Source organism: Mycobacterium toneyamaense (genome assembly GCF_055384815.1).
The window spans coordinates 5,145,135-5,201,802 of sequence record NZ_AP040333.1; the positions used below are offsets into that span (position 1 = coordinate 5,145,135).

The following is a 56,668-nucleotide window of genomic DNA, read 5'->3' on the forward strand; positions in this document are numbered from 1 at the left end:
GCCGACACCATCATGGATCTGTCCACCGGCAAGGACATCCACCAGACCCGCGAGTGGATCCTGCGCAACTCCCCCGTGCCGGTCGGCACCGTGCCGATCTATCAAGCGCTGGAGAAGGTCAACGGCGATCCCACCAAGCTGACGTGGGAGCTCTACCGCGACACCGTCATCGAGCAGTGCGAGCAGGGCGTCGACTACATGACGGTGCACGCCGGCGTGCTGCTGCGCTACATCCCGCTGACGGTCAAGCGCGTCACCGGCATCGTGTCGCGCGGCGGCTCGATCATGGCGGCCTGGTGCCTGGCGCACCACCAGGAGTCGTTCCTGTACACGCACTTCGAAGAGCTCTGCGAAATCCTGCAGCGCTACGACGTCACCTTCTCCCTCGGTGACGGCCTGCGTCCCGGCTCGATCGCCGACGCCAACGACGAAGCCCAGTTCGCCGAGCTGCGCACCTTGGGCGAGCTCACCAAGATCGCCAAATCCCATGGCGTGCAGGTGATGATCGAGGGTCCGGGCCACGTCCCGATGCACAAGATCGTCGAGAACGTCCGCCTGGAGGAAGAACTCTGCGAGGAGGCGCCGTTCTACACCCTCGGCCCGCTCGCGACGGACATCGCGCCGGCTTACGACCACATCACCTCGGCCATCGGCGCGGCGATCATCGCGCAGGCCGGTACCGCGATGCTCTGCTACGTCACGCCCAAGGAACACCTGGGTCTGCCCAACCGCAAGGACGTCAAGGACGGCGTGATCGCCTACAAGATCGCCGCGCACGCCGCCGACCTGGCCAAGGGCCACCCCGGTGCGCAGGACCGTGACAACGCCCTGTCGCAGGCCCGCTTCGAGTTCCGCTGGCACGACCAGTTCGCGCTGTCGCTCGACCCGGACACCGCCCGCGAGTACCACGACGAGACGCTGCCCGCCGAGCCGGCCAAGACGGCGCACTTCTGCTCGATGTGCGGCCCGAAGTTCTGCTCGATGCGCATCACGCAGGACATCCGCGACGCCTACCCGGACGGGGTCGCTCCCGATTACGCGGACGAGATCGCCCAGGGCATGGCGGAGAAATCCCAGGAGTTCGCCGACCACGGCAACCGGGTGTATCTACCCATGCTGGAATGATGCGTCCGTGACCTTTTTACCTCTGACCCCGCCGGGCGAAACGCCGCTGCGGGTGATGACCATCGCCGGCTCGGATTCCGGCGGTGGCGCCGGCATCCAGGCCGACCTGCGCACCTTCGCGATGCTCGGCGTGCACGGATGCGTCGCCGTCGCGGCGGTGACGGTGCAGAACTCGGTGGGGGTCAAGGGTTTTCACGAGCTGCCGCTGGACATCATCAGCGGGCAGATCACCGCGGTGGCCGACGACATCGGCATCCAGGCGGCCAAGACCGGCATGCTGGCCTCGGCCGAGATCATCGGCGCGGTCGCGGAGACGTGGCAGAGTCTCGACGGTGACATCCCGCTCGTCGTCGACCCGGTGTGCGCGTCGATGCACGGCGACCCACTGCTGCACCCGAGCGCGCTGAATTCGGTTCGCACGCAGCTGTTCCCGATTGCCACGCTGGTCACCCCGAACCTCGACGAGGTCCGGCTGATCACCGGCATCGACGTGGTGGATGCGGCGACCCAGCGTGATGCCGCCAAGGCCCTGCACGATCTGGGCCCGAAGTGGGCGCTGGTCAAGGGCGGCCATCTGCGGTCCAGCGATCACAGCCCGGACCTGCTGTACGACGGCAACGAGTTCTACGAATTCACCACCGAGCGCATCGACACCGGCCATGACCACGGCGCCGGCGACACCCTCGCCGCGTCCACGGCCTGCGCACTGGCGCACGGCTTTTCGGTGCCCGACGCGGTCGCGTTCGGCAAGAGCTGGGTCACCGAGTGCCTGCGGGCGGCCTACCCGCTGGGCCACGGCCACGGTCCGGTCAACGCACTCTTCCGGTTGGCGGATGAGCGCTCGCGCGAAGACGATCGGGCCTGAGCGTGAGCCTCGAGGACATCGCGGGCATCGCGCACGAACCCGACGGCACTCCGACGGGCGTCGTGCTGCTGACGCACGGCGCGGGCAGCAACCGCGACGCCCCGCTCATCATCCGGATCTGCGACGAATGGGCCCGCCACGGCTGGCTCGCCATCCGCTACAACCTGCCCTACCGGCGCCGCCGCCCGAAGGGCCCGCCGTCCAACTCGGCGGCATCGGACCAGCAGGGCATCGTCGAGGCCATCGAATTCGCCCACACACTGACCGATGGACCGGTGGTCGCCGGCGGCCACTCCTACGGTGGCCGGATGACGTCGATGGTGGCGGCTCAGGGCGCCGACCTGGCGGCACTGACGCTGTTCTCCTATCCCCTGCACCCACCGGGCAAGCCCGAGCGGGCACGCACCGAGCACCTGGGCCAGATCAAGGTCCCGACGGTCTTCACGCACGGCACGGCCGACCCGTTCGGCAGCATCGACGAGCTCACCGCCGCGGCCCAGCTGATCCCGGCGCCCACCGAGCTCATCGAGATCACCGGGGCCCGCCACGACCTGGGCTCCAAGACCCTGGACGTCCCCGCGCTGGCGGTCGCCGCGGCTCTTGTGTTCGTGGCGCGAAGCGGTACCTGAGGTACCGTCTGAATATGACGACGCAGCAGTTCGACGCGGTCATCGTCGGCGCAGGATTCGCCGGTATCGGTGCGGCCATCCAGCTCAAACGCCTCGGGATCGAAAACTTCACGATCCTGGAGCGCGAGGACGACCTCGGCGGCACCTGGTACGTCAACCACTATCCGGGGCTCGCGGTCGACGTGCCCACCACCACGTACTCGTACTTCTTCGAGCCCAACCCGAACTGGTCGCGGCTGTTCACGCCGGGCCCGGAGATCAAGCGCTACGCCGACGACGTCGCCGCCAAGTACGACGTGCGGCGGCACATCCGGTTCAACGTCGTCGTCAACGGCGCCCGCTGGGATGAGGAGGCGTCGCTGTGGCGCATCAACATCGCCGACGGTGAGACCCTCAGCGCCCGCTACCTGATCACCGCCACCGGCTTCCTGTCGCAGCCGAACATCCCGGCGATTCCCGGCATCGAGAGTTTCGAAGGTCGCGTCATCCACACCACCGACTGGGATGACGACTACGACCCGGCGGGCAAGCGCGTTGCCGTCATCGGCACCGGCGCCACCGCGGTGCAGCTCATCCCCGAGTTGGCCAAGACCGCCGCCGACCTGACGGTGTTCCAGCGCACGCCGATCTGGGTGGTGCCCAAGATCGACCCGCGCTTCGGCGCCCGCGCCAAGAAGATGTTCGCCCGGTTCCCGTTGACGCAGCGCGTGCTGCGCTGGCTCACCGACTCGATCTACGAGGTCATGGTGTCGGTCGGGGTCCGCCATTACGGCATGTTCCGCGGCCGCTTCAACATCTCCGCGTCCGACCTGTCGAAGATGCACCGCTTCTTCGTCATCCGCGACAAGGACCTGCGGCGCCGGCTGACCCCGGACTACGACTTCGGTTGCAAGCGGCCGACTTTCAGCAACGGCTACTACCAGGCCTTCAACCGGCCCAACGTGCACCTGCAGGACGCCGGCATCGACCACATCGTCGCCGACGGCATCATCGGCAACGACGGGGTCAAGGTCGAGATCGACACCCTGGTCCTCGCCACCGGTTTCGACCTGTGGGAGGCCAACTTCCCGGCCATCGAGGTGATCGGCCGCGAGGGCCGCGATCTCGGAAAGTGGTGGCGCGAAACGCGTTTCCAGGCCTACCAGGGCGTCTCGATGCCGTACTTCCCGAACTACCTGAGCCTGGCCAGTCCCTACGCGTTCCTGGGGTTGAACTTCTTCAACACCATGGAGTACCAGATGCGGTTGATGGACCGGCTTTTCACCGAGGTGAAGAAACGCGGAGCGACGACGTTCGAGGTCACCGAGGAAGCCAACACCGCGTTCCTCGACCGCATGACCGAACTGCTCGGCGACTCGCTGTTCACCCTCGGCAACTGCGCCAGCGCGCACTCGTACTATTTCAATCCCGCGGGCGAGCCCACTCTGCTGCGCCCGTCGTCGACCGAGACGGCGATTCGGGAAGCTTCCGAATTTCCGTTGAGCGACTACAAGATTTCGTGATCAGAGAGGACCACAGGTGACCGACGCCGCTGAGAACACCGCTGGAAAGAAGGGCCTGCTGGCCGGGATCGGCCTCGCGCTGGCCGGGCTGGCACACTTCGCCAAGCCCGACCTGTTCAAGGGCATCACCGCGACGGCGTTCCCGGACGACATCGACAAGCACCTCAAGGTCAACGGATCGATCGAGACGGCGCTCGGCGTCGGCCTGATCGTGCCGCAGACCCGCAAGCTCGCGACCGTCGGCGTGATCGGCTACGTCCTGTACCTGGCCGCCAACGTCGCCCGCAACCGTTAGCCGGGGATTTGTGGCTCTACTGACATATCCGTGGGTGTTTGGGGCGGCCGGGTAGGGCGGGGCGGTGACCTCCGAGGGCGAGCATGGCTAGCGCGATGAGCGCTTCGGGGGATCGGAATCCGAACGCGATTCGGGTTAGGACACGGATTTTGGTGTTGGTGGATTCGATCAGTCCCTGAGACAGTCTGTGGTCCAGGGAGGCGTCGATCGCGACTCGGTGTTTTTTGATCCGGGCCGCCAACTCCACGAAGACCGGGATCCGGCATCGCCGCGCCCAGGACAGCCATGCGTCCAGGGCCTGCTTGCCTTCGTCGCCTTTGACCGAAAACACGTGCCGCAAGCCCTCTTTGAGTAGATATGCCCGGTAGAGCCGCTTATCGGTCTTCGCGATCCAGGACAGCTTCGCGTTCTGCCGTTCGGTGAGATCCTCGGGGTTCTTCCACAGCGCGTAGCGCGCCCCTTTGAGTCGCCGGGCCCTTTCACGCCCCGGCCGTGGCGGGGCATCCTTGGCCGGGCGGCCGCGGCCCCATGTGGGCTCGGTGCGGGCCAGGGCGCGGGCATCGTTCCAGGCGCGGCGCCGCTCGACATCCAAAGCCTCAGTGGCCCAGGCCACCACATGAAACGGATCAGCACAGCGGATCGCGGTCGGGCAGCGCTCGGCGACCACCTCGGCGATCCATTCCGCAGCATCGGCGGAGACATGGGTGATCAGTGCGGACCGCTGCGGCCCCAGGGCGTCGAAGAACTGCCTCAAGGTGGCACCGTCACGACCCGCAGCAGCCCACACCAGCCGGCCGCTGTCGTGATCAACCACCACAGTCAGGTACTTGTGGTGGCGCTTGTAGGAGATCTCATCAATCCCGATCCGGCGCAGCCCCGCGAACAGATCGACCCGCTTTTCGGTATCGGCCCACACCCGGGACACGATCGACCCGACCGTACGCCACGCGACCCGCATCAGTTCGCGCACAGCGGTTTTCGAGCAGGCCACCGCCAACCAGGCCACCGTGTCATCGAATGCGTAGGTATGCCCGGCGCCATGGCGCGCCCACGGCACCGCGACCACCGTCGGCCCGTGCACACGGCAATTCACCCGCGGCGCGGCCGCTTCGACGAACACCGGGATCGTGCCGCAATCCAGGCTGCGCCACCGCCGCACCCCCTCACCCCGGTCAAACCGAGGCGACCGCGAACTGCACCGGCCACACCGACGCTGACCGCCACTGCGCGGACGCGCCCGCACCACAACGGCCGTGATCTCGCCGCCGTCGTCGGATTCTTCGAACTCGATGTCCTCAATCACGGTGCGCTGGTCGACACCCAGCAGCGCACGCCCTACCCTCGTCTTGCGCACGTCGTTGTTGGCTCTCTGTGGTTACTGACCCTAGACAAGCCAGAAACCCTATGCCACAACGACGTGCGCCTCTTCGGAACCTAAAACCCACCCACGGATATGTCAGAAGAGCCGGATTTGTGCACGATTTTCCGCGGTGACCGCGGAAAATCGTGCACAAATCCCGATCTACGCGCGGGCCGGCAGGTGCTTGGACCAGCCGGCCGCACAGATCACCGTGCACACCGCCGCCAGTAGGCCGACCACGGTGAGCATCGCCGGGTAGCTGACGTAGTGGGCCAGCGCGGCGAGCAACGCCGGCAGCAGGAAGCCGACGTACGCCAGCGAGTAGTACACGCCGGACACCCCGGCCAGCTCGTGCGGTTTGGCGATGCGCTGAATCTCCAGCAGCCCGGACACGATGGCGATGCCGTACGCGCTGCCCAGCAGCATGGCCACCAGCACCGCGACGACCGGTGAGCGGGTGACGGCGGTGGCGACCGCGGCGAACACGCCCGCCGACATCAGCACCATCGACACCACCACCGCGCGGGCGCTGGAATGGTCGTCCAGCCGCCTCGCGATCGGCTGCACCAGCACGCCACAGGCCAGCGTCAGCACCGTCAGGCCGGCGGTGTACAGCAGCGCCCAGGAGCCGAGCCGATCAGCGACGAGCGCCGGCACGATGGCGTACGCGATGGCCGCCGAGCCGAACACCCAGGGCGCCATCGGGGCCACCACTCGGACGAAGCGGCGGTGCGTCGCGGCGGGAACCCGCAACTGCGACAACAGGTCTCCACTGACGCGAGCGCTCCGGGTCTCCACCGTCCGGTACCGCACCAGCCACAGTGCGGGCGCGCACAGCGCCGCCTGCACCAGGTACGTCAGCGTCAACGGCAGCGGCGCGAACTGCGCCAGCAGGCCCGAGCACAAGGGGCCGATCGCCAGCCCCAGCGACAGCCAGATCGAGGCCCGCCGGGCGCCGGCCCCCGTCGCTGCGGTGTCATACGGCGGTGCGGACAGCTCCGCGATCCAGGTCGAACCGACGGCCATCGCGACACCCACGCTCAGCCCACACAGCAGCCGGCCGACGAAAAGTGCTGGGAATCCGCCCAATTCACCGGTCGCGAGAATCAGGCTGCCCAGCGCCGAGCTGATCAAGCCCGCGACCATCAATGGGCGCCGGCCGTACCGGTTCGACATGGCCGCCGCGACCAGCAGGCCGGGGATCAGGCCCAGCACGTAGGCGCCCAGCAGGACGTCGACGTCCACGCGCGAGTATCCGGCGCGGTGCACGTATTCGATCAGCATCGGGGTGAATTGGTTTCCGCCCCAACCGATGCAGAAGACACCGGCGGCGACGGCGAGCCATGGCTTCACACGGGCGCGACTCATCGCAGCACCACCTCGTACGTCGACTCGAGGTGCGCCAGCAGGCGGGCGTCGAACGCCGTCGCGTCGCGGACGTCGATGGCCTGGGCCAGCTCGGCGTGTTCGGCGATGAGCCGTTCGACGAGCGTCTGGTCGGCCTGCACGGCGTCGGCCATCATGCGGCGTTGCCGGTCGCCCAACGAGCCGTAGAACCGCTGCGCGACGCAGTTGCCGGCGGAGTCCACGATGTGCCGGTGGAAGGCGTCGTCGAGCTCGGCGAAGCGCGCCAGATCGGTGGCCGCGCCACGCTGCTGGTCGATCAGCCGGGCGAGTTCGGCAGCCACTGCCTGCGCGGTGGCCTCAGAACGGCAGAGGCGGCGCACAGCACTGCCCTCCAGCGCCAGGCGCATCTCGAGCAGGTCGGTGGCCTCACGCGGTGGGATCGGTACGACGACCGCGCCCCGCCGGGGCAGCAGGTCGAGCAGGTCCTCGGCCGCCAGACGCAGGAAGGCCTCGTGCACCGGTGTCCGGCTCACGCCGAGCTCCGCCGCGACTTCCACCTCGCTCAGCAGCTGCCCGCCCTTGACCGCGCCGACCAGGATCTTGCTCTTGGTGTCACGGTAGGCGCGCTCGCTGGCGGGAGTCTGATCAATGGCCACGGGACGACAGTAGCAACTTGCATGCAAGCTTGCATACAAGCAGTGACGGACCTAACTCAGGGCCTGATCAGTGCTGCTGCGGCCCGAAGTTGTTGAAGCCGCCGCGCTCGCGCGGCTGCGGCTGGTAGACCGTCGAGGTCTGCACCGACGTCGAGGTCTCGGTCTGCGTCTGGGTCTCGGTCTGGGTGGCCGTCTCGGTGTTGGTCACCGTCTCCGGAGCGGGCGCCGGCGCCTGCTGCTGACCGCCGCCCGCGCTACCGCCGCCACCACCGCCGTGGTGCTGCTTGGCCGTCGTCGTGGTGCTCGACGGGGTGACCGTCACGGTGGCCGGCGCGTTGTTGCCCTGCGAACCACAGGCGACGGTCAGCCCGCCCATGGCCACGACGATCACGGTGCCGGCGACGGCCGACCAACGGCGATAGGTGCTTTTCATGGGCACCATTACTAACCCGGCAACCTGGCAACCGGACTCACAGGAACGGCGATTCCAGTTATGCAGTAGCTGTGAAACCTGGCTACTTGCCTGCTTGCCGGTGTCGTTCGTCGTGCAACGGCACGCCATTGGGGCCCGTCAGCGACTGCGCGTATGTGCCGACCGCAAACGCGACAGTGGGTCCGGTCACGGCCAGCGCGGCGCGGTTCAGCTGCTCGACGGTATCGCCCTTCGGCCCATACCCGGGATCGAAGGCGGCGCCCGCCTGTCCACCCCACAAGCGCGCCTGGATCGGCGACTTGCGCTGCGACGTTCCCGTCGAGATGCCGCCGACCGGAATCCCGGCGGTGAGGAACGGGCCGTAGCCACTGCCCAGATCCATCGTCATGTCGGCGGGCCGCTTGCCGGCGAGGTACAGATATCCGGCCAGCGTGCGCTCGAGCCCGGCCGACCCGGCGGGCACCGCGTCGAGGGGAATCTCGGGGTTCGCCTGACCGGACTGGTCGCCGTCGAACGTGAAGAACCCGGCGTTGGGCGAACCGAGGATGTCGAAATCCAGATACAGCGCAATGTCATTCAGCGGTTCGGCGGCCAACCCGCGCACGTACTTGGTGGCGCCTTCCTGACCCACGGCGCCCGAACCCCAGAACGTGAACCGCACCGCGTTCTCGATCTTCGGCGAGCCGCCCAGCGCTGCGGCCGTCTCCAGCAGTGCCGACACCCCGGTTGCCGCGTCATTGATGCCCGCGCTCGTCGGCGCGCTGTCGAGGTGCGCGCCCGCCAGCACTACGCTGTGCGGATCACCGGTCTTGGTCTGAGCCAAGACGTTTCGCGATTTCACACCGGTGTTCTTGGCGTCGAGGGTGAGCTTCACCGGGCTGTTGGTTTTCAGCAGTACGGCATCGGCGTCCTTGCCGATGATGCCCACCGGCGTGTTGAGGTGTTCGTAGTAGCCGGGGCTGAACAGCCCGCGCGGGGCGCCGTTCGCGCTGGGCGGGCTGACCACCAGCACCGCGACCGCGCCGCGGGCCACCGCCGCATTCTGCTTGTCGACCACCGAGCACACCGCGTCGTCGACCACCGCGATGGCTCCCCGCAGGTTGAGGGTGCCGTAATCGTCCGGAGCGCAACCGGCCGGCTTGACAGGGTGCAACGTCGGCGCGGTCAGGCCGCCGGGCGCCGTGGACGTCAACAGCGAGGCCTGCACGACCCCCCACCGACGGCCACCGACGTCGAGCACCGGATTGCCGGGGGCACCGCGTTCCACGCGCACATACTCGGGGGTCTGCACGTCGAACCCTTTGTCCCGCAGCAGGTTCGCGACGTAGTCGACGCTGGCCTGGTAGCCGGGGGTGCCGTCGGCGCGGGTGCCCTTGTTCTCCGCCGCGATGGCGGCGAACTTCCTCAGATGCGTGTAGATGCCGTCGGTGCCCACCCTGCCGGCCAGATCGCGCGCGAGATCAGGCGCGGGCGGCGGCGGTGGGGCCGGTGGCTGCGGCGGTGGTGCACACGACGCCAGAACAGCGGTCAGCAGCCCGGCGGCCAGTGCCCGCCTCATGATGCCGAGACCACGTGCCGGGTCCGGTCATCGCGGACCGGAACGCCGTTGCGGCCACTCAAATCCTGGGCGTACCGCCCCACCCCGAAAGCCACTCCACGACCCATGATGTCCATTGCCGTGCGGTTGATGTGCGCCAAGTCGTCCGTCTTCTTGTGGTAGTTGGAGTCGAAAGGTTTTCCGGCGGTGCCGCCCCACAGCCGGGCCTGCTCGTCGTTCATGTTTTCCTCGTCGCCGGTGCCCAACCCACCCGCCGGGATACCGGCCTTGGTGAAGGCGTCGTAGTCCGACCGTCCGTTGAACGGGTAGTCCTGAGGCGGCTTACCGGCATCGGACAGATACGCCGTGAAGGTGCGATCGATTCCCGCCGAGCCCTCCGGGATACGCGGCACCAGGTCGTCGGCCAGCGGCGGGCCGGACAGGTTGCCGTCGTAACTGAAATAGCCGGCGTTCTCCGAGGCCAGCATGTCGAAATTCAGATACAGCGCAATGTCTTTGAGCGCCTCGACGTCGAGGGATTCGATGTATCGGTCAGAGCCGATCGTGCCCTCCTCCTCGGCGCCCCAGAACGCGAACCGCACCGCGTTCGCGATTTTCGGGGCGCTGCCCAACTGCAAAGCCGTCTCCAGGACCGCGGCCACGCCGGAGCCGTTGTCGTTGATCCCGGGCCCTTCCTTGACGCTGTCCAGATGTGCACCGACCATCACGACGTCATGCTCGGATCCCGTCTTGGTCTGGGCTATCACGTTGCGGGTGTGCTCAACCCGCACACCGGCGTCCAGCTTGAGGGACACCGGCCCCGGGGCGGCCCGAAGCCGAGCCCCGGCCGCCTTCGAGATCAGTACCGCGGGAATCTTCACCGTCGCCTTGGCGCCAAGGGTGCCGCCGCGCCCGGGGATGCCCGCGTCGTCGACATCGTCCTTGTTGTCGGCCACCACCAGCGCGACCGCGCCGTGGACTGCCGCGGTCGCTTCCTTCACCGCGAAGGGGCACGTGCCGCGGTCCACCAGCGCGACCGCGCCCTTGATCGGCAGGCCGTCGTAATCGGCACTGTTGCAGCCTGATCCGGGGCCGCCCTTGACCGGCACCAGCGGCGCCGTGAGCCCCGGCGTGCCGACCGAGTACTCGAGCGCCCGCGTCGGTATCCGCGTGCCGGCCACGGTCAGTTCAGGCGTGTTGTTGTACGCCACCTTGACTTCCATATCCGGAGTGACGACGTCGAAACCCTTGGCGCGCAGCGCATTCGCGACGTAGTCCACGCTCGCGTCGTAACCAGGTGTGCCGAACGCCCGGTTCCCACCGTGAGCGTCGGCGATGGCCTGCAGCTTGGCCAGGTGACCGGTCGTCGCCTCGACCGTCACGCTCTTGGACAGGTCCCCGGCGAAGTCACCAGCCGCGGGCTCTGATCTTCCGCACCCCGAGATCCCGGCCGCCAGCACGAGTGCGAACGCGACAGAGGTGCGGACCATGGGCACCACCGTAGCGTGAAGATGCGCTGATGCGGATGCGCCCGGCCAGACGGCGAACGCGGAGTCCGAGGCCAGACCGCGCAACGACCGCGCCGAAGCGTTTCTGTCGAAGCGCAGCAAACACCAGGCCGAATCGGGTATACGGATTCAGTGGAGAATCCACGCGAGCCGACGATCTGTCTCAACATGATCGTGCGCAACGAAGCACACATCGTCACCGAGGTGCTTGATGCGGTCGCGCCCTTCATCAACTTCTGGGTGATCGTGGACACCGGTTCGGACGATGGGACCCAGAGCAAGATCCGAAATCACATGGCACGGCTGGGCGTCCCGGGCGAGGTACATGAGCGAAGCTGGCGCAATTTCGGCGAGAACCGTTCCGAGGCGCTGCAGCTCGCGCAAGGCCACAGTGACTACATCTGGGTCATGGACGCCGACGACACCGTGCGGGGGCGACCCGACTTCACCCGACTGTCCGCCGATGTCTACAGCATGCGAATCAGCGACGGTCTGCTCTACTGGCGGCGACAGCTATTTCGCGACGGCATGCCGTGGCGATACGTCGGCGTGGTCCACGAATACGCCGACTGCACTGAGCCGTTCCGCGAGGAACGCCTCGAAGGCGACTACTTCATCGAGTCCCGTCGACTCGGCGCCCGCAACAAGGATCCCAAAAAGTACGAACGGGACCGAGACCTGTTGTTGGCAGAGGTGGAGCGCGATCCGACCAACGAACGCTCAGCGTTCTACCTCGCCGAAAGCTATTTCAATCTCGGTGATTTCACCAACGCCCGCATCTGGTCGGAACGCCGCGCCCAGATGGGCGGCTGGGAGGAAGAGAAGTTCTACGCGCTATGCCAGGTGGCCAGATCCATGTTCAGCCTCGGCGAACCATGGCCGGAAGTGTTGGACGCCTACTTGCGGGCATGGGAGTTCCGGCCGACCCGCGCCGAACCCCTCCATGCCGTCGCCGCCGAGTACCGTGCCAGAGGTGCGTACCAGCTTGGTCACCTGTTTGCGCAACGCGCAGCGGCAATACCTCTTCCAGAGGATGACATTCTGTTCGTCGACGCGTCCGTCTATCGTTGGCGCGCCCTTGACGAGCAGTCGGTCTGCGCATCATGGACCGGCCGGCATGAAGAATCGTTCACGTTGTGCCGCGAGCTGCTGAACCGCTCCGATATCCCCGACGACGACCGTCGCAGAATCGCAATCAACCGCGACCAATCAGTTCCAGTCCTGCTGGAGAATGCAATGTCTTATCCAGAATCATTGGTGCGCAAGATAGTTGGCTATGACCCGAAGGCCGAGGTCAGCGTCAGCCTGGTTACCGGGGCGCGCCGCAGCGTCGTAGAAGCGGCAGTGGATTCATTCTTGAACTGCTGCCTCGACGTTGCGAGCGTCGGCCGGTTCGTGGCGCTCGACACCGGACTGCCGGTGGAGGATCGGCGGGCTTTGCAGCGCAGGTATCCATTCCTGGAATTCATCACCGGGCCTCGCGCCGAAGGCGTCGCCCAACTGCAGTACATCCAGGACAGACTGCACGGCCGATACTGGCTGCACCTCGGTGAGGGGTGGCGGTTCTTCTCGCCGGAGGCCCTCATCGGCCGTCTGCAGGCGGTACTGGCCGCGGAGCCGCATGTCGTCCAAGTCGGGGTCAATGTCAATGATGCCGCCTCGCCGGCGGGTGCATGTGCGGTCGCCAGCACCGTCCTCAGCGCGGGCGATGGCACTCGATACGTACTCGTCGGCGCAGCCGTCACCGGACCCGCGATGTTCGACGTCGAGCGACTCAATCAGGCCCTGGACTCCGGACCCATCACCGCTCAACTCGACGGAGTTAGCAGCATTCAGCAGCTGTAGGACATCGGTCCAGAATCCACGAAAGACCACCCCTGACAATGTATTTCATCGTCAGGGGTGGTCGACCGTCGTGTCCTGTCGGCAGCTAGGCGCCGCCGCCGGCACCACCTGCGCCACCGGCACCGCCACCGCCACCGGCACCGCCTGCGCCACCCGCACCGCCACCGGTCACGGCACCGAACGGACCTGCAATACCGATGGAGCCGTTAGTCCCCTTGCTGCCGGTACTGCCCTTGCTGCCGGTACTGCCGGTGTGTCCTGCGCTGCCCGGGGTCCCGCTGGTTCCGGTAGCTCCAGTACTGCCCGACGCACCGGTGCTTCCTGTCTTTCCACTGGCACCTGTCGACCCGGTCGCACCAGTCGCACCAGTCGAGCCCTTTGCGCCTGTCGCACCAGCACTACCGGCCGTTCCACCCGAACCGAGACCCAGGCCGCCCAGCAATCCGCCACCGCCACCAGCACCGGCCGCACCGCCGGTACCTCCCGTGCCGCCGATTCCACCCGAGCCGCCCTGGCCGCCGCCGCCACCAGCACCGGCGTTTCCGGGGTTGCCGCCGGTACCGCCAGCGCCACCTGTGCCTCCGACGCCTGCGGCGCCACCAGTGCCACCTGTGCCACCGGTGCCACCAGTGCCACCCGTACCACCCGTGCCGCCGTCTCCGCCCTTGTAGGGAGTGAAGGGAGTCACGATCGCGTCGCCACCAGCACCGCCGGTGCCACCCGTGCCGCCAGTGCCACCTGTGCCACCCGTGCCGCCAGTGCCGCCCGTGCCACCGGCTCCACCGGTACCGCCATTGCCACCTTTACCGCCGTCGCCGGCATTGCCGCCGGTGCCTCCCGTGCCACCGGATCCGCCGGTACCACCTGTACCACCGGTACCGCCAATACCGCCGTCGCCGCCCTGGCCACCGCCGCCGAACAGCGTGAGCAGCCCGGCGCTGCCGCCCGCACCACCTGCGCCTGCAGCTGTGCCTTGCAAGCCGGTTCCGCCCGCGCCACCGCCGCCGCCAGAACCACCCGGGGTGCCCGATCCGCCGACGCCGCCGGTGCCACCGGTACCGCCCGTACCACCGGTGCCGCCCGTACCGCCGGTACCACCCACGCCGCCTGCGTTACCCGCGCCGCCCGTGCCGCCCGTGCCGCCGTTGAAACCGAGCAGGAAGCCGTTGCTGCCTTTGGAACCGACACTGCCTGCCGTACCTGCCGTACCCGCCGTACCTGCCGTACCCGCCGTACCCGCGGTGCCCGCCTGCCCGGTCGAGCCCGTACTACCCGCGCCGCCGGTCGCGCCATCAGTACCCGCAACGCCGTCGCCACCCGCGCCACCGGTGACACCAGTGGCGCCGAAGCCACCTGCGCCACCATTACCGCCCTTGCCGCCGGTCCCGAACAGCCCGAGCAGACCCATGTTTCCGCCCTTGCCGCCGTTACTGCCGGCTAGGACATCGGTACCGTCAGCACCGTTGCCACCTCGGCCACCACTGCCGAACAGCAGGCCCGCGCCGCCGCCGTCACCGCCGTTGACTCCGGCATCGGTGCTGTCCCAGCCTTGGCCGCCGTCGCCGAACAGAATGCCGCCGGCCTGCCCGTTCGGGTGTGCCGCCGTGCCTGCGGCGCCATTGCAGACCAGGCCACATGGGCTGTCCAGGGGATCCGGTGTCGTCGGCGCGAACGGCGTAATCAGCGCCTTCGGCCCGGGCGGTGAAGCGTTCGCGCCGAACAGCCCCGTCAACCACCAAAGCGGATTGTTCGGGTCCTGCGCAGGAGCCAGCGGGAAGCTGAAGTCCGTCAATTCGACGCCGCGCACCGGTGGCGGCGACGCCGTTATCGCGTCCAGCGCGCCCGGCGGAACAGCCATCGCGATGCTGGCGCTCGCGGCCGCGACGCCCAGGGCACCGGTCGCAAGATAATTGACGGACCTTAAGGTCCTACCGGACTTTTGCTTGCGATGCTTGGACACGATCGAATCCTCCTTTGGATTCAAAGTGTTTTGTCGGCCCCGCGCGCGGCTTATTGGAAATTACCACGTTTGCCCGAATGCCAATAGATTCAGCAAAAAATTTCTACAACTGCATGTTGATTGCCGACATTCTTCCACCACCGTCAATTAATTCAGTTTGCAGTGATTGCGATATTAACTATCAAGAAATAATATTTTGGCGCCGACATTTGCCACTTTTAGTACCTCAATATCCCGGCCTAGGCATATTCTTCGGCGCTTGATAAACCCGCCTACACGGCACAATTAGACTCTGCCAATAGCGACAATCTTGCGGCGCCATCTGAATCGGGCCTCCTCACCTCTGTCGTTCTCAGCGTGCGTTCAGGTCGCGGTCCATACCGTGTGGCGGTGTGACTGGCGGTGCCGGAGAGATGGTCTTCCTCGATGATGTGTTGGTCCAGCATGCTGGTTGGCTGGAGCGAAACAGTGCGTTGTCGATCCGCACCGACCTGCGGCCGACCTACGTGGTGGGTGACGCTGCGATGTTGAAACGCGCGGTCGCCGCACTGGTTGATCACGCTCGGTGTAATGCCGCCTCTGCGATCGAGCTGGTGGTGTATCGCCGCGATGCCCAGGCAGTCATCATTGTCCGCGACGACGGCCCGTATTCCCCGGTCGCCCACGCCGGCCGGACGTCGTCAGAGCGCCACTCCGGTCTGGAGTTGGCTGCTCGGATCATCGCCACCCACGGCGGGACACTGGCTGTGGGTGAACGCGGCGCGTGTGCCAATGCAGTGAGCGTGCAGTTGCCATCCACTCGGCAAGCCTTGCGCAATTCCGCGGCACCGAGCGGGATTTCGAGTGGCGTTTGATATTTGCCTCGACAGTGGATGATGGGGCGATGTGGGTTGGTCGTGGGTCGGTCCCGCTGATGGACATACAAGGCCAAGGTGCCCGGTGAACCGGCGCACGGCGCTGGTGGGGCGGTGGCGTGGCTGGTTCGCGGGGATCGCAGTCCGCTCAGCGCTGGTGGCCGGTGCTGTCGTGCGGATGGGCCAATAGGTCCTCGAGGCAGCTGACCTTGCGCAGCTCGGCAACTTGTCTCGCCTCGAATGAGGCAAGCATGATCGTCGGAAGTACGAGCCATGACAACGCGCGGCCCGACACAGTCTGAGGTCCTGACGTGGCGGCGCAACACCACGCGATGCAAGATCAAAGATGTTGCAGCACAGGTCTCCACGAGCTGCTCCGTTAGGGCCTGCCGCCGACAGCATCAGCACGATCGATCATCTTCTCTCGCCTGTTGATCTCGCCGAGGACTGGGGGATCGATAGCATGGCTCTTCGGCCGCTTGTCAGCTCAATACCATTGTTCGCCTGACAGCCCAGGCTCGGAGCCGACCAGTCACCGACAATATCTGACTATTTCTTCGGCGCGGTTCGGGCACATGCGACGAGAGACCTAGCATCTAGCGCCGGACAAATTTCCTTGTGCGCACGGTTGATTCGGCTCGCCGACTGAGGCGTGGCCGCTATCCCGGCAGCTGCGTGCGGTACCGGGCATTTGTGGATGTTAGGTCGTGGTGCCGGCAGTGCCGCAGGTGCATTCCGGACCGCATTGACAGTTTTCACACGTGCAGTTTGGGTTCCCGCATCCGGTGGATTGCTCGGTCTCATTGCTGGTCATGCATAGATGCTAGGAGGCCCGCGCAGACGTGTCAGGAAGGCCCGACGGGCACGCCTGCCCAGCGTTGTTCGACGCCGCTGAGGCGCCAGTACACGACCGCAACCAGCCAGGTGATCGCGAACAGACCGACGATGATGAAGCCGACGTTATTCAGGTCCAAGGCACTGATCCAATCGCTGACCGGATTCACCCAAACGCCGTTGTTGTGCAGCACCCCAACAAGTTCGATGGTGCCGATCAGCAGCGCCACCGCGATCGACAGACCAGTGATCGTGAGGTTGTAGAAGATCTTGCGGACTGGTTTGGCGAACGCCCAGTCGTAGGCCACGGTCATGAACAGACCGTCGGCGGTATCCATCAGGCTCATCCCGGCGGCGAACAGCACCGGGAGCGTCAACACCGCGTACCACGGCAGACCGGCGGCAGCCCCGGTCCCGGCCAGCGCCAACAACGTGACTTCAGTGGCGGTGTCGAAGCCCAGACCGAACAGCACACCGACGGGGAACATCTGGATCGGATGCGTGATTCGCCGCATGATCGGGCGCAGGATACGGGCCAGGAAGCCGCGGCTGTCGAGCTGCTGTTCGAGCTCGTCTTCGTTGAATTCGCCGCGACGCAACGCGGTGAACACCCGCCAAATCCCGGCCAAGGCAACGATATTGACGATGCCGATCAGCCACAGGAACAGACCTGAGGCAAGGGTTCCGGCGATGCCCAGGTTGTGCCGGGCCGCCGAATCGTCATTTTCGAGCACCCCGGCCACGGTGGTGGCCGCGATGACCAACACTGCCATGACCAACACCATCGTGGAGTGGCCCATGGCGAACCAGAAGCCGACCGATTTGGGTCTGGTCCCGTCAGCGGTCAGCTTGCGGGTGGTGTTGTCGATCGCCGCAATGTGGTCGGCGTCGAAGGCATGTCGCAGGCCGAACATGTACGCGGTCACGCCCAGGCCGACGCCGAACACCTGCGTGCCGACCTGGTAGTGGTGCGGGGCCACCAGCAGCACCAGCGAGCCGAACCCGACGACGTGCAGCGCGACGATCGCGGCGGCCAGGGCACCGAATTCCCGCCAGTCGCGGCGATCCCATGCCTGGGCGACACGGCCAAACCCCTTGGGGGACAACTGGACTGATTCAGACACCGGTTACCTCCGTGGGGATCACGCGTCCCTGTCGTGGGTGATGCAGGCGGGCGGGTCTGACTCCCACCGTCCTCGCGCAGCCGCAATGCCGGTGGTCACAGTGGCGCGACCGCACCGGATTTGCACCGGATTTCCGCGCCGCCTACGACTTTCCGATGCGCAACGTATCACCGCGAACCGATGGTGGCCAACGGCCCGCGACCACCTGAAATCGCCGCGCTCGGGCAGGCGGGTAAGCATCGGGGTGCGATCACGTGGTGCGGGAACCAGACCGGGAGCGCACACGACTAATACAGGCCATGCGCTGCATCAGTGCAGCCACGAACAGGCGATAGGAGCCATCCATGGGAGCACGTCAACGGCGTGTGGCCGCCGCCGCGGTGGCGGTGACCGCAGCGATGCTGGCGCCGGCAGCCACAGCCGCGGCGCACGTGAAAGTGTCCGGCACCGACACCACGCCTGGCGGTTTCGGCGTGCTGACGTTCCGGGTGCCCACCGAATCCGCTACCGCCTCCACCACCGGCATGGTGGTGACACTGCCCGCCGATCACCCGATCATTTCCGTCACCGCCCAGGACAAGCCGGGCTGGATCGTGACAGTGACCCACAAAACGCTGACCACCCCGCAAAAAGACGACGACGGCAACGAAGTGACCGACTACATCGCCACCGTGGAATGGAAAGTCGCACCGGGCAACCATGGCATTGCGCCGAACCTGTTCGACACCTTCAGCATCGCGGCAGGTCCACTACCCAAAGCACCGTCGATCGCCCTTCCCACGGCCCAGACCTACAGCGACGGCACGGTGGTGAACTGGAACGAAACGACGACTGCAGGCGGCCCTGCGCCCGAGCATCCCGTACCGGTGCTGACACTGACCGCCACCGGTAGCGATGCCTCGCACCCGGCGGCCACGGCTCCACCCGCTGGCAGCGCAACGCCGTCCTGGTTGCCGATCACCGCCCTGGTTGCGGCACTGGTGGCCGTCCTGCTGGGCGTGGCCAACCTGGCCGTCGCACGGCGCAAAAACTGACCGCGGTGCGGCGCATCGGGCAGCTGGTCGCGGAGAGATCCACCGACTCCCAGCACACTGGCAGCTTGGGCGCGGAACTAACCACGCAACCACGCCGACTACCGGACGTGGCGAACTGTGGAATGTCCCTGTTTACCGCTGTTGGAACCGCCGCCGGACCTGATGGACATGCCCACAACGAAAGTGATGCAACATGAAACCCCTGCGCTGGATGACCGTCGCGACGGTCATGACCGCAACCGCCGCGTTGACCCCGGCAATCGCGTCCGCGCATGACTGGGTGGTGGCCACCACCCCGGCGGAAAGCTCCACCGGACCGTCCCCGACCCAGGTGTCGATCACTTACAACGAGGCCGTGAAAAACCCGCAAATCTGGGTGACCGGTCCCGACCACGCGGAATGGACGACCGGCCCACTCAAAGGCTCCGGAGCGTCCTACAGCGTGGCGCTGCGGCCCTCGCCGATCCCGGGCGAGTACATCGTCCACTGGCACAACACCTCCGCCGACGGCGACGAGGTCCACAGTCAGTGGTCCTTCACCGTCGGCTGACCTACCCGATCGACATCCGTGAGGCCCGCGGCGCATTCGTGCACCCGGGCCTTGTTCCGCGAGAAAGGACGATGGCCCGTGGCATTGCCTGCGCAGCTGCCCGGTCAAAACACCGACGTGTGGGACTGGCAACTACAGGCCTCCTGCCGCGGCTCCGACTGGCGCACATTCTTCTCACCCGACGGTGAACGGGGACGGGCACGTTCGGCCCGCGAGACCCGCGCGAAACAGATGTGCCACCAATGCCCGGTCATCGCCGAATGCCGCGCCCACGCGCTCCAGGTGCAAGAACCCTACGGCACCTGGGGCGGACTCACCGAGGTTGAACGGGCCTGGATCACCGGTGGTACCGGCAATCGCCGCACCTACCGCCGTCCCACCGCATCCGGTATGGATACATCGCGAATGCCCACTGATGACACGGACGCTGGCAACGGTCCATGCACCGATATCGCATAACACGTGATATCACTCTCAAAACCGTTGCGAGAAAACGCTATTCGATCGCGCCGGAACACGCCGACTCGCCGAATCAACATCACCAAATAACTGAGATCGCGACGCGGACCTGCTCGGCGAATTCCCCGTTCGATGGGCCCACTCCCAGAATTCGCAGAATCCGGGCCTCGCACACCGTGAGGACTTGTTCGTTGTACAAGGGCTGCCGTTGCGTCGCCGGACTGGGTAACCGGCGCATCAAGATCGCGGACACTCGTGGCGAACAGGACGTCTCACGGTCGGAGACCCGGCCGACCAGGCGAAACGCCCGCCACGGTGCCCACGCGACTCACTTGCAGAGGCCGGCGATCTTCATGCTGGCGGCTTCGCCAGCCTTGAGCCGAGCCGCCTGCGCCGGGTCGGCGCCTCCGACCCCGGCCTGCCCGTACATCGAAATATCCTGCAGATCAACAGAAAATTCGCGAATCGCAGCCGCGAGGTCGGCCGGCGTGGCCGAGTCCAGATGCGCCTGCAAGTACTGTGCACCACTGCTCATGGCCAGACGGGAGACGGCCGTGACCGCCTGCACAGCAACCGGCTCAGGACCGAGTTCTGTGTGCGTCTGCAGGGCCACCGCCGTGCGCACGGTCGTGAAAGCAGTGCAGGCGCGAGCCTTCGCCTCAGCAACCTGTTGTTCGGTCGGCGCAGGCGCCGACGGAGCTACCTGGTGCGGCGGCTGCGATACGAGCGCCCAGACTGCGATGCCGAGCGCGGCTATCGCAACTGCCAGCGACGCCGGAGCCATCCACCTCGGCTGGACATCGACCGCGACAGAACGGCGCGAGACGGGCGATGCTTCCGATTCTGCCTCCGACATGATCGCGATCGTAGAGCAGCAAACCCGTCAACATCGGCTGTTGGACGAATACCCCGCAGCAACGGGGTTAGTCGAACCAGCCAGGGAGCGGCTATTGCGGCGGAACAGAAGCGGTGTCGCTGCCGTCCGCCTCACCAGCGGGTGCGGCACAGACCCGTCGTGCCGACGCACCGAGCCATCCGCGAACGTCCTCCGCGACCGCCTTGCACCGTTCCCACGGCACGAACGACAGGTACAGCACGAAGATGGCCAGCGAGAAGAACCCGACGACCATCGTCACCATGATGGTGAGGTGCAGGAACACGCCGGCAAGCAATATCTTTGTGCGCCAACGTTTGTTCCACACAAACACCCCGACGCTGAATTCGATCAGCAGGGTGCCCCACGTCACGGCATTACAGATGAGCGGACTGGTGGTTATCCAGCCAGGGGCCCGCAGTATCAGCATGTCGTCGAGTCGCAAGATGAACGAGACCGCACTACCGTGCTGCCACGTATCGCCACGCAGCTTCGCGATTACCGTGGTGAGGTAGATGATCGATACCTGGACCTGCATCAGACGCAGCGGCCATACCTTGATGTCCTGCGCGGACCAGAGGGATCCGAGGCGACGACGCTGGTCCAACGACAGCGCCGCGCCACATGGCGACAGCGCCAAATACAGTGACAGGATTCGGATCAAGCCGTCGCCCGAGTTGAAAATCCAGGGATTGCGGCGTTCGAAAGACATGATCATCACGAACACCAGGACGGTCGCCACCTTGGTGTGCCAGCCGACGATCATGACCAGCGAGGCCACCATCAGCACGATCCAGCCGACCAGCAAGGCCGTATCACCCGGCCAGCGGTAGAACACGCCCCATAAGAACTCGTACGTCGGCGGCTGAGGCACAATGCCATTGACGCTGAACTTGTCGTAGAGGTCCATCCCGATCTCGAGCGACCACAGGAAAGCCAAGACACCGAACGCAATCCGGATCATCCCCAGTGTGTAGGCCGGCTCTGTAGTGAACCAGAAGGTTCGCCAGCCCTGCACTGCACGGCGGCCCGAGTCGCGCAACGTTGCCACCGGAGCGATCATGACGCAGGCCCAAACTTCCAGTCGTACAGGATCTTTTGCTCGTGCGCCTCCGGAGCATTGGATCCGGGAGGCCGCAGCTTGCGGGTGTCAGAGAAGATCGTCACACCGACGGGGTGCTCACCCGGCCGCATCATTTTCCGCGCGACCCACAACGCATACGCTGGTCGGGTCACCGGCTCATTGATCAACTGTTCCTTGAACTTTCGCCACCGATCCCAGTGGAACTGGCCCGCCAGAGACCGGTCACCCTCGAGCTTCCAGACCCGCCGGGCGCCACTGTCATAGAGCACGGCAGTTTCCACTTCCGGCACCGCCAGCGGCGGATTCGGCGAGAACATGCCCCAAGTCTGGTCCAAGCCCGTGAACCGCGCTATCGGCTGCAATGGCGGAGCCATGGCGTCCTTGATCGGCGCGCCCGGAATACTCCAGATCACCGCGACGGTCAGGACGATGATGATGCCGAAGCTGGCGAATGCCTCTCGCAGTTCAGACCCGCGAAACGTAGGCCGTCCGAGCGATCTCGGCAACAGTCGTCGCAAACCAGACATTCCCAGCATCGTAGAACTGAATGTCCCGGATTCCGCCGGTTACGGATCGCGCCGGGTGACCACCACGAGCGCCAGCAGGAAAACCACCGCCGCGACCGCGGCGAAGTAGCAGGCCGCACCAACCGGTCCCCACCACAACGAGAACGTCTGGAACCAGGGCGTCTTGGTGAAGGTGTAGGCATTCCCGAAGGGCAGCCACGGTCCCACCCGTGCGCCGACCTGAGGCAGCGCGCCGAGCACCGGTTCCACGACGAACGGCATCAACAACACCACCGCGACGACTGCCGCGGCGTGCCGCAACAACCCGCCCAGACCGACCGCCAACACCGCTCCCAGCACGGCATACAGCGACATCGCGCCGATCGCACGCCAGACCTCCGCGTTCGAGAAGGACAATTCCTCGGCCTGCTCTGCCGTCACCAACGACGCCGCGAACGCGATCGAGCCCGCCACCATGACCGCGGTGACGACGGCGGAAAGCGCCGCCATCACGAGCGCTTTCGCTGCCAGTGCCCACGCTCGGTTGGGGGTGGCCAGGAACGTCGTGCGGATCATGCCGGAGCGGTACTCCCCGGTGATCGACATCGCGGACAGGATCATCAGCACCGGCACACCGAAGACGCTGACGCCGATGGCCGCCCGCTCGGGCTTGAGCACCCCGTGCGGCCCCAGTGCCGCCGCCTGTATCGCGGCGAACCCCAGACCCACCACCGCAACTGTCAGGATGAGCCAGATCGGCGACCGCGTGGTCTGCAACTTGATCCGCTCGGCGTTGATCGTCATGACGCACCCACCGCCCGGTAGTCGACGGCGTCATCGGTCAGTCGCATGTACGCCTCCTCCAACGAGGCCTGTTGAGCAGCCAGTTCATGCAGCACGATCCCGTGGCCGGCAGCCAACTCCCCCACCTGCTCCGTCGAAACTCCGCGCACCAGAAGCACGCCACCGGAAAGTTGAGCGGACGCGTCCTGCGCCGTCAGCAGTTCCTGGAGCCGCTCCACCTGCGGGCTGCGCACGCGGATGGTGTCGCTCCCGGAGCTGGTCAGGAACTCCGCCATGGTGCTCGAGCTGATCAACCGGCCCTGCCCGATCACCAGCAGCCGGTCCGCGGTGTTCGCCATCTCTGCCAGGAGATGACTGGATACCAGCACCGTCCGGCCCTCGGATGCCAAGTCCCGCATGAGCGTCCGGATCCACCTGATGCCCTCGGGGTCCAGACCGTTCACCGGTTCGTCGAACAGCAGAACCTCCGGATCGCCCAACAGCGCCACGGCGATACCCAACCGCTGCGACATGCCGAGCGAGAAGGTGCCGGCCGGTTTCCCCGCGACGTCGGTCAAACCGACGATGTTCAGCACGTCGTCGACGCGGGCCTTCGGCAGCTTGTTGCTGGCAGCCAGCCACCTCAGGTGGGCTCGAGCCGTGCGGTTGGGATGCACCTGACGCGCATCGAGCAGGGCACCGACGCTGGGCAGCGGATGCTTGAGGTCGTGATAAGTCTTGCCGAGCACCGTCGCGGTGCCGGAGCTCGGTCGGTCCAGCCCGACGATCATGCGCATCGTGGTGGATTTACCGGCGCCGTTCGGCCCGAGGAAACCGGTGACGAAACCGGGCTCGACGGAACAGGTCAGATCATCGACGGCGCGTTTGCGACCGAAAACCTTTGTCAATCCCGTCAGCTGGATCATCGCCGGACAACCCCCTTGCCTGATGGCAGCGCCATCAGGCGCACGATACGCGTTCGATCACCATCTGCGCGACGGCGCGCATACCCGCGGCGTTCGGGTGCAGCGGTGCCACCCGGCCCGGCAGCGGCAGGTGGAACGCCGTGGTCCAGGGATCGGCCGACCACGCATGGTGCGCACGGCTGACGTCCGCGACCGGCACCAGGTCACATCCCGTGTCGGCAGCGGCGGCGGCCGTCAGCTCGGCCAGCCGCGCAGCGACATGCCGGCCCAGCTCGGCATCGGCCGCACCGATCGGCGGCGCGGGCACTCCCGCCGGCGGCAGGAGCGTCAGGTAGTCGACGAACAGCACCCGAGCCTGCGGGGCACGTCGGCGTACTTCTCGCCCAACGGTTTTCAACGACTCGCCCACGACCTCGAGGGCCTCGTCCCGTTCCGCCGCGTCGAGCAGTCCGCGTAGCCGCCCGCCGACGACGGGCACCGACCGCAGGAACCGGGGCAGGCAGGCCGCCCCGAGCATCGGCACGTAGCCGGCGTCGTTGCCGCCGATGGTGATGGTGACCAACGACTCCGATCCGTCGAGCGCGTCCACCTGCGGCGGCTCGCCGAACTGCCGATCGGTGAGCACGTGGGCGGTGGTGGCACTTGAAAACGTCACGTCGACAAGGTCGTAACCGAGCTGCTCGGCGACGAGATGCGGGTAGTTGACCGCCGACCGGCCGGATCGCTTCGGTGCGCCGGGCGCGCCCGGCGCGATGCCGGGCCCGGCGGCCATCGAACTACCGAGGGCGACATACCGCGTCGTCATAGCGCGGGGCTGGATGCCTGCGCCCAGAACCGCTTGGGCACGCGACCGGCCCGCGACGCCAGCCGGCCCGCGGTGACCGCGGCGGCCATGGCGGCGGCCATCATCGGCGGATCCGCGGCCCGGGTCACCGCCGTCGCGAGAAGCACTGCGTCACAACCGAGTTCCATGGCCAATGCGGCATCGCTGGCCGTGCCGATGCCGGCGTCGAGCACCACCGGCACCCCGGCGGCTGCGACGATCATCTCGATGTTGTGCGGGTTGGAGATGCCCAGCCCCGTGCCGATCGGTGCGCCCAACGGCATCACCGCGGCGCAGCCGGTGTCCTCCAGCCGGCGCGCCAATACCGGGTCGTCGTTGGTGTAGGGCAGGACGACGAAGCCGTCGTCCACCAATTGCTCTGCGGCGCGGACCAACTCGATGGCGTCCGGCAGCAGGGTGCGCTCGTCGGCGATCACCTCGAGTTTCACCCAGTTGGTCTGCAGCGCCTCGCGCGCCAGTTGCGCCGTCAGCACCGCTTCGGCCGCGCCGCGACAGCCGGCGGTGTTGGGCAGCGCGGCGATGCCGAGCTTGTTCAGCAGATCGAGCACGCCGGTACCGGTTTCGGCGTCGATGCGCCGCATCGCGACAGTGGTCAGCTCGGTACCCGAGGCGACGAGTGCCTCCTCCAGGATCGACAGATTCGCCGCACCGCCGGTGCCCATGATGAGCCGCGAACCGAACTCCCGGTCGGCGATGCGCAGGACGTCGGCCGACGTACAGACCTCAGCCACCTTGCACCGCCGTCACGACCTCGATCTTGGCGCCCTCGGCCACGACGTCGTCCCATTCCGACCGGGGCAGCACCGTCCAGTCGACCGCGACGGCGATGCCCTTGTCCGGAAAGCCCAGGGTGCCAATCAATTCGGCCACCGTGGTGCCTTCGCGAATCTCCACGCTCTCATCGTTGACTGTGATCAGCACAGTGCCACCTCCTCTTTCGCATCGCCCTTCAACAGGTCCGAAATCCGTTGTGCGGTCCAGGCGGCCAGCAGAAAGCCGTTCCTCCCGTGACCGGTGGCCGCCAGGGTGCGGTCATCGAGCCAGCCCACGATCGGCAGGCCGTCCGGGGTCATCGGCCGCAGTCCCGCAGCGCATTCGGCAAGTTCGTATTCGCCGAGGGCGGGTATCACCGCACAGGCGTCATCGAGAAGGTCGCGCACTCCGGATACCGCCGGCGCGGTGTCCCGGCCGTGCTCGTACTGGGTGGCGCCGACCACCACACCGTCGGCACGCGGCACCAGATACACCTGCCGACCGTGCACCCGAGCGCGAATCACCCGCTGCGGCACCGGCATACAGCCCTTGCGCCACCGTAGCCGCAGAATCTCGCCCTTCACCGGACGCACGGGCAGCCCGGGCCACAGTGCCGGCGCGTCGATCCCGTTGGCCAGCACGGTGACATCGGCGTCACGCGTCTCGTCGAGGGAATCGACCGGTCCGGCCCATTGCACACCCAGGCGGTCGCAGTGCGCGATCAGCCCCTCGACGACGACGCGATTGTCGACGGCCAGTTCGGTCTCCGCCCGGAAGCCGTGCCGAATCCCCTGCGCCAGCAACGGTTCGATGTCACGGGCCGCGGTGGTGACCGTGACGGGATGCCCCTGCGCCGCCAGCCACTCGGCGACCGTACGGACGTCGGCCGCGTCTGCCCGGTCGACCGCCACCACGAGCGAGTCGCGGGCCGTCACCACGTCGTCGGGCAGGCCGTCGAGGAAGCCGTCATGCCACAACGCCAGGGAGTCCAGCCCCACCTGCAACTGGTCCTGCTCACCCGGCCAGCCCTCGGAGTGCGGCGCGAGCATGCCGCCGGCGACCCACGAGGCGCCGCGCGCCTCGGTCCGGTGCACGCGCACCGACCACCCGTCGAGCGCCGCGCGTCGGGCCACGGCCAGACCGATGACGCCGCCGCCGATTACCGCCATGCCAGCCGGCACGATGATTCCTCTCCCTTCGCCGGCATGATCCGGATCAGGTGTGACGGTAAGGGTAGGACGACCCCACTCTCAGCCCCCGGTCCCGGGACTCCCGTGTGTGCGGCGTCCACGGTAGTCGCTACCGTCGCGCTGTGTCTAAAGCCTTCGAGCGTCTGCAGTCCGCGTCCCTGTACCTGTGCACCGACGCCCGCCGGGAGCGCGGTGACCTGGCCGAGTTCGCCGACGCGGCACTCTCCGGTGGCGTGGACATCATCCAGTTGCGGGACAAGGGCTCGGCTGGTGAAGCACAGTTCGGTCCGCTCGAGGCCAAGCAGGAGCTCGAAGCGCTGGAGGTGCTGGCCGACGCGGCGAGACGGCACGGCGCGCTGTTTGCGGTGAACGACCGGGCCGACATCGCCCGCGGCGCCCACGCCGACGTGCTGCACCTGGGCCAGGACGATCTGCCGCTGGCCCTCGCCCGCGACATCGTCGGGCCGGATCCGCTGTTCGGCCGCTCGACGCATGACGAGCAGCAGCTGGCCGTCTCGGTGACCGAGGACGTCGACTACTTCTGCGTCGGCCCGTGTTGGCCCACGCCGACCAAGCCGGGCCGCACCGCGCCGGGCTTGGATCTGGTCCGCGCGGCGGCCGCGACGGGTACCGACAAACCCTGGTTCGCCATCGGCGGCATCGACCTGGCACGCGTTCCCGAGGTGGTGGCCGCCGGTGCGCGGCGCATCGTCGTGGTTCGGGCGATCACCGCGGCCGAGGACCCCGCCGCGGCTGCTCGGGCGCTCAAGCAGGCGCTGCCTACGAGTTGAGAGGGATACTCGCCGTCACGCTGCGCAGCTGTTCCCAGCTGGCGGCGAATCCTGGATGCAATGGCAGCGACGTGACGTCGTCCTCGGAGACCCACCGCAGCTCGACGCTCTCGCGGTTGGGCACCGTCTCGAGTTGTTCGGGCGCGTCGGCGATCACCGTGGTGTACGTCCACACCTCACCCATCGCGATCGCGGTGACCACCGTGGTCCGGACCGTCAATTGATGCGCCTCCAACCCTGCTTCTTCATAGGCCTCGCGGACCGCGGCCTCCTCGACGGTCTCGTGGCTGTCGCGCGCCCCACCGGGCAGTGCCCAGGTGCCGCCTTGATGGCTCCATGGCGCGCGGTACTGCAGCAGCACCGCCGCTCCGCCGCCCGGCTGCGGCGCCCGCAGCAGAAGTCCGGCCGCACCATGGCGACCCCAGAAGTGGGAGCCGTCAGCCGCGAGCACCCATCCGTCACCGTCGCCCTGCACGAAACCCACAATAGGGAACGTCGCGAAAGATTTGGGGGACCGGGCCGACCGGTAGTCCACCCCCTACGCGCCGCAAGCTCTTAGACTTCTATTAAACGAGTTCGGCAGGGCCAACGGGTCAGGAAAGTTGAGGTCGGCGCACACGTGACGGTGGAGTTGGCGCACCCTTCGACCGAGCCGGTGGTATCTCGGTCCCCCGGGACTCCCGCGCACACTCGATGGTGGTTCATGTGGACCACCCCCGGCCGCATCCTCCTGATCGGGTTGATGCTCGCCAGCCTGGTCCTCGCGTGTGCCTTCGCCACCTCGACCACGATCCACGCCCGCCAGCAGGCCCTGACCACCGTGCTCGACCACACCGAGCCGCTGGCGTTCGCGGCCGGCCAGCTCTACACCACGCTGTCGGTCGCCGATGCCGCCGCCGCGACCGCCTTCATCGCCGGCTCGGAGCCGGTGGATCTGCGGCAGCGCTACGAGCAGGCCATCACGGACGCCGCCGTCGCCGTCACGGCCGCGTCCAGTGGCATCACCGACGAGCCCATGGTCAAGGTGCTCGGGCACATCAATGCCGAGCTGGCGGTCTACACCGGCCTGGTGGAGACCGCGCGGACCAACAACCGCGCCGGCAACCCGGTGGGTTCGTCGTACCTGTCCGAGGCGTCATGGCTCATGCAGACCCAGATCCTGCCGGACGCCCAGCGGCTCTACGAGAACACCTCGGCGCGGGTGAACTCGGAGACCAGCGGCTCGTCGCAGGTGCCCGCACCCGTGATCCTGGTGGTCGCGGCGACGCTGATGTTCGGCTTCTTCTCGAACCGCTGGCTGGCCCAGCACACCCGCCGGCGCGTCAACATCGGTTTCGTCGCCGGCGGCATGGCGGTACTGATCATGATCATCTGGATCGGCGCGACGCTCATCATCTCGACCACCGACACCCGGCATGCCCGCAACGCCGCCGCGTCGCTGCAAACTGTGACGAGCATGGCCATCACCGCACAGCAGGCGCGGGCGGACGAGACGCTGTCGCTGATCCGGCGGGGCGACGAGAGCGTCCGCAAGCAGTCGTACTACCACCGCATCGACGCCCTCCAGCAGCAGCTCGGGGATTACATGCGTCGCCCCGATGCGATCGGCAAGAAGGACCTGGACGGCGCCGATCAGTTGATCCGCCGGTGGCGTGCCGCCGACGACCGGATCAACGCCTACATCTCGACCGGCAACTACCAGTCCGCCACCCAGGTGGCGCTGGGTACCAGCGAAGACGATTCGACGCCGGCGTTCGACAAGCTCGACGAAGCGCTCTCCAAGGCCATCGACGAAAGCCGCAAGCAGCTGCGCAGCGACATCCTGAACGGACGCCAGGCGCTGTCCGGGGCGACGGTCGGTGCGGCCGCGTTGAGCTTCGCCGCGGCACTCGCGGTGGCGCTCGGGCTGTGGCCGAGGTTGAGTGAATACCGATGAGTTTCACGATGCGTTCTCGGTTGGTCCCGGCGATGGTCGCGGTGTTGGTGGCCGCCGGCTGCGGCGAGGCCCCGCCGCCCGTCGCGCCGCAGAGCATCACCATCGCGCCGCCGACACCCGCGGGCATGGAGGTGCAGTCCGCCGTGCCGGAGCTCGGCCCGGAGGACAAGTCCGACTGCACCGCAAGCCTGCGGCCGTTCCCGACGCCCGAGGCCGCCGCGGCGGCCGTCACCAACATCAAGGACCGCGGCCGGCTGATCGTCGGGCTCGACATCGGCAGCAACCTGTTCGCGTTCCGCGACCCCATCACGGGGCAGATCACCGGATTCGACGTCGACATCGCCGGGGAGGTGGCCCGCGACATCTTCGGCACCCCGTCACAGGTCGAGTACCGCATCCTGTCCGACAACGACCGGATCTCGGCGCTGCAGCACAATCTCGTCGACATCGTGGTGAAGACCATGAGCATCACGTGCGACCGGCGCAAGCTCGTCAACTTCTCAGCCGAGTACTTCTCCGCCAAGCAACGGATCCTCGCCACCCGCGACTCCGACGTCCGCAGGCCCGCGGACCTGTCGGGCAAGCGGGTCTGCGTCGTGAAGGCCACCACCTCGAAGGCACGCCTGCAGCGCATCACCCCGCCGCCGGTCCTCGTGGAAGCGGTCACCTGGGCGGACTGCCTGGTGGCGTTGCAGCAGCGGCAGGCCGACGCGGTGTCGACCGATGACGCGATCCTGGCCGGTCTGGTGGCGCAGGACCCGTACCTGCACATCGTCGGCCCCAACATGGCCGAGGAGCCGTACGGCATCGGAATCAACCTCAACAACACCGGTCTCGTGCGGTTCGTCAACGGGACGTTGGAGCGGATTCGCCGCGACGGCACGTGGAACACGTTGTACCGCAAGTGGTTGACCGTGCTCGGCTCGACGCCGAACCCACCCGTACCGAGGTACAGCGACTGATGCCCGACAGCGAAGCGACGACAGGCCCCGTTGAGGCGGGCCCGGTGGATGCGGGTCCGGTGGACGCGGGTCCCGACACCGACCCCGGCACCCAGGCCGTCGAGGTGACGTGGGATTCGCTGGCCACGATGCGGCCGATGGGCACGCAAGCCGTGTTCCGGCCACTGTTCGACGACTCGATGAGCATCCCGGTGCCGGTTCCGCCCGAACGGGATTCCGCGCCGACCGGCCTCGTCACCGCGACCACCCGGGTCTCGCCCATCCGGCGCCTGGGCGGCGGCCTGGTCGAGGTGCCGCGGGTGGTGGACCAGGATCCGCTCGCCGCGTTGATGACCGATCCCGTGGTGGCCGAGGCCAAACGGTTCTGCTGGTCCTGCGGCAAGCCCGTCGGCCGCTCCGAGAACGGCGAACCCGGCCGGTCCGAAGGCTCCTGCCCACACTGCGGCGCCGCGTATTCGTTTCTGCCACAACTGAGTCCGGGCACCATGGTGGCCGACCAGTACGAGGTCAAAGGCTGCATCGCACACGGCGGGCTGGGCTGGATTTACCTTGCCCTGGACACCAACGTCAACAACCGCCCGGTGGTGCTCAAAGGCCTGGTGCACTCGGGCGACGCCGAGGCGCAGGCCATCGCGATGGCCGAGCGACAGTTCCTCGCGGAGGTCACCCACCCGGCGATCGTGAAGATCTTCAACTTCGTCGAGCACGCCGACAAGCACGGTGACCCGGTGGGCTACATCGTGATGGAGTACGTCGGCGGCACGTCGCTGAAACAGGCCAAAGGCGCCAAACTGCCGGTGGCCCAGGCCATCGCGTACATGCTGGAGATCCTGCCCGCACTGGGCTACCTGCATTCGATCGGACTGGTCTACAACGACCTCAAGCCCGAGAACATCATGCTCACCGAGGAGCAGCTCAAACTCATCGACCTGGGCGCGGTATCGCGCATCAACTCGTTCGGGTTCCTTTACGGCACACCGGGTTACCAGGCGCCGGAGATCGTCCGGACCGGACCGACGATCGTCACCGACATCTACACCGTCGGCCGCACCCTCGCGGCCCTGACGCTGAACCTCAAGACCGACAAGGGCCGCTACGTCGACGGGCTCCCCGAGGACGATCCGATTCTGCTGCAATACGATTCGTTCGCCCGGTTGCTGCGCCGCACGATCGACCCCGACCCACGCCGGCGGTTCGGCAGCGCCGAGGAGATGTCCGGGCAGCTGCTCGGCGTGCTGCGCGAGGTCGTCGCCCAGGACACCGGGACGCCGCGGCCGGGTCTGTCGTCGGTGTTCAGCCCGTCGCGGTCGACGTTCGGCGTCAACATGCTGGTGGCCCACACCGACGTGTACATCGACGGACAGCAGCACACCGAAAAGATCACGGCCCCAGAGATTGTCCGGGCGCTGCAGGTGCCGCTGGTCGACCCGGCCGACGTCGGTGCGGCCGTGCTGTCGGCCAGCCTGCTGAGCCAGCCGGTGCAGACCCTGGATTCGCTGCGCGCTGCCCGCGAGGGCTCCCTCGACTCGGAAGGGGTGGACCTGTCCACCTCGGTCGAGCTGCCCCTGATGGAGGTGCGTGCCCTGCTCGACCTCGGCGACGTGGCGAAAGCCAACCGGAAGCTGGAGAACCTGGCCGACCGGATCGGCTGGCACTGGCGGCTGGTGTGGTTCCGCGCCGTGGGCGAACTGTTGTCCGGCAACTACGAGTCCGCGACGAAGGATTTCACCGAGGTGCTCAACACGTTGCCGGGTGAACTCGCTCCGAAGGTGGCGTTGGCGGCCACCGCCGAACTGTCCGGATCGGAAGCCGAACGGGCGTTCTATCAGACGGTGTGGAACACCGACAACGGCATCATCTCAGCCGGTTTCGGCCAGGCCCGGGTGCAGGCGCTGGCCGGCGACCGCGAGGCCGCGGTGCACACCCTGGACGAAGTTCCGGCCACCTCAAGGCATTTCACCACCGCACGGCTGACCAGCGCCGTCACGCTGCTGTCGGCGCCGACCACCGCAGAGATCACCGAACGCCAAATCCGTGATGCCGCCCGGCGAGTGGAGGCGCTGCCGGAAACCGAACCGCGCGTGCTGCAGATCCGGACACTGGTCCTCGGCACGGCGCTGGACTGGCTGGCCGACCACACCGCCAGCACCAACCACATCCTGGGTTTCCCGTTCACCGAACACGGTCTCCGCCTCGGCGTCGAGGCCTCGTTGCGCGGGCTGGCCCGGGTGGCGCCGACCAAGGCGCACCGGTACGCCCTGGTGGACCTGGCCAACAACGTGCGGCCGGTCAGTACGTTCTAGTTCGGCGTGTCGCCATGGGCGTGTCGGCTCTCCCTCGGCACATTCGATCTGCGTCCGTCAGCTTTCCTGGACAGTCAATGAAAGTTGACGGGCTGAAATCGCAAGTGCCACAGGAGCGACGACACGCCGACCACGACTCGCTCAGCGGTAACGGTCACGCAGCTGCGGATCGCTCTGCCACCAGAGTCCGCTCGGCGGTGCGTCGGCCTCCGGTTCGTCGGCAGCGGCCGCCGGCGGGGTGGCCGAAGCAGCCGCGTCGAGTTCGGCATCGACCTCAGCCGCCTTGCGCCGTTCGTCGGAACCCAAGGCACGCATCAGCAGCAGGATGAAGGGCACGCCCAGCACGTCACCCAGAATCCACAGGATCCCGGCGCCGTAGCTCTGGTCCTGCCGGATGCTCGGGCCGAAGTCGCGGTGCAGTCCGGCGTAGTAGTCGTAGGCGATCACCGGGCCCAGCCACAGCACCAGCCCGAGGATGCCGTCACCGAGACCCTCGGCCACGCTGATCCCGATGGACAGCAACGGCGGGTAACGCCGCGGTACCGGGTCGACCTGCAAGCGGGCATAAAAGTAGCCAAAGCCGATGGCCGGCAGCACAAGTCGCGTCACTGACGCGAGCGGTCCGGTCATCGAGGTGACGTACCAGGGGGTCAGGTACAGCAGCCACGGCGTCACCAGCATCAGCACCGACGTCACCGGCGGCGACAGCAGTACCCGCGTGGCAGTGGAATTCAGCACCGGGTCGAGCACGGTTCCCACCATCGAGACCGGACGGCTCAGCGCCAGGAGGAGCGGCACCACGTACAGCAGGAGCAGGACCTGCAGCGCGCGCACCCAGAACAGCATCGGCGCATAGACCGCGACGGCGCTGAGCGTTGCCAGTGCCCACACCGCGATGGCGCCACCGAGGCACCACGATCGGGCACGAGACACGCGTCGGCGCAGCCGCACCAGGGCACCGATGCCGAGCAGCACCAGCACCACCGCTACGGGGTCGAACGTCCCGGTCAGTAAGGGCACGAGCGCAAGCTACGCCGCGACCCTGGCAGGTTCCTTCAGACAACCTTGCAGACGTCGACGCAGGCCCGCGCGATCGCCAGTTCCTCGTTCGTGGGGATGACCAGCACACTCACCGGTGAGGTGTCGGTGGAGATCCGGCGCGCACCGCGGTTCGGGGAGAGGTTGCGCTCCTCGTCGACCTCGATGCCGAGCGCCAACAAGCCGGCGAGCGCATCGCGGCGGACGGCGGCGTCGTTCTCCCCCACCCCGGCGGTGAAGGTGATGACATCGGCCCCGCCCAGCAGCGCCAGGTATCCGCCGATGTACTTGCGCAGCCGGTGGATGTAGACGTCGTAGGCCAGCTGGGCCGCGTCGTCGCCCGCATCCATGCGCTTGTGCAGCTCGCGGAAATCGGTCGCCCCACCCAATCCCGATACACCCGAGTGGCGGTTCAGCAGGACGTCGATGTCCTCGACAGACATCCCGGCGGCGCGCGACAGGTACATGATGATGCCGGGATCGACGTCACCGGAGCGCGTCCCCATCACCAGACCCTCCATCGGCGTCAAACCCATCGAGGTGTCGATCGGCCGACCGCCGGCGATCGCCGACGCCGATGCGCCGTTACCCAGGTGCAGGACAATCTGATTCACCGATTCCAGGGGCAGACCCAGGAACTGCGCGGCCTGCTCGCTGACGTACTGGTGCGACGTGCCGTGGAAGCCGTAGCGGCGAATGTGCCACTTGTCGGCAACCTCCCGGTCGATCGCGTACTCGGCCGCGGCCGCGGGCAGATCGTGGAAGAACGCCGTGTCGAACACCGCGACGTGCGATACGTCCGGCAAGAGCTTGCGGGCCGCGTCGATGCCCAGCAGCCCCGGCGGATTGTGCAGCGGCGCCAGCGGGGCCAGCTCTTCAAGTTCGGCGACCAGCTCGTCGTCGATCACGGTCGGCCGGTAGAACCGCCGGCCGCCATGCACGACGCGGTGACCGACGCACGCGATCTCGTCGGCCGACACTCCGGCGGCACCGACCGCATCGAACACCTGCTGCAACGCTTTCGGGTAATCGTCCACCCGCTCGATCACGCCGTCGGCCAGCGACTCGCCCGAAGCCGATTGCACCAAGCGGTATTTCACCGACGACGAGCCGCAATTGAGTACCAGTACCGGCCCGCTCATTTCGCTCCTTGAGCCTGAATCGCCGTGATGGCAACGGTATTGACGATGTCCTCGACCAGCGCGCCCCGGGACAGGTCGTTCACGGGTTTGTTCAGGCCCTGCAACACCGGGCCGATGGCGATGGCGCCCGCGCTGCGCTGCACCGCCTTGTACGTGTTGTTGCCGGTGTTCAGGTCCGGGAAGATCAGCACTGTCGCCCGGCCGGCCACCGGCGAATCCGGCATCTTCGTCGCGGCGACCGACGGCTCGACGGCGGCGTCGTACTGGATCGGCCCTTCGACCAACAGCTCCGGTGCCCGCGTGCGGACCAATTCCGTTGCCGCCCTGACCTTGTCGACGTCGGCGCCGGTCCCCGAATCGCCGGTCGAGTAGGACAGCATGGCCACACGCGGCTCGATGCCGAACTGCGCGGCGGTCTGCGCCGAGCTGATCGCGATGTCGGCCAGCTGCTCGGACGTCGGGTCCGGCACGATCGCGCAGTCGCCGTAGGCCAGCACCCGGTCGGCCAGGCACATCAGGAAGATGCTCGACACCGTCGAGATGTCCGGCGCGGTACGGATGATCTCGAATGCCGGCCGGACGGTGTGTGCGGTGGTGTGCGCCGCCCCGGACACCATGCCGTCGACCATGTTGTTGTGCACCAGCATGGTGCCGAAATACGAGACGTCGTGGATGATTTCGCGAGCCTGCTCGAGGGTCACGCCCTTCTTCTTGCGCAGCTCGGCGTACTGGGCCGCGAACTGGTCGCACAGCTCGCTGGTACGCGGATCGAGCACCACGGCGGCCGAGAGGTCCAGGCCCAGCTCGGCAGCCCGCGCCCGCACCGTCGGCTCGTCGCCGAGGATGGTCAGGTCGGCGACCGAGCGCGCGAGCAGCCGGCTCGCCGCCCGCAGAATCCGGTCGTCGTCGCCTTCGGGCAGCACGATGCGCCTGCGGTCCGCCCGGGCCCGATCCTGCAGCTGGTGCGTGAACATCTGCGGCGTGACGACCGACGGGATCGGGACCGCAAGCTGAGCAAGCAGATCCGCCACGTCGACATGCTCGTCCATGAGGGCCAGCGCGGTGTCGACCTTGCGCAGCGACGTGGCCGTCACCCGGCCCTTCGCCGTCGACGCGGCGCGGGCGGTGTCATACGTGCCCAGCTCGGTGGCCACGATGGGCAACCGCAGCCCCAGGCCCGCAACCAGTTTGGCGATCGATGGGTGCAACGGCAGGCCGCCGTTGAGGATGAGGCACGAGATCGACGGAAAGCCTTCCGCGGCATGGGCACTGGCGATGGCCAGCACCACATCGGAGCGGTCGCCCGGGGTGATGACGGCCATGGACTCGCGCAGCCGCTCCAGGCAGTGTTCGGCCGTCATGCCGGCGACCATCATTCCCATGACCTCGCGCGTCAGCAGCTCCTCGTCGCCGCTGATCAACGTGCCACCCACCGCGTCCCGCAGCTCCGCCACCGTCGGCGCCGCCAGCAGCGGCTCCTCGGGCAGCACATAGCTTTTCGGTGTGAACCGCTGCAGTGCGGTGGCCACGTCGGCGAGTTCGTCAGGGGCGCACCGGTTCGCGACGACCGCGGCGGTGTGCGCGTGCTGGGCCGCGAGCTCGGCCAGGCACAGCTCGACCACATGGGCCACCTCGCCGGGTGTGCGATCAGCGGCGCGTACCGAGAGCAACACGGGCGCACCGAGATTCACCGCGATGCGGGCATTCATCGACAACTCGCTGGGCGAGGCGACATCGGTGTAGTCGCTGCCGACGATCACCACCGCACCGCACTTGTCGGCGACGCGGTGGTAGCGGTCGACGATGTCTGCGATCGCCGCATCGGGATCGTCGTGCAACTGCTGATAGGTGACCCCGGCGCAGTCGTCGTAGTCCAGGCCCGCGGTGCTGTGCGCGAGCAACAAATCGAGGATGTAGTCGCGGCCGGTCCCCGCACGCACGATCGGGCGGAACACCCCGACATTGGCGACCGTGGCCGCCAGCCGGTGCAACAGCCCCAGCGCAATGGTCGACTTGCCGGTGTCGCCTTCGGGTGAGGCGATGTAGATCGCGGTGGCGTCGGGCACGGCGATAAGCCTACCGAGCCCGGCCTTCCGTCACGCCAGCTTGCGCAGGCGAGGCTCAAGGTCGGTCTTGAACAGCTCCAGGAAGCGGCGCTGGTCCTGCCGGGGGTCGTGGAACACCAGGTGGTTCAGGCCCCAGTCGACGTACTGTTTGACCTTCTCGACGGCCTCGTCCGGGTCGGACGCCACGATCCAGCGCTTGGCGACCTGCTCGATGGGCAGCGCGTCGGCGGCCGCTTCCATCTCGATCGGGTCGTCGATGGAGTGCTTCTGCTCGGCCGTCAGCGACAACGGCGCCCAGAAGCGGGTGTTCTCCAGAGCCAGTTCGGGATCCGGGTCGTACGAGATCTTGATCTCGATCATCCGGTCGACGTCGTCGGGGTTCTTGCCCGCGGCCTCGGCGCCCTCGCGCATGGCGGGGATGAGCTTGTCCTTGTACAGCTCCTCGCCCTTGCCCGAGGTGCAGATGAAGCCGTCGCCGGCACGGCCGGCGTACTTGGCCACCTGCGGCCCGCCCGCGGCGATGTAGATCGGGATACCACCCTCGGGCACGTCGTAGATCGAGGCACCCTTGGTCTTGTAGTACTCGCCCTCGAAGTCGACGCGGTCGCCGAGCCACAGCTCACGCATCAGGCGCACCGACTCACGCAGGCGCGCGTAGCGCTCCTTGAACTCGGGCCATTCGCCTTCATAGCCGGTGGCGATCTCGTTGAGCGCCTCACCGGTGCCGATGCCCAGGAAGATGCGGTCGGGGTACAGGCAGCCCATCGTGGCGAACGCCTGCGCGATGACGGCCGGGTTGTAACGGAACGTCGGGGTCAGCACCGAGGTGCCCAGGACCAGCCGCTCGGTGCGCTCGCCCACCGCGGTCATCCAGGCCAGGGAGAACGGTGCGTGGCCGCCGGTATGGCGCCACGGCTGGAAGTGATCACTGACGGTGGCGCTGTCCATGCCCGCCGCCTCGGCGGCCACCGCCAGCTCGACGAGTTCACGCGGCGCGAACTGCTCCGCCGACGCCTTGTATCCCAGCCTGAGTTCAGCCATGAGTCCCGTTCCTGTTCGTCGCCTCTGCAGTTCCTTTTCTACTCTGCCTACACTCGCCACATGGCGGCAGCCCTGAGCGCGATCACCGAAAATATTCACTTCGCCCAAACCGACCTGGTGAACTGGACCCTGGTCAGCGACGACAGCGGGGTGATCCTGATCGACGCGGGTTTTCCCGGCCAGCGCGATGACGTCCTGCGTTCACTGCGCGACCTGGGCTTCGAGGCCGGCGACGTACGGGCGATTCTGCTCACCCACGCGCACGTCGACCACCTCGGCGCAGCCATCTGGTTCGCCAAAACCCATGACACACCGGTGTTCTGCCACGGCGCCGAGGTCGGTCACGCCAAACGCGAATACCTGGAACAGGTTTCACCGGCCGACCTCCTGACGCGGGCCTGGAACCCGCGGTACCTGGCCTGGTCGATGCACATCGTCGGCAAGGGCGGGCTGGTGCGCGAGGGCATTCCGACCGCGCAGGCCCTCACCGAGGACGTCGCGGCGACGCTGCCGGGCAGTCCGCAGCTGATTCCCAGTCCAGGGCACACCGGCGGACACTGCTCCTACGTCTTCGGCGACGTGCTGGTGGCCGGCGACGCCGTCGTCACCGGTCACCCCCTCATCACCAAGGGCGGCCCGCAGCTACTGCCGCACATCTTCAACCACGACGAGGCGGCGTGTGAACGCAGCCTGTCGGCGCTCGGTCTGCTGGACACCCAGGTGCTGCTGCCCGGCCACGGGCCCGCGTGGCGCGGCCCGGTGCGGGAGGCCGCTGAACTCGCTTTGCAGCGACGCTGACGCCGGTCGCCGTCACCCGCCGTGTTTGACCAGCTCCAGGAACAGCACGAACAACCCGGCCAGGAGCAGTCCGCCGGCCACGACGACCGCCGGCAGGAAGAGCATGTGATCGAGCTCTTCGTCGTCAAAAGTGTTGTTGCCCTGGGCGTCACGGTTGATCGGGCCGTAGAACACCTTGCCGAAAGTGGACCAGCGCACCGCGCGTGCGCGCCGACGATGCGGGTGATCCTGGGGCGTCCCGCCGATGTACGTGCGCGCCGCCATGCCGGCCCCCAACACCAGCACGGCGGCGACCAGCAGCAGACACCCGACGGCCCAACCGGTAAGCACAAATCAAGCGTATCCACCTGATCGGCGGAGCAACCCGGATTCGGCAGCGCTCAGTTGGGCAGCCGCCCCGATCCTGTCCCCCTCGGTACCAGGAAGATCGCGGCCTCCCACATGCCAACCTGCCGAGGCAGGGTCGATTGTGGACCGCCACCCGGCGGCCGCCGTCATCAAAGGAGCACGCCATGTCCCTGCTGCACGAAGTCATCTCCGCATCCGGCGGCCAGGAGCGCTGGGAGCAGGTCAACCGCATCAAGATCCATCAGCTCATCGGCGGCGGACTGTGGGGACTCAAGGGCGTCGACGGCATTCTCGATGATTCGCGGGTGGCGATCAGTCCCAAGGACCAACTCGCATGGCACCACCCGCTGCCCGAGCCCGGGCTGCATTCCGCGTACCGCCCCGGCCGCGTCGTCATCGAAACCGACGATGACTCGCCAAAGACGTTGGAAACACTGGATTCTCCTCGTGATTCCTTCGCCGGACACACCCTCGAGACGCCGTGGTCCACGCTGCAGCTGGCCTACTTCGCGGGCTACGCGATGTGGACGTACCTGTCCGAGCCGTATTCGCTGACGCTGCCCGGTGTCCACACCGAAGAGCTCGGCACGTGGCACGAGAACGGCCAGACGTGGCGCCGGCTCGGTGTGAAGTACCCCGATTCCATCGCCACCCACAGCACCCAGCAGACCCTCTACATCGATTCGGACGGCCTGATCCGGCGGCGCGACTACGACGTCGACATCGCCGGCGACTCCCCGGCCGCGCACTACTCGGACAACCACACCGAGTTCGACGGCATCGTGCTCCCGACCAAGCGCGTCGTCTATGTCCGCGACGCCGACGGGCAGCCCGTGCGCGACATGGTCACGGTGACCATCGACATCGACGACGTCACCGTCAGCTGACGGCGTCCGTCATGCCGAGTGGACGTCCGGGGTCCGCACGTGTTCGGGACGGAAACCGCGGCCGACGAGCAGCGGCGGAATGTATTGCAGCGGGCCCTTTCCCACGAATGACGGCACCTTGATCGGTGACAGGTCGCCGGCCAGGTTGGGTTCGATGAACTGGTTCTGCGCCAGCACCTGGCCGGCCTGGATGATGCGGGTCGGCAACTCGCGGCGGCGTTGCACCTTGGCCAGATCCGAGTCGGCGAGCAGGCCGTTACGCAGCGGACCGCACAGGATGTTGGCGGCGGCGACCGCGTCGGCCACCGCCAGGTTGATACCGACGCCGCCGGCCGGTGACATCGCGTGCGCGGCGTCGCCGATGCACAGCAGCCCCGACCGCCACCAGGTCTTGAGCCGGTCCACCCGCACATCGAGATGGCTGGTGTCGTCCCACGATTTGAGGTCCTCGACGTGCTCGCGCAGCTGCGGCCGTACAGACACGAGCCGGGCCTTGAAGTCGTCGAGTGAGCCGCCCTGCGGATTGGCGCCCTTCGGCATGAGGTACGCGACCTGCCAGTAGTCGCCGCGATAGATCATCGCCATCAACAGACCCTTGCGGATGATCCCGAACAGCTCCTGCGGATCGCCGGGGCGCCAGCCCAGCCGGAACCACAGCACATCCATGGGGCTGTGCGCGCTCGCCATGGGGAGCCCGGACGCCGCGCGCACCGCCGACTTACGGCCGTCGGCGGCCACCACCAGATCGGCGCGCACCTCCAGCTCGGGCGTGCGCACGCCGACGACGCGGCCGCCCTCGATGATCAGGTCGGTCACCTCCGCGTTGCGGATCAACCTGAATTCCGGATAGGCGGAAGCCTTTTCCGCGAGGAAGTCCAGGAAGTCCCACTGCGGCATCAGCGCGATGTAGGGCTCGGGGAACCGCAGCGCCTTCAGGGCGCCGAAACTGCCGAACGTCCGCAGGGTGCCGTCGGCGTCCATGCAGACCCGGTTGATCTTGGTGTGCGGCAACTTCAGGAACTCGTCGATGAACCCCAGCTCGTGCATGATGCGCAACGTGGTGGGGTGGACGGTGTCGCCGCGAAAGTCGCGGAGGAAGTCGTTGTGCTTCTCCAGTACGACGACTTCGATGCCGGCGCGCGCCAGCAGCAGTGCATGCACCAGACCCGCAGGTCCACCACCGGCTACACAAACCTGAGTCCGCAGCGCGCGCGTCATGCCCCCGACAGTAGCCCGCCGGGGTGGCCAAATCAGGGCTTCAATTCAAAACTTGACACGTGTAAAGTTTGCGGCCATGGACAACATCCGCGGCAAGACCATCGCCATCACCGGAGCCGCACGAGGCATCGGTTACGCCACCGCCAAGGCCCTTCTCGCCCGCGGCGCGCGCGTCGTCATCGGCGACCGGGACGTCGCAGTACTCGAGTCGGCCGTCTCTGAGCTGGTCAAACTCGGTCCGGCCACCGGGTACCCGCTCGACGTCACCGACCGCGAGTCCTTCGAAGTGTTCCTGGACAAGGCCCGCAGCGACGGCGCCGGCCACCTCGACGTCCTGATCAACAACGCCGGCGTGATGCCGGTCGGCCCGTTCCTGAAGGAGACGGAACAGTCGATCCGGTCTTCCCTCGAAGTCAACGTCTACGGCGTCCTGACCGGCTGTCAGCTCGCGCTTCCCGAGATGGTCAGCCGCCGTAGCGGTCACATCATCAACATCGCCTCGCTCTCGGGCCTCATCCCGCTGCCCGGTCAGGTGGTTTACGTCGGGGCGAAGTACGCCGTCGTCGGCCTGTCCACGGCCCTGGCGGACGAGATGGCTCCCCACGGCGTCAACGTCTCGGTGATCATGCCGCCGTTCACCAACACCGAGCTGATCTCGGGCACCAAGTCCGGTGGCGCCATCAAGCCGGTGGAACCCGAGGACATCGCCGCGGCCATCATCAAGACCCTGGACAAGCCCAAGACCCACGTGTCGGTCCCGCCGCCGCTGCGCTTCACCGCACAGCTGGCACAGCTGCTTCCGCCCAAGGGCCGCCGCGGGATGAACAAGGCGCTCGGGCTGGACACGGTCTTCCTGGAGTTCGACGCTGCCAAGCGCAAGAGCTATGAGGACCGGGCCCGGACCGCGCAGGGTGTCATCGAGAAGGACTGATCCGGCGTAGACCCGAGTTTCTCGCCCTGCTTCAGGGTGCGAAAACTTGTCGGACCCTTCTGCTTTGATGGTGTTATGTCCAGCACGGCAACGGCTTTCGCAGTTGAAGCGCCGTCGCCGTGTGAGCGTATGGACGCGTACTTCGCGGAGATCGGTGAGCTGACCGGTCAGCGCAACGCAATTGACGGCCGTCTGGTCGAGATCGTGGCCGAGATCGACCGCGACGGGCTGTGGGGCGCGACGGGCGCCCGGTCATTGCCGTCGTTGGTGGCGTGGAAGACCGGGGTGTCGCCGCGTAACGCGGAAGTGATGGTGGCGGTGGCGCACCGGATCGAGGAGTTCCCGCGGTGCGCGGAGGCGATGCGGGCGGGCCGGTTGTCGTTGGATCAGGTCGGGGTGGTCGCCGAACACGCGGCCGACGGTTCGGATGAGCATTACGCCCAGTTCGCCGAGAGCGCCACGGTCACGCAGTTGCGGACTGCGGTGAAGCTGGAGCCGCGCCCCGAGCCCGAGCCGGAATCGGCGCCGGAGCCGGAGCGGTCGATCCGCAAGACCAGCCATGAGGACGGGTCGGCCACGTACAAGATCCGGCTGCCGAAGTTGGAGGCGGTGAAGTTCGATGCCGCGGTGGCGTCGCATCAGGATGCGTTGGTGGCGGACTGGAAACGCGACCACGAGAATTCAGAAACCGGTGACCCGGTGTCGGATGTGGTGCCGCCGTTCCCGAACCAGGTGGATGCGTTCATGAGCCTGATCGAGGCCGGGTGGGACAGCGATGTGGAACGTCGTCCGCATGGGCAGCACACCGCCGTGGTGGTGCACTTTGACCTCGAAAAGCGCGCGGCCGCATTGCATGTGGGGTTGCTGCTCACCGACGAGGAACGCCAACTGCTGTTGTGCGATGCCACGTGCGAGGTGTGGCTCGAGAAGCACGGTCAGCCGATTGGCGCCGGGCGCAGCACCCGCACCATCAGCCGGCGGCTGCGCCGCGCTCTGGAACACCGCGACCGCTGCTGCCGGGTACCGGGTTGCGGGGCGACCCGCGGCTTGCACGCGCATCACATCATTCATGTGCGCCGTGAGGCGCGTGTTTTCCGATCGGAGGTGAAAGACCTCCGATATCGGGCCGTCACAGCGGCCTGATAAAGCTGAGGGCAGCCCAATCCTGAAGGGATCGAGAAGGATTGGGTGGCAAGCGGCCCTGACAAAGCCACGGCGTGTCAGCACTGCCAGATGACGCGGCGCGTGGTGAGCGCGGTGAGAGGGCATACGTGAGGAACCAGTGTCAGAACCCTCGTTATGTGGAACCGGTCTGTAAACCTGGTGGATATCGGACTGGTGTGTGGTGCACGCGGAAGTGATGTAGACGGACGCGTCCGCCGCTCGTCTCGGCCTGGGGTGAGCGGCAGCTGGTGGGGAATGGTCTGTGGCGTACCCACCGGGGCCACCGGGGCAAAGCTGGGTGCCGGACTCGCCAATCGGAGACACGTGAACACGGGAACCATCCGGGTGCTTCCCTACCCGCATCCCGGCCAGGGGTGCGGCGGGTAGGTGTCGATGCCCACCAACAGCATCGGGATGGGGCGGAGCCGCCGTAGTACTGCGAGGTCGGGAAAGCCGGCCACATCGGGAAGGGCGGCAGTAGGACACGCAGATTGGGGATTGCCATGTCAGGAGATGCGCCGATGAATATCGGTGCCGCGCTGGAGCTGCCGTTGGTGGCGCACCGGCGGGTACTGAGGATGCAAACCAAACTGCACTGTTGGGCGGCGGCCGATCGTGGTCGTCGGTTTGATGATCTGTTCAACCTCGCGGCGGATCCGTGTTTCCTCGCGGTGGCGTGGTCACGGGTCCGGGAGAACACCGGTGCCCGCAGTGCGGGGATCGACAAACGCACCGCCGGCAGCATCGAGGCGCGAGCCGATGGCGTTGCCGGGTTTCTGGAAGAATTGCGGGAAGCGTTGCGCTCCGGTGCTTTTCGACCAGTACCGGTGCGGCGAGTGGAGATACCCAAAAGCGGCGGCAAGGTCCGCAAGCTCGGTATCCCGACCGTGGCCGATCGGGTGGTACAGGCGTCGCTGAAGCTGGTGCTGGAGCCAATATTCGAAACGGACTTCTCCGATTCGAGTTACGGCTTCCGGCCAGGGCGACGGGCACAAGACGCGATCGAGGACATTCGAAAGTTCGCTCGTGAAGGCTACGAGTGGGTGTTCGAAGCTGACATCGCGGCGTGTTTCGACGAGATCGACCACAGCGCCCTGCTGCAGCGGGTACGTGGCCGGATCGGCGACACACGCATCCTGCGGTTGGTGAAAGCATTCCTGAAGGCCGGAGTGCTCGACACCGACGGCACCACCTATGACACCTACTCCGGAACTCCCCAGGGCGGCATCCTTTCGCCGCTGCTGGCCAACATCGCCTTATCGGTCATCGATGATCACTTCGATGCCCGATGGGCGACCCACCGGGACGCCTCGGCCCGCCGTAGCCACCGCCAACGCGGCGCAGCGACGTACCACCTCGTGCGGTACGCCGATGACTTCGTCGTTCTGGTCTTCGGTCAACGCGGGCACGCCGAACACCTGTGGGAGGACATGGCCGACCTGCTGGCACCGATGGGGCTGCGGCTGGCCCCGGCCAAGACGCAGGTCGTCCATATCGACGAGGGCTTCGACTTCCTGGGATTCCACATCCAGCGGCACACCCAGAGGGGAAGCACCCGGTCATACGTCTACAGCTACCCGTCGCGGACCTCGCTGCAGACAATGCGACACAAACTCAAGACGGTGACCAAACGGATCACCCACCAATCCGCGGACCAGATGTTCGGGCGATTGAGTCGGATGGTTCGCGGCTGGGCCCAGTACTTCCGGCACAGCTCAGCCAGCCGGGCTTACTCCCACATCCGCAACTACTTGTGGTGGCGGGTGTGGAGTTGGCTGATGCATAAACACCCACGCACCTACAAACGGGCCCTGTGGGCCAGCTACCACGTGCGTAAGTGGCCGGAATACAACGGTGTTCGGCTCTACGACCCCACCACGATGCGCATCCAGCGCTACCGCTACCGGGGCTCGAAAATCCCCACACCCTGGGCACCATCAAGCGCCGTCCCAGCTTGACCTACGGAGAGCCGGATGCGGTGAGAATCGCACGTCCGGTTCGGGGGCGCGGCGGCGGGAAATAGCCCGGGCGACAAGCCCGGACACTACGCCCGCCGTCGACGCCTACTGGGAGAACGGCGGGGACACCGAGCTGCACAACCTGGTGCTGGTGTGCCCGTATCACCACCGGTTGCACCACCAGCGGGTCATCACCATCACCGGTCCGGCTGATCGGCTGGTCGTCACCGACGCCGCGGGCCGCCAACTCGACGGCGGATCCCTGGCAAGGCCACCGACGACGCCCTTTCCTGATGTGCCGCCGTGCCCCGGACCGACCGGCGAACGCGCCCAATGGTGGTGGTACCAACCCTTCGAACCACCACCCACACCGTCGACCAACTGAGTGGTGCATCGAATTAACCTGGGCGCCAGTATCTTCCGTGTTTCCGCTGGCGACTATCGCCCCGGCAACCGCGTGGTGATCTCCTGCAGCACCCAACCGTTGCCGTCGGGATCCTCGAACGAGGCGTACGACGCGTAGCTGCGTCGCTCCGGGTCTGGACCGTCGACCCGGCCGGCCGTCCCGGCGCGGTGGAAGACACCACCCTCGTCGTGAAACACCTCGCTGACTGTGATGCCACGGCCAACGAGCTCAGCACGCGCCGCCACAACATCGTCGACCACCAGGTGCAGCCCGCCCACCGAGCCCGGCACCGCGTCAGAGACGCCGGTACCGAAGATGACCGAAGCACCGGAACCTGGTGGAGTCAATTGGATCACCCGGAAGTCCGCAACGGTCTCGAAGTCGGCGTCCAGCCGCCAGCCCAACTTCTCGTAGAAGTCCTTGGCCCGGTCGACATCCGACACCGGCAGGACGGCGATCTCGAATTTCATATCCATGCCGGATCAAAGCACCCACCTCAGGAGAATTCCCGCCCACCCTGGGGCCACGGGGGCCAGGGTCGCCGGAATGAATACTGCGAACGCGCATTCCCCTTCACCATCGTCTGAGCCTAAACCTGGCCCTGCCAATACCAGGATCACCGCGGCGTTCCCACGCACGAGCAGGCCGTGGCGGGCCGCGCCCAGATGTGGGACGTCGACTTTCCCGGCATGATCCCACCGAGCCCCGTTGTCTACCAACAGGTTCCCCCCGACGGGTTCGAGTTGGAGGGTCAGCGCCTGGTGCCGATCGAGGTGGGCCACACCGATACCGACGACACCACCGTGCTGCACGTGCCGTCGATCGGCCTGGTCGTCGCCGGCGACGTCGCCTACAACGGCGTGCACCAGTACCTGCTGGAAAGCGATCACGGTGGCATCCGGTCGTGGTTGCAGGCCCTCAACCAGGTCGCCGCACTCCGGCCCCGCGCCGTGGTCGCAGGACACAAGAACAAGGACCTCCCCGACGATCCGGCGATCATCGACCAGACCCGCGACTACCTGCTCGACGCCCAGCGGCTGCTGGCCGGAAAGCCCAGTCCCCGTGAGTTTTTCGACTACATGATCCGGCTGTATCCGGACCGGCTGAACGTCGGGCCCGTCTGGTACAGCGCCCTGGCCCTCCTGTCCTGAAAGGCATTCCGTCATGGTCATCGACCCCACCGATCTCGATCCCACCTCGAGCTACAAGCTGCTGATCGGCAGCGTCCTACCCCGGCCCATCGCCTGGGTCAGCACCGCCTCGACCGCAGGCGTCGGCAACATCGCGCCCATCTCGTTCTTCACCGTTGTCGGCCGCATGCCACCGATGCTGTCCATCAGCCTGCAGCCGCGGTCCGACGGCGTCACGCTGAAAGACACCTTCGTCAACATCCGCGACACAGGCGAGTTCGTCGTGAACATCGCGACGATCGACAATGCGGACACCGTGCATCGCTCGGCATTCGAATTCGACCATGACGTCGACGAATTCGAGGCGCTCGGTCTCCACAAGGCCGCGTCGGAGACCATCTCGGCACCGCGTATCGCCGAGGCCCCGATCTCGTTCGAGTGCGTGGTGGACCGCATCTTCGAGATGCCACCCCTACCCGATCACGTCGTGTGGGGGCGGGTGAAGAAGATTCACGTCCGCGACGAGCTCTACCTGCCGAACGGACGCATCGACGTCGGCGCGCTGGGCGCGTTCGGGCGCCTGGCCGCCGAATACTCGCTGATCGACAACATCTTCACGACGCCACTGCCCGACGACGTCGTCAAGACGCTCGGCACCCGGCGGGCCGGCCGCCTCGACGGCAGGCCGACCGACTTCTCCCCCATCGACACCGCCGCCTGGTCCGCCTCCGGAGCGACGAAATGAGCGGCTGGCAGGACGGTTTCGCACAGCAATCCCGGACCACGTTCGCCGCGGAGTTCGCCGACGACATCGTGCTGGATGCCACCGCCCTGGTGGCGCCGATCGAGGGCCGAGAACTCGTCGCCACGGTGATGGCCACCGCGAGTTCGATCTACGAGACATTGGAGTTCACGGACTCCGCGCACGCCGGGTCGACCAGCTACCTGCAGTGGCGAGCAACGGCTTTCGGTGGCATGGAGATTCGCGGCGTCACCATCCTCGACCGCGATGCCGAGGGCAAGGTGACCAGTGCGGCGATCCACCACCGGCCACTGCCGATGGTCCTGCGGTTCTCCGCCGAGCTGGGAGATCGGCTATCCGGTGTCCTCTCCGCCGAGCACTTCGTCGCGCCATGAGTCGCGTGTGAGGCAATTCCTCACAGCTGTAAGGGAACAGGTCGTGGCGGGTGACGCCGCCGCCCACGCACCATGAGGCATGCCCAAGTCCGCCTGGCTCTCGATCGCCCGCGCCGCGGCAGCCCTGGCCGCGGCGATGGGCATCGGCCGCTTCGCCTACACGCCGATCCTGCCGCTGATGACGGCCGACGCCGGCCTCACCGCGCAGGCCGCGGGGCAGCTCGCCACCGCCAACTACGTCGGTTACCTGATCGGCGCGGTGGGCGCCGCGGTCTCGCCACGGCTGGCCCGGTCCGTGCTCGCGTGCCGGGCGTCGTTGGCGATCCTGGTGGCGACGCTGGCGGCAATGGCGCTGAGCACCAGCGTCATCGAGTGGGGCGCGCTACGGCTGGTTGCCGGCATCGCCAGCGCTCTGGTCTTCGTGATCGCCGTCAACACACTGATGGATCACGGTCATCCGGCCCACCACGCCGGCTGGGCGTTCAGCGGCGTCGGTATCGGCATCGCGTTGTCCGCGGCCCTGCCCGCCACGAAGGACTGGCAGGTTGCCTGGTGGGCGGCGACGGCCTTGGCCGCACTGCTCAGCGCGTTCGCCTGGCACATGCGCCCCGGGACCTCCGGCGACACACCGAAAGTCCGTGCCGACCAACAGCGCAGCGCCCGTGGTCCGCTGGCGCTGCTGATGGCGAGCTACACCCTCGAAGGCGTCGGCTACATCATCGCCGGCACATTCCTGGTCGCCGCGGTCGCGCAGCGGTCACCGGGCGGACTCGGCAGTGCGGTGTGGCTGTTGGTCGGCCTGGCCGCCGCACCGTCGGCTGCGTTGTGGGCGCGGTTCACCGGCCGCTTCCCCTATCCGGCGCTGCTCGTCGCGGCGTTGTTGCTGCAAGCTGCCGGAATCGCCTGGGCGGGAACGGGGAACAGCGTTGCCGCACTCGCCGGGGCGGTGCTGTTCGGCGGCACGTTCATCGGCATCAGCACCCTGGCGCTCGCCGCCGGCCGCGCGTTGCAGTTCCCGGGCGCCGTCGCACTGTTGACGACGGGATACTCCGTCGGCCAGATCGTCGGGCCCGTTGCGGTGGCACCCCTGCTGCACAACGGTTTTCAGCAGGCGTTGCTCGCCGGTGCCGCTGTCGTGCTACTGGCGGCCCTGGCCGCGCTGTTGATGTGGATCAGTGGACGGCAGCCACGCCGCGTCATCGATCCCGACGGCCGCGTCCCGCGTGAGCGCGTCGACGACAGCGTGCACGGCCGGGTTGTCTTCTCCCCGCCGCCACACGAGTGACCAGGTCCACAGCGGGGTCGGTTGAATCACCGGGCGGCGCACCAGGTCTCGCGGCAGGGCATCGGTCTGCCCCCTGGGGTTGTTGAGCACCGGACGGCCCAGCTGGCGGACGTGCTCGAAGAAAGTCGGACCCGTGACGCCGCCGTCGTCGGTGCGCATCACCCGCGCACCGGTGTCCGCGGCGAACTGCTCGCCGTAGCGGTTCCACGACTCCCAGCTCGCCGTGTCCGAATCCACCAGCACCAGTGTGTCTTTCGCCAACACGGGGGAGTCGTCGGCGCCGACGCACAGCGCGAAGAGCCGGTCCACCCCCATCAGCCGGGCTTCCAGTTCGAGGTCCTCCAGATCACCGGTCTGCACCCAGCAGATGGCCAGGTCGAGGATGCCCTCGGCAACCCGGGCCGCCTGCGCGTGCGACGGCATCACCCAGGTGTCGACGCGCAGCTGCGCGACGCCGGCCGCGCGCTCGGCCAGGTCGGTCGGGCACCAGTTGACGTAGCCGATCCGGATCGGTTCGGAGTTCGACAAACCGATTGCCCGCCTGCGTAATTCGTCGGCCTGCGCCACCAGGGACCGGGCGTGCGGCAACAGCGACGCACCTGCCGCGGTCAGCCGCACCGATCGCCGGTCACGATCGAACAGCTCTACCTTGAGGTCACGCTCGAGCGCCTTGATCTGCTGGGACAGCGACGGCCCGGCGATACGCAGCCGTTCGGCGGCACGCCCGAAATTCAGCTCATCGGCAACGGCGACGAAGTACCGAAGTTGCCGCAGCTCCATGTCGACAGCGTAGTAGGCAGAGCCTCTCAGCAGGAAGCGAACAGGTCCCGTGGCAGCGGCATCGATGTGGGCCGGCCGAGGTTGTGATGGGCAGCAACGTCAACCGAAAGGAACCCCCGATGAGCACCACAACCCGCGTCGCGATCGTCACCGGCGCATCCCAGGGCATCGGCGAAGCCCTGGTGGCCGGCTACCGCAAGCTGGGCTACGCCGTCGTCGCCAACTCCCGCACCATCGCCGAGAGCGGCGATCCCATGGTTCTCACCGTCGCCGGTGACGTCGCCCGGCCGGGCGTCGGCCAGCGGTTGGTCGATGCCGCCGTAGCGGAGTTCGGCCGCGTCGACACCGTCGTCAACAACGCCGGCATCTTCATCGCCAAGCCCTTCACCGAGTACACCGACGCGGACTACGACGCCATCACCGGCGTGAATTCCCGCGGCTTCTTCGAACTGACCCGCGCCGCCATCAGGACCATGGAGGCCCAGGGCGACGGCGGGCACGTCGTCACCATCTCGACGAGCCTGGTGGATCAGGCCAACTCGCAGGTGCCCTCGGCGCTGGCGTCACTGACCAAGGGTGGCCTGAACGCCGCGACCAGGGCGCTGGCCGTCGAATACGGCACCCGCGGAATCCGGGCCAATGCCGTCGCCCTGGGCATCATCCGCACTCCGATGCACGCGCCGGAGACGCACGAGTTCCTCTCGGCGCTGCACCCGGTCGGCCACATGGGTGACATCTCCGACGTCGTCGACGGCGTCCTGTACCTGGAGAACGCCAAGTTCGTCACCGGCGAGATCCTGCACGTGGATGGTGGTCAGAGTGCCGGGCACTGACGTGGTCCGCGAGGTCCTGGACCGGTGGCAGGCGGGCATCGCCGCCCACCGGCCGGACCAGGTCGCGGCGGTCTTCACCGACGACGCGATATTCCAGGGGCTGCGGCCCTACACCGTGGGACGCCAGGGCGTCTTCGACTACTACGAATCTCAGCCGGTCGGTCTGACGGTCGACTACCGCATCAACGAGATCCGGGAGCCCGCGGCCGGCGTCGTCCTGGCCTACACCCGGGCCGACTTCACCCGCCCCGACGGCGCGGTGATCAGCCTGAACCTGAGTGTCCTTGTCACACAAGGAGACAATGGCTGGCAGATCGCGCACTATCAGGTCTCGCCCGTCGGCTGACGGTCGAAATCAGAACTGCGGAACCGGCTCCCCGACGCGGTAGGCCTCGATGACATCCAGGTTCGCCATCAACTGCTCGACCGTGAAGCTGTAGATCTCGCCGTCCTCTTCGGTACCGACGAGGATGAGCTGCGGCTGGTCCGGATCGGAGACCCAGATCCGCGTCACCAACTCACGCGGATCATCCTCTGTGGATTCGAAGCCCGACGGCGGGTAGTACCAGATGAGGTACTCGTCGTTGGAGTAGTCCGAATCGAATACCCAACCGCGCGGCAGGATTTCGCCCGCGATCCGCCCGACGGCCTCGACTTCGGCATGCACCTCGTCGGGCAGCCAGTTGGCGTTGCGCGTGGTCTGCCGCTTCTTGCGACGGGCCTTCTTGGCCGCGGTCTGCTTGGACATGCTCCAGCCCCCTAGCTCAGCGCCTGGTCCAGGTCGGCGATCAGATCCTCGGTGCCCTCGAGCCCGACGGAAATCCGCACCACGCCGTCGCCCAGCCCGATCGCGGCCCGGCCCTCCGGCCCCATCGCGCGGTGCGTGGTGGTGGCCGGGTGGGTGATCAGCGTCTTGGAATCGCCGAGGTTGTTGGAGATGTCGATGACCTGCAGCTTGTCGAGCACCTCGAACGCCCGGTCCTTGCCGCCGTCGAGCTCGAAGGTGACGACGGTGCCGCCGCCGCGCATCTGCCGCTTGGCCAGGTCATGCTGCGGATGTGACTGCAGGAACGGGTATTTCACCCAGTTCACGCCGCGCACACCTTCCAGGAACTCGGCCACCCGCTGCGCGGACCGGTTCGAGTAGTCGACCCGAATGGCCAGCGTCTCAAGGCCTTTCAGCATCGTCCAGGCATTGAACGCGCTGATCGCCGGGCCCGTGTGCCGCATCAGCTGCTGCACCGGCCCGGAGATGTACTCCTTGTCGCCGAGGATCGCACCACCGAGCACCCGGCCCTGGCCGTCGATGTGCTTGGTACCCGAGTACACGACGACATCGGCGCCCAGTTCCATCCCCTGCTGCAGCAGGGGCGTCGCGAAGACGTTGTCCAGCACCACTTTTGCGCCGGCGGCGTGCGCCAGCTCCGAAACCGCGGCGATGTCGACCAGCGACTGCATCGGGTTGGACGGCGTCTCGAAGAACACCGCGGTGGTCGGCACCGACAGTGCCTCCTCCCACTGCGACAGGTCGTCGCCGTCGACGAAGACGGTCTCGACGCCCCAGCGCGGGAGAATCTCGTTGCACACCACGAAGCAGGACCCGAACAGGCTCCGTGCCGCGACCAGCCGGTCGCCGGCGGCGAGCAGCGCGCCCAGCGCGGTGAACACCGCCGCCATTCCGGTGGCCGTCGCGAATGCGGCCGGCGCCCCTTCGATGAGCCGCAGCCGTTCCTCGAACATCTGGATGGTCGGGTTGCCGTAGCGCGAGTACACGTAGCGGTCGATCTCACCGGTGAACGCCTGCTCCGCGGCAGCCGCCGACTCGTAGACGTACCCCGAGGTCAGGAACATCGCCTCGGCGGTCTCCTCGAACTCGGACCGCAGCAGGCCGCCGCGGACACCGATGGTCGCCTGGCTCACGCCGTCGGGCAGCGGCGCCGGGACCCGGACCGAGGGGACGCCGTCGGCGTTCAGGCCCCTCACGACTGCACCCACGGCAGTCCGATGGCGCGCCAGCCGCTGCCACCGCGATGCCCCTGCTCGTCCAGGTGACCCTCGAAACCGTCGAGCACGTTGTACGACGGGCCGATGCCCGCCGCCGTCGCCGCCTCGGCGGCACCGATCGAACGGTTACCCGAGCGACAGAGGAACACCACCGGCCGCTCGCCGGGCGTCACACCCGCGGCCAGCAGGTCGTCGACGAAACCCGTGTTGCGTTTGCCGTCATTCGACACCCACTCGATGTACACAACGTCACGTCCGAGGCTGGAGATGTCGGGCACGCCCACCCAGCGCCATTCGGCGTCGGTCCGGCAGTCGACAAGCACCGCCTCGGGGTTCTCGCTCAGCAGTTCCCAGGCCTGCTGCGGCGTGATATCTCCCGCGTAGCTCACGGATGCGAGTCTGTCACAAACTAGCTCGGGACCGGCGAGCACACCTTCCACGCGCCGTCCTCGTTCACCAGCACCACCGGCGCCGTGGGCTTCTGGTCCGGCGTCTTGTCGAAGTGATACATCAGCACGGCGGTGGCCTTCTGGCCGTCGAACTTGATGTCGCGCACCTCGTCGACGTAGCGCTGCCCGTTCTTGGCGGCCGAATCCTCTTGCTTGGCAAGCACATCCGCCTCGGTACCGGCCTGGGCCTTGCAGGTGTACGTCTGGAAGCGCGCGTAGTCCTTGCGCTGCAGCCCGTCGTTCTGGCCGACGACCGCGGTGCGCACCAGCTGCTCCGGCGTCGGATCGTTCCGGCCGAACACCCCGATCGCGTTCAGGACGGCGATTATGACCACGAGGACCACAATCAGCGCCAGCGCGGCCAGGAACGGGCCCAGCGTCTGCCGCGGGTGCGATTCCGATTCGGTCATGGTCACGTCCCCGTCTGGTTGATCGCCGAGTGGTTGAGCACAGCGGCCACCTGATGCGCGCGGTCGCGCGCCCGCACGACGTCCGGCGCCGTCGCCAATGCCACGCACACCTCACCGGAGAGCCGCACGTCGCTCTCGGCGATGGCCAGCGCATCCGGCAGTGCGCGCACGAGCGCGGCCCTGTCGGCCGACGGGCGGCTCACCTCACCGGCGGCCGGCGAGATCATGATGGTGTCGACGGGCAGTCCGAGGATCGCCCGCGCGTGCAGGTCGAACTGCGACAGCCGCTGCGAACGCGTCGTGACGAAGCCCGCGCCCGTCAGCATCGGATGGACCGTCGCGAAATAGACCTCCTCGGCCCCGGACTCCGGGTCGGCACCGAGCAGCAGGTCCACCGTGAACAGCCCCGTGCCGCCCAGCTTGCCCGCGATCCGGGCGGCGATCGAGCGCGCCGCGTCCAGCGCCGGCTCCGACAACAGCTGCGGCTGCCACAACTCCAGCGGACCGCCCGTCTCGTGGCGGTGACCGATCGGCTCACAGAACTGCACCACCGGACCCGCCTGACCCTGGGTCCGCACCGTCAGCATGGTGAACTCCGCCGTCACGTCGACGGCCGTCTCGGCCATCACGCGCTCGCCGCCCGCGGCCACCGCACGGTGCCACGCCACGTCGACGTCCTCGAGACGCGACAGCACCGAACGCCCCGCGCCCTCGTTCGCGGCATGCGTCACCGGCGTGATGGTGAGCGGCAGCCCGGCGTGCTCGGCCACCGCGGTGAGTTCGTCGACCGATCCGGCGAACCAGAACGGCGCCGTCGGCAGCCCCAGCTCGTTGGCCGCCAGGGTGCGCAACGCCTCGCGGTCGGACGCGAGCCGCAAGGCACCCGGCGTCGGGAACACCGCGACTTCCTCGAGCCCGGCCAGCGCCTGCACGACGTCGGCGCCGAGATCCGCCGCCGGGGACTGCACGACCACCACCTGTGGGGTGTGCCGGTCGATCAGGGTCCGCAACGCCGCCGCTCCGGTCGGCGCGGGCACCGCGGTCGCCCGCGTCCCCAGCCGCTGGAACGACAGCACCAGTTCACTGCTCAGCTCACCGGCACCGAGCACCAGAACCGTTGTCCGGTCTACCAAGTCACCAAACTCCCCCGTCGCTCCGCTCGCCCCGCCGGCCAATCTCCCGTCAACCCAACCTGATGTCGACGTAGCACCAGCGCCAGCTCTCCCCCGGCTCGACCGAGCGCATCACGGGGTGGCCCGTGCGACGGTAGTGCTCGTTGGCGTGTTGGTGCGGACTGGAATCACAACAGCTGACCTGTCCGCAGGTCAGACACATCCGAAGGTGCGCCCACGTATCCTCCCCAAGTGCCGCACAGTCACCACAGCGGCCGGGCGTCTGCGGCTCCGGTTCTGCTTGGCCGACGGCGTCGGCGAGGTGCGTGCAGGTAGTCGGGGAATTTTCTTCACGCGGACGCGTTGCCCGTGACTGCATCCATTTCCCCAGCATGTTGAACAAGGATAGGGCCCGGCTGACCGAGGAGGTTTGAGGACATGGGTGCCCCACTGCTGGCAGTGCTGGTGGCCTCGGTGTTGTTGGCCGCGCTGGCCCGCCGTTACGACGTCTCCGCGCCACTGGGACTCGTCGTCGCCGGACTGGCCGTCGGGCTGATCCCCGGCGTGCCGGCCATCGAGATGCAGCCGCAGTTGGTGATGTTCGTCGTGCTGCCGCCACTGCTGTGGTCGGCCGGGCTGGAGAGCAGCTACCTGGCCCTGCGCAAGAACGTCCGTCCCATCGGGCTGCTCGCGGTCGGGCTGCCACTGGCCACCACCCTGGTCGTGGGGTTCGTCGCGTTTCACACCGTCCCGGAGCTGACGGTCGCCGCGGCGCTCACGCTGGGCGCCATCGTCGCGCCGCCCGACGCGGTGTCGGCCGCGGCCATCGGCCGGCGCCTCGGACTGCCCCGCCAGATCATGACACTGCTCGGCGGCGAGAGCCTGCTCAACGACGCCACGGCGCTGACCGCGTACAAGGTCGCGCTGGCCGCCGCCATCGGCGCGGCAGCGACCTGGCAGGGCGCGCTGGGCACGTTCGCGCTCGCCGCGCTGGGCGGTGTCGTGATCGGCGGGCTGATCGGGTGGCTCATCGAATTCATCCGGACCTGGCTGGACGACCCGCTGGTGGAGAGCGCCATCGGGCTCGTCGCACCGTATTTCGTCTACTGGCTGGCTGAAGAGGCGCACGGCTCCGGCGTGATCGCCGTGGTGGTCGCCGCGCTGCTGCTCGGACAGCGCGCGACGCGGGCGTCGTACGCCACCCGCCTGCAGGACGACGCGGTGTGGAAGTCGATCCAGCTGGTGCTGGAATCCTTCGCGTTCCTGATGATCGGACTGCAGCTGCCGACGGTCATCGACGAGCTGACCGGCATCCGCGCCGTCACCCTCGCCGTGGCGTCGGCCGCGGTGCTTTCGACGGTGATCGCCGTCCGCATCGTCTGGGTGTACGTCATGGCCTACACGCCACGGATGCTGTTCCGCGGGGTCCGGGATCGAGAACCCGCCCCGACCCCGTCGCAGGTCTTCATCGTGGCGTGGGCAGGCATGCGCGGTGTCGTGTCACTGGCCGCGGCGTTCGGTGTGCCTCTCGTGACACTGAGCGGCGACCCGTTCCCGGGGCGGCCGCAGCTGGTGTTCCTGACGTTCGTCGTGGTGATCGGCACGCTGCTGCTGCACGGCCTGACGTTGCCATGGCTGATCCGCACGCTCGACGTGCGCAGC

The 56,668-nt window shown here is 67.3% G+C and carries 56 protein-coding genes and 3 pseudogenes (2 of these 59 only partly in view); 27 read left to right on the forward strand and 32 right to left on the reverse strand.

What is annotated here, in order from left to right:
• The 5 genes in view from thiC to ACZ5IQ_RS24910 are tightly spaced (at most 16 nt apart) and all read left to right on the forward strand, a layout consistent with a single transcriptional unit that may run on beyond the window.
• Positions 1–1,125, forward strand: the 3' portion of a protein-coding gene (gene thiC, locus ACZ5IQ_RS24890; RefSeq protein ID WP_133427847.1) for a phosphomethylpyrimidine synthase ThiC. It extends 498 nt beyond the left edge of the window; 1,125 of the gene's 1,623 nt are visible here — the last part of the coding sequence; the start codon falls outside the window, past its left edge; the stop codon is at positions 1,123–1,125.
• A 7-nt stretch (positions 1,126–1,132) separates the two neighbouring features.
• Positions 1,133–1,990 (forward strand): bifunctional hydroxymethylpyrimidine kinase/phosphomethylpyrimidine kinase, encoded by an 858-nt coding sequence (gene thiD / locus ACZ5IQ_RS24895; protein ID WP_133427848.1) that lies wholly within the window; start codon positions 1,133–1,135, stop codon positions 1,988–1,990.
• A 2-nt stretch (positions 1,991–1,992) separates the two neighbouring features.
• Complete coding sequence (locus ACZ5IQ_RS24900; protein ID WP_064860942.1) at positions 1,993–2,619, forward strand: alpha/beta hydrolase family protein; 627 nt, start codon at positions 1,993–1,995, stop codon at positions 2,617–2,619.
• A 14-nt stretch (positions 2,620–2,633) separates the two neighbouring features.
• Positions 2,634–4,121 (forward strand): flavin-containing monooxygenase, encoded by a 1,488-nt coding sequence (locus tag ACZ5IQ_RS24905; protein WP_133427849.1) that lies wholly within the window; start codon positions 2,634–2,636, stop codon positions 4,119–4,121.
• Between the two features lie 16 nt (positions 4,122–4,137).
• Complete coding sequence (locus tag ACZ5IQ_RS24910) at positions 4,138–4,416, forward strand: hypothetical protein (protein ID WP_464480428.1); 279 nt, start codon at positions 4,138–4,140, stop codon at positions 4,414–4,416.
• Positions 4,417–4,432: 16 nt separating this feature from the next.
• On the opposite strand, the gene ACZ5IQ_RS24915 is transcribed toward ACZ5IQ_RS24910, so the two are convergent.
• From ACZ5IQ_RS24915 to ACZ5IQ_RS24940, 6 genes are all read right to left on the reverse strand, one after another.
• A complete protein-coding gene (locus tag ACZ5IQ_RS24915) occupies positions 4,433–5,770 on the reverse strand; it encodes an ISL3 family transposase (RefSeq protein WP_226518578.1) in 1,338 nt (445 codons plus the stop codon).
• Between the two features lie 168 nt (positions 5,771–5,938).
• On the reverse strand, positions 5,939–7,144 hold the full coding sequence (locus ACZ5IQ_RS24920; protein WP_464480429.1) for an MFS transporter: 1,206 nt from the start codon (positions 7,142–7,144) through the stop codon (positions 5,939–5,941).
• Complete coding sequence (locus ACZ5IQ_RS24925; RefSeq protein WP_464480430.1) at positions 7,141–7,779, reverse strand: GntR family transcriptional regulator; 639 nt, start codon at positions 7,777–7,779, stop codon at positions 7,141–7,143. Before ACZ5IQ_RS24925 ends, ACZ5IQ_RS24920 begins: the two co-directional genes overlap by 4 nt.
• Before the next feature lie 67 nt (positions 7,780–7,846).
• On the reverse strand, positions 7,847–8,212 hold the full coding sequence (locus ACZ5IQ_RS24930; RefSeq protein ID WP_464480431.1) for a hypothetical protein: 366 nt from the start codon (positions 8,210–8,212) through the stop codon (positions 7,847–7,849).
• Between the two features lie 82 nt (positions 8,213–8,294).
• Positions 8,295–9,770, reverse strand: a complete 1,476-nt coding sequence (locus tag ACZ5IQ_RS24935; protein ID WP_346415977.1) for a M28 family peptidase — start codon at positions 9,768–9,770, stop codon at positions 8,295–8,297.
• The gene (locus ACZ5IQ_RS24940) at positions 9,767–11,239 is read right to left on the reverse strand and encodes a M28 family peptidase (protein ID WP_464480432.1); all 1,473 of its coding nucleotides are present in this window, start codon (positions 11,237–11,239) and stop codon (positions 9,767–9,769) included. The genes ACZ5IQ_RS24935 and ACZ5IQ_RS24940 overlap by 4 nt, the downstream gene beginning before the upstream one ends.
• A 150-nt stretch (positions 11,240–11,389) precedes the next feature.
• Between ACZ5IQ_RS24940 and ACZ5IQ_RS24945 the strand changes: the two genes are divergently transcribed.
• Positions 11,390–13,102 carry a tetratricopeptide repeat-containing glycosyltransferase gene (locus tag ACZ5IQ_RS24945; protein WP_464480433.1) on the forward strand — a complete coding sequence of 571 codons (1,713 nt, stop codon included), beginning with the start codon at positions 11,390–11,392 and terminating at the stop codon, positions 13,100–13,102.
• Positions 13,103–13,187: 85 nt separating this feature from the next.
• On the opposite strand, the gene ACZ5IQ_RS24950 is transcribed toward ACZ5IQ_RS24945, so the two are convergent.
• Complete coding sequence (locus tag ACZ5IQ_RS24950) at positions 13,188–14,960, reverse strand: PGRS repeat-containing protein (RefSeq protein WP_464480434.1); 1,773 nt, start codon at positions 14,958–14,960, stop codon at positions 13,188–13,190.
• Between the two features lie 494 nt (positions 14,961–15,454).
• On the opposite strand from ACZ5IQ_RS24950, the gene ACZ5IQ_RS24955 reads away from it, so the two are divergent.
• Positions 15,455–15,916: an ATP-binding protein gene (locus tag ACZ5IQ_RS24955; RefSeq protein ID WP_267324070.1), complete on the forward strand. Its 462-nt coding sequence runs from the start codon at positions 15,455–15,457 to the stop codon at positions 15,914–15,916.
• Between the two features lie 845 nt (positions 15,917–16,761).
• Here ACZ5IQ_RS24955 and nicT read toward each other — a convergent pair.
• On the reverse strand, positions 16,762–17,874 hold the full coding sequence (gene nicT, locus ACZ5IQ_RS24960) for a Nickel transporter NicT (protein WP_267324071.1): 1,113 nt from the start codon (positions 17,872–17,874) through the stop codon (positions 16,762–16,764).
• Positions 17,875–18,239: 365 nt separating this feature from the next.
• Between nicT and ACZ5IQ_RS24965 the strand changes: the two genes are divergently transcribed.
• The 3 genes and pseudogenes from ACZ5IQ_RS24965 to ACZ5IQ_RS24975 form a co-directional block, all read left to right on the forward strand.
• Positions 18,240–18,908 carry a YcnI family protein gene (locus ACZ5IQ_RS24965; protein ID WP_464480435.1) on the forward strand — a complete coding sequence of 223 codons (669 nt, stop codon included), beginning with the start codon at positions 18,240–18,242 and terminating at the stop codon, positions 18,906–18,908.
• 193 nt (positions 18,909–19,101) lie between these two features.
• Positions 19,102–19,458 carry a copper resistance CopC family protein gene (locus tag ACZ5IQ_RS24970; protein WP_267324073.1) on the forward strand — a complete coding sequence of 119 codons (357 nt, stop codon included), beginning with the start codon at positions 19,102–19,104 and terminating at the stop codon, positions 19,456–19,458.
• A gap of 78 nt (positions 19,459–19,536) precedes the next feature.
• Positions 19,537–19,833 (forward strand): annotated as a pseudogene (locus tag ACZ5IQ_RS24975) (WhiB family transcriptional regulator); the annotation flags it as partial.
• A 412-nt stretch (positions 19,834–20,245) separates the two neighbouring features.
• On the opposite strand, the gene ACZ5IQ_RS24980 reads toward ACZ5IQ_RS24975, so the two are convergent.
• The 9 genes from ACZ5IQ_RS24980 to thiO form a co-directional block, all read right to left on the reverse strand.
• Positions 20,246–20,773 carry a P-loop NTPase family protein gene (locus ACZ5IQ_RS24980; RefSeq protein ID WP_267324074.1) on the reverse strand — a complete coding sequence of 176 codons (528 nt, stop codon included), beginning with the start codon at positions 20,771–20,773 and terminating at the stop codon, positions 20,246–20,248.
• Between the two features lie 91 nt (positions 20,774–20,864).
• Positions 20,865–21,842: an HTTM domain-containing protein gene (locus tag ACZ5IQ_RS24985; protein WP_267324075.1), complete on the reverse strand. Its 978-nt coding sequence runs from the start codon at positions 21,840–21,842 to the stop codon at positions 20,865–20,867.
• A gap of 8 nt (positions 21,843–21,850) precedes the next feature.
• On the reverse strand, positions 21,851–22,402 hold the full coding sequence (locus tag ACZ5IQ_RS24990) for a hypothetical protein (RefSeq protein ID WP_267324076.1): 552 nt from the start codon (positions 22,400–22,402) through the stop codon (positions 21,851–21,853).
• A gap of 39 nt (positions 22,403–22,441) precedes the next feature.
• Positions 22,442–23,185: an ABC transporter permease gene (locus tag ACZ5IQ_RS24995; RefSeq protein WP_464480436.1), complete on the reverse strand. Its 744-nt coding sequence runs from the start codon at positions 23,183–23,185 to the stop codon at positions 22,442–22,444.
• The gene (locus ACZ5IQ_RS25000; protein WP_464480437.1) at positions 23,182–24,090 is read right to left on the reverse strand and encodes an ABC transporter ATP-binding protein; all 909 of its coding nucleotides are present in this window, start codon (positions 24,088–24,090) and stop codon (positions 23,182–23,184) included. The genes ACZ5IQ_RS24995 and ACZ5IQ_RS25000 overlap by 4 nt, the downstream gene beginning before the upstream one ends.
• Positions 24,091–24,124: 34 nt before the next feature.
• Positions 24,125–24,895 (reverse strand): SGNH/GDSL hydrolase family protein, encoded by a 771-nt coding sequence (locus ACZ5IQ_RS25005; protein ID WP_464480438.1) that lies wholly within the window; start codon positions 24,893–24,895, stop codon positions 24,125–24,127.
• Positions 24,892–25,635 carry a thiazole synthase gene (gene thiG / locus ACZ5IQ_RS25010; protein WP_267324358.1) on the reverse strand — a complete coding sequence of 248 codons (744 nt, stop codon included), beginning with the start codon at positions 25,633–25,635 and terminating at the stop codon, positions 24,892–24,894. The genes ACZ5IQ_RS25005 and thiG overlap by 4 nt, the downstream gene beginning before the upstream one ends.
• 22 nt (positions 25,636–25,657) lie before the next feature.
• Positions 25,658–25,855: a sulfur carrier protein ThiS gene (thiS, locus tag ACZ5IQ_RS25015; protein WP_064860070.1), complete on the reverse strand. Its 198-nt coding sequence runs from the start codon at positions 25,853–25,855 to the stop codon at positions 25,658–25,660.
• Positions 25,849–26,856 carry a glycine oxidase ThiO gene (gene thiO, locus ACZ5IQ_RS25020; RefSeq protein WP_407665201.1) on the reverse strand — a complete coding sequence of 336 codons (1,008 nt, stop codon included), beginning with the start codon at positions 26,854–26,856 and terminating at the stop codon, positions 25,849–25,851. Before thiO ends, thiS begins: the two co-directional genes overlap by 7 nt.
• A 143-nt stretch (positions 26,857–26,999) precedes the next feature.
• On the opposite strand from thiO, the gene thiE reads away from it, so the two are divergent.
• Complete coding sequence (thiE, locus tag ACZ5IQ_RS25025; protein WP_138250725.1) at positions 27,000–27,668, forward strand: thiamine phosphate synthase; 669 nt, start codon at positions 27,000–27,002, stop codon at positions 27,666–27,668.
• Here the strand turns inward: thiE and ACZ5IQ_RS25030 are convergent.
• A complete protein-coding gene (locus tag ACZ5IQ_RS25030; RefSeq protein ID WP_174814081.1) occupies positions 27,658–28,143 on the reverse strand; it encodes an NUDIX hydrolase in 486 nt (161 codons plus the stop codon). The genes thiE and ACZ5IQ_RS25030 overlap by 11 nt on opposite strands.
• A 144-nt stretch (positions 28,144–28,287) precedes the next feature.
• On the opposite strand from ACZ5IQ_RS25030, the gene glnX reads away from it, so the two are divergent.
• The 3 genes from glnX to ACZ5IQ_RS25045 all read left to right on the forward strand — a co-directional run bounded on the left by glnX (position 28,288) and on the right by ACZ5IQ_RS25045 (position 32,869).
• A complete protein-coding gene (gene glnX, locus ACZ5IQ_RS25035) occupies positions 28,288–29,604 on the forward strand; it encodes a protein kinase G-activating protein GlnX (RefSeq protein WP_061003639.1) in 1,317 nt (438 codons plus the stop codon).
• 8 nt (positions 29,605–29,612) lie between these two features.
• The gene (locus ACZ5IQ_RS25040; protein ID WP_061003644.1) at positions 29,613–30,566 is read left to right on the forward strand and encodes a glutamate ABC transporter substrate-binding protein; all 954 of its coding nucleotides are present in this window, start codon (positions 29,613–29,615) and stop codon (positions 30,564–30,566) included.
• A 128-nt stretch (positions 30,567–30,694) separates the two neighbouring features.
• On the forward strand, positions 30,695–32,869 hold the full coding sequence (locus ACZ5IQ_RS25045; RefSeq protein WP_374704258.1) for a serine/threonine-protein kinase PknG: 2,175 nt from the start codon (positions 30,695–30,697) through the stop codon (positions 32,867–32,869).
• Between the two features lie 141 nt (positions 32,870–33,010).
• Here ACZ5IQ_RS25045 and ACZ5IQ_RS25050 read toward each other — a convergent pair whose 3' ends face one another.
• The 4 genes from ACZ5IQ_RS25050 to fgd are packed head-to-tail and all read right to left on the reverse strand — an operon-like array spanning position 33,011 to position 38,156.
• On the reverse strand, positions 33,011–33,889 hold the full coding sequence (locus ACZ5IQ_RS25050) for a cytochrome c oxidase assembly protein (protein ID WP_226519742.1): 879 nt from the start codon (positions 33,887–33,889) through the stop codon (positions 33,011–33,013).
• A gap of 35 nt (positions 33,890–33,924) precedes the next feature.
• The gene (locus ACZ5IQ_RS25055; RefSeq protein ID WP_064860065.1) at positions 33,925–35,049 is read right to left on the reverse strand and encodes an acetate kinase; all 1,125 of its coding nucleotides are present in this window, start codon (positions 35,047–35,049) and stop codon (positions 33,925–33,927) included.
• Complete coding sequence (pta, locus tag ACZ5IQ_RS25060) at positions 35,046–37,115, reverse strand: phosphate acetyltransferase (RefSeq protein ID WP_135356046.1); 2,070 nt, start codon at positions 37,113–37,115, stop codon at positions 35,046–35,048. The genes ACZ5IQ_RS25055 and pta overlap by 4 nt, the downstream gene beginning before the upstream one ends.
• Positions 37,116–37,145: 30 nt before the next feature.
• Positions 37,146–38,156, reverse strand: coding sequence for a glucose-6-phosphate dehydrogenase (coenzyme-F420) (fgd, locus tag ACZ5IQ_RS25065; RefSeq protein ID WP_133427859.1), 1,011 nt, complete (start codon positions 38,154–38,156; stop codon positions 37,146–37,148).
• A gap of 60 nt (positions 38,157–38,216) precedes the next feature.
• Between fgd and ACZ5IQ_RS25070 the strand changes: the two genes are divergently transcribed.
• On the forward strand, positions 38,217–38,954 hold the full coding sequence (locus ACZ5IQ_RS25070; RefSeq protein WP_064860062.1) for an MBL fold metallo-hydrolase: 738 nt from the start codon (positions 38,217–38,219) through the stop codon (positions 38,952–38,954).
• 12 nt (positions 38,955–38,966) lie between these two features.
• Here the strand turns inward: ACZ5IQ_RS25070 and ACZ5IQ_RS25075 are convergent, their stop codons facing one another.
• Positions 38,967–39,284: a hypothetical protein gene (locus ACZ5IQ_RS25075; RefSeq protein WP_135356045.1), complete on the reverse strand. Its 318-nt coding sequence runs from the start codon at positions 39,282–39,284 to the stop codon at positions 38,967–38,969.
• Between the two features lie 182 nt (positions 39,285–39,466).
• Between ACZ5IQ_RS25075 and ACZ5IQ_RS25080 the strand changes: the two genes are divergently transcribed.
• Complete coding sequence (locus tag ACZ5IQ_RS25080; protein WP_464480439.1) at positions 39,467–40,189, forward strand: hypothetical protein; 723 nt, start codon at positions 39,467–39,469, stop codon at positions 40,187–40,189.
• Positions 40,190–40,198: 9 nt separating this feature from the next.
• Here the strand turns inward: ACZ5IQ_RS25080 and ACZ5IQ_RS25085 are convergent, their stop codons facing one another.
• On the reverse strand, positions 40,199–41,407 hold the full coding sequence (locus tag ACZ5IQ_RS25085; RefSeq protein ID WP_082762307.1) for an FAD-dependent oxidoreductase: 1,209 nt from the start codon (positions 41,405–41,407) through the stop codon (positions 40,199–40,201).
• Between the two features lie 76 nt (positions 41,408–41,483).
• On the opposite strand from ACZ5IQ_RS25085, the gene ACZ5IQ_RS25090 reads away from it, so the two are divergent.
• From ACZ5IQ_RS25090 to ACZ5IQ_RS25105, 4 genes and pseudogenes are all read left to right on the forward strand, one after another.
• On the forward strand, positions 41,484–42,338 hold the full coding sequence (locus ACZ5IQ_RS25090) for an SDR family oxidoreductase (protein ID WP_060998982.1): 855 nt from the start codon (positions 41,484–41,486) through the stop codon (positions 42,336–42,338).
• Between the two features lie 75 nt (positions 42,339–42,413).
• The gene (locus ACZ5IQ_RS25095; protein ID WP_464480440.1) at positions 42,414–43,481 is read left to right on the forward strand and encodes an HNH endonuclease signature motif containing protein; all 1,068 of its coding nucleotides are present in this window, start codon (positions 42,414–42,416) and stop codon (positions 43,479–43,481) included.
• A 542-nt stretch (positions 43,482–44,023) separates the two neighbouring features.
• Entirely contained in the window at positions 44,024–45,460 is a 1,437-nt protein-coding gene (gene ltrA / locus ACZ5IQ_RS25100) for a group II intron reverse transcriptase/maturase (RefSeq protein ID WP_267324086.1), read from the forward strand.
• Positions 45,461–45,569: 109 nt separating this feature from the next.
• Positions 45,570–45,845, forward strand: a pseudogene (locus ACZ5IQ_RS25105) (HNH endonuclease signature motif containing protein); the annotation flags it as partial.
• Positions 45,846–45,898: 53 nt separating this feature from the next.
• Here the strand turns inward: ACZ5IQ_RS25105 and ACZ5IQ_RS25110 are convergent.
• A complete protein-coding gene (locus tag ACZ5IQ_RS25110) occupies positions 45,899–46,342 on the reverse strand; it encodes a VOC family protein (protein WP_226519747.1) in 444 nt (147 codons plus the stop codon).
• Between the two features lie 171 nt (positions 46,343–46,513).
• Between ACZ5IQ_RS25110 and ACZ5IQ_RS25115 the strand changes: the two genes are divergently transcribed.
• From ACZ5IQ_RS25115 to ACZ5IQ_RS25130, 4 genes and pseudogenes are all read left to right on the forward strand, one after another.
• A complete protein-coding gene (locus ACZ5IQ_RS25115; RefSeq protein WP_464480441.1) occupies positions 46,514–47,017 on the forward strand; it encodes an MBL fold metallo-hydrolase in 504 nt (167 codons plus the stop codon).
• Between the two features lie 13 nt (positions 47,018–47,030).
• A complete protein-coding gene (locus tag ACZ5IQ_RS25120; protein ID WP_061004532.1) occupies positions 47,031–47,741 on the forward strand; it encodes a flavin reductase family protein in 711 nt (236 codons plus the stop codon).
• On the forward strand, positions 47,738–48,133 hold the full coding sequence (locus ACZ5IQ_RS25125) for a nuclear transport factor 2 family protein (protein WP_464480442.1): 396 nt from the start codon (positions 47,738–47,740) through the stop codon (positions 48,131–48,133). Before ACZ5IQ_RS25120 ends, ACZ5IQ_RS25125 begins: the two co-directional genes overlap by 4 nt.
• A 178-nt stretch (positions 48,134–48,311) precedes the next feature.
• Positions 48,312–49,232, forward strand: a pseudogene (locus ACZ5IQ_RS25130) (YbfB/YjiJ family MFS transporter); the annotation flags it as partial.
• Positions 49,233–49,271: 39 nt separating this feature from the next.
• Here the strand turns inward: ACZ5IQ_RS25130 and ACZ5IQ_RS25135 are convergent.
• A complete protein-coding gene (locus ACZ5IQ_RS25135; protein WP_464480443.1) occupies positions 49,272–50,198 on the reverse strand; it encodes a LysR family transcriptional regulator in 927 nt (308 codons plus the stop codon).
• A 119-nt stretch (positions 50,199–50,317) separates the two neighbouring features.
• On the opposite strand from ACZ5IQ_RS25135, the gene ACZ5IQ_RS25140 reads away from it, so the two are divergent.
• The gene (locus ACZ5IQ_RS25140; protein WP_133427870.1) at positions 50,318–51,031 is read left to right on the forward strand and encodes an SDR family NAD(P)-dependent oxidoreductase; all 714 of its coding nucleotides are present in this window, start codon (positions 50,318–50,320) and stop codon (positions 51,029–51,031) included.
• Positions 51,018–51,377 (forward strand): YybH family protein, encoded by a 360-nt coding sequence (locus ACZ5IQ_RS25145; protein ID WP_306307986.1) that lies wholly within the window; start codon positions 51,018–51,020, stop codon positions 51,375–51,377. The genes ACZ5IQ_RS25140 and ACZ5IQ_RS25145 overlap by 14 nt, the downstream gene beginning before the upstream one ends.
• A 9-nt stretch (positions 51,378–51,386) precedes the next feature.
• Here the strand turns inward: ACZ5IQ_RS25145 and ACZ5IQ_RS25150 are convergent, their stop codons facing one another.
• Genes ACZ5IQ_RS25150 through ACZ5IQ_RS25175 form a run of 6 tightly spaced genes read right to left on the reverse strand, consistent with a single transcriptional unit; the run spans position 51,387 to position 55,385 of the window.
• Positions 51,387–51,779, reverse strand: coding sequence for a hypothetical protein (locus ACZ5IQ_RS25150; RefSeq protein ID WP_061004543.1), 393 nt, complete (start codon positions 51,777–51,779; stop codon positions 51,387–51,389).
• 11 nt (positions 51,780–51,790) lie between these two features.
• Positions 51,791–53,005 (reverse strand): O-succinylhomoserine sulfhydrylase, encoded by a 1,215-nt coding sequence (locus ACZ5IQ_RS25155; protein WP_061004558.1) that lies wholly within the window; start codon positions 53,003–53,005, stop codon positions 51,791–51,793.
• 5 nt (positions 53,006–53,010) lie between these two features.
• Positions 53,011–53,424, reverse strand: a complete 414-nt coding sequence (locus ACZ5IQ_RS25160; RefSeq protein WP_061004545.1) for a rhodanese-like domain-containing protein — start codon at positions 53,422–53,424, stop codon at positions 53,011–53,013.
• 20 nt (positions 53,425–53,444) lie between these two features.
• Entirely contained in the window at positions 53,445–53,894 is a 450-nt protein-coding gene (locus tag ACZ5IQ_RS25165; protein ID WP_133427871.1) for an Rv0361 family membrane protein, read from the reverse strand.
• A gap of 2 nt (positions 53,895–53,896) precedes the next feature.
• The gene (locus ACZ5IQ_RS25170) at positions 53,897–55,027 is read right to left on the reverse strand and encodes an ATP-grasp domain-containing protein (protein ID WP_061004550.1); all 1,131 of its coding nucleotides are present in this window, start codon (positions 55,025–55,027) and stop codon (positions 53,897–53,899) included.
• Between the two features lie 49 nt (positions 55,028–55,076).
• On the reverse strand, positions 55,077–55,385 hold the full coding sequence (locus ACZ5IQ_RS25175) for a UBP-type zinc finger domain-containing protein (RefSeq protein WP_082762320.1): 309 nt from the start codon (positions 55,383–55,385) through the stop codon (positions 55,077–55,079).
• Between the two features lie 59 nt (positions 55,386–55,444).
• Between ACZ5IQ_RS25175 and ACZ5IQ_RS25180 the strand changes: the two genes are divergently transcribed.
• Positions 55,445–56,668, forward strand: partial view of a Na+/H+ antiporter gene (locus ACZ5IQ_RS25180; protein ID WP_464480444.1) — the 5' portion only. 369 nt of this gene lie beyond the right edge of the window; 1,224 of the gene's 1,593 nt are visible here — the first part of the coding sequence; the start codon lies at positions 55,445–55,447; its stop codon lies off the right edge, out of view.

Excerpts from the sequence above, each read along its gene's own strand:
- ACZ5IQ_RS24970 (WP_267324073.1), top strand. The coding sequence starts at position 19,102 with ATGAAACCCCTGCGCTGGATGACCGTCGCGACGGTCATGACCGCAACC.
- ACZ5IQ_RS25080 (WP_464480439.1), top strand. The coding sequence starts at position 39,467 with ATGTCCCTGCTGCACGAAGTCATCTCCGCATCCGGCGGCCAGGAGCGC.
- ACZ5IQ_RS25005 (WP_464480438.1), bottom strand. The coding sequence starts at position 24,895 with ATGACGACGCGGTATGTCGCCCTCGGTAGTTCGATGGCCGCCGGGCCC.
- ACZ5IQ_RS24905 (WP_133427849.1), top strand. The coding sequence starts at position 2,634 with ATGACGACGCAGCAGTTCGACGCGGTCATCGTCGGCGCAGGATTCGCC.
- ACZ5IQ_RS25045 (WP_374704258.1), top strand. The coding sequence starts at position 30,695 with ATGCGGCCGATGGGCACGCAAGCCGTGTTCCGGCCACTGTTCGACGAC.
- ACZ5IQ_RS25095 (WP_464480440.1), top strand. The coding sequence starts at position 42,414 with ATGTCCAGCACGGCAACGGCTTTCGCAGTTGAAGCGCCGTCGCCGTGT.
- ltrA (WP_267324086.1), top strand. The coding sequence starts at position 44,024 with ATGAATATCGGTGCCGCGCTGGAGCTGCCGTTGGTGGCGCACCGGCGG.
- thiO (WP_407665201.1), bottom strand. The coding sequence starts at position 26,856 with ATGGCGGTAATCGGCGGCGGCGTCATCGGTCTGGCCGTGGCCCGACGC.
- ACZ5IQ_RS25120 (WP_061004532.1), top strand. The coding sequence starts at position 47,031 with ATGGTCATCGACCCCACCGATCTCGATCCCACCTCGAGCTACAAGCTG.
- ACZ5IQ_RS24990 (WP_267324076.1), bottom strand. The coding sequence starts at position 22,402 with ATGTCTGGTTTGCGACGACTGTTGCCGAGATCGCTCGGACGGCCTACG.
- ACZ5IQ_RS25125 (WP_464480442.1), top strand. The coding sequence starts at position 47,738 with ATGAGCGGCTGGCAGGACGGTTTCGCACAGCAATCCCGGACCACGTTC.
- ACZ5IQ_RS25150 (WP_061004543.1), bottom strand. The coding sequence starts at position 51,779 with ATGTCCAAGCAGACCGCGGCCAAGAAGGCCCGTCGCAAGAAGCGGCAG.
- ACZ5IQ_RS24940 (WP_464480432.1), bottom strand. The coding sequence starts at position 11,239 with ATGGTCCGCACCTCTGTCGCGTTCGCACTCGTGCTGGCGGCCGGGATC.
- ACZ5IQ_RS25175 (WP_082762320.1), bottom strand. The coding sequence starts at position 55,385 with ATGCAGTCACGGGCAACGCGTCCGCGTGAAGAAAATTCCCCGACTACC.
- ACZ5IQ_RS25055 (WP_064860065.1), bottom strand. The coding sequence starts at position 35,049 with ATGAGCGGGCCGGTACTGGTACTCAATTGCGGCTCGTCGTCGGTGAAA.
- ACZ5IQ_RS24995 (WP_464480436.1), bottom strand. The coding sequence starts at position 23,185 with ATGACGATCAACGCCGAGCGGATCAAGTTGCAGACCACGCGGTCGCCG.
- ACZ5IQ_RS24935 (WP_346415977.1), bottom strand. The coding sequence starts at position 9,770 with ATGAGGCGGGCACTGGCCGCCGGGCTGCTGACCGCTGTTCTGGCGTCG.
- fgd (WP_133427859.1), bottom strand. The coding sequence starts at position 38,156 with ATGGCTGAACTCAGGCTGGGATACAAGGCGTCGGCGGAGCAGTTCGCG.
- ACZ5IQ_RS25000 (WP_464480437.1), bottom strand. The coding sequence starts at position 24,090 with ATGATCCAGCTGACGGGATTGACAAAGGTTTTCGGTCGCAAACGCGCC.
- ACZ5IQ_RS25090 (WP_060998982.1), top strand. The coding sequence starts at position 41,484 with ATGGACAACATCCGCGGCAAGACCATCGCCATCACCGGAGCCGCACGA.
- ACZ5IQ_RS24930 (WP_464480431.1), bottom strand. The coding sequence starts at position 8,212 with ATGAAAAGCACCTATCGCCGTTGGTCGGCCGTCGCCGGCACCGTGATC.
- ACZ5IQ_RS25070 (WP_064860062.1), top strand. The coding sequence starts at position 38,217 with ATGGCGGCAGCCCTGAGCGCGATCACCGAAAATATTCACTTCGCCCAA.
- ACZ5IQ_RS24950 (WP_464480434.1), bottom strand. The coding sequence starts at position 14,960 with ATGGCTGTTCCGCCGGGCGCGCTGGACGCGATAACGGCGTCGCCGCCA.
- ACZ5IQ_RS25085 (WP_082762307.1), bottom strand. The coding sequence starts at position 41,407 with ATGACGCGCGCGCTGCGGACTCAGGTTTGTGTAGCCGGTGGTGGACCT.
- ACZ5IQ_RS25040 (WP_061003644.1), top strand. The coding sequence starts at position 29,613 with ATGCGTTCTCGGTTGGTCCCGGCGATGGTCGCGGTGTTGGTGGCCGCC.
- ACZ5IQ_RS25110 (WP_226519747.1), bottom strand. The coding sequence starts at position 46,342 with ATGGATATGAAATTCGAGATCGCCGTCCTGCCGGTGTCGGATGTCGAC.
- ACZ5IQ_RS25135 (WP_464480443.1), bottom strand. The coding sequence starts at position 50,198 with ATGGAGCTGCGGCAACTTCGGTACTTCGTCGCCGTTGCCGATGAGCTG.
- ACZ5IQ_RS25165 (WP_133427871.1), bottom strand. The coding sequence starts at position 53,894 with ATGACCGAATCGGAATCGCACCCGCGGCAGACGCTGGGCCCGTTCCTG.
- ACZ5IQ_RS24980 (WP_267324074.1), bottom strand. The coding sequence starts at position 20,773 with ATGTCGGAGGCAGAATCGGAAGCATCGCCCGTCTCGCGCCGTTCTGTC.
- ACZ5IQ_RS24920 (WP_464480429.1), bottom strand. The coding sequence starts at position 7,144 with ATGAGTCGCGCCCGTGTGAAGCCATGGCTCGCCGTCGCCGCCGGTGTC.
- ACZ5IQ_RS25140 (WP_133427870.1), top strand. The coding sequence starts at position 50,318 with ATGAGCACCACAACCCGCGTCGCGATCGTCACCGGCGCATCCCAGGGC.